Source organism: Brevundimonas phoenicis (assembly GCF_047237745.1).
Classification (GTDB): domain Bacteria; phylum Pseudomonadota; class Alphaproteobacteria; order Caulobacterales; family Caulobacteraceae; genus Brevundimonas.
Window position 1 is genome coordinate 2,079,045 of record NZ_JBDFLN010000001.1, and the last position, 56,583, is coordinate 2,135,627.

51 protein-coding genes (2 of these 51 running past the window's edge) are annotated in these 56,583 nt (G+C 65.2%); 21 read left to right on the forward strand and 30 right to left on the reverse strand.

Going from position 1 to position 56,583, the window contains the following annotated elements:
* From ABC419_RS10275 to ABC419_RS10285, 3 genes are all read right to left on the reverse strand, one after another.
* On the reverse strand, positions 1 to 516 hold the 5' portion of the coding sequence (locus ABC419_RS10275; protein WP_412877570.1) for a TIGR02587 family membrane protein. 297 nt of this gene lie to the left of the window's left edge; the window shows 516 of its 813 coding nt (coding positions 1-516); it begins with the start codon at positions 514 to 516; its stop codon lies off the left edge, out of view.
* Positions 517 to 575: 59 nt separating this feature from the next.
* Positions 576 to 1,313, reverse strand: coding sequence for a Crp/Fnr family transcriptional regulator (locus ABC419_RS10280; protein ID WP_412877569.1), 738 nt, complete (start codon positions 1,311 to 1,313; stop codon positions 576 to 578).
* A 150-nt stretch (positions 1,314 to 1,463) separates the two neighbouring features.
* Complete coding sequence (locus ABC419_RS10285) at positions 1,464 to 1,784, reverse strand: con-10 family general stress protein (RefSeq protein WP_412877568.1); 321 nt, start codon at positions 1,782 to 1,784, stop codon at positions 1,464 to 1,466.
* 183 nt (positions 1,785 to 1,967) lie between these two features.
* On the opposite strand from ABC419_RS10285, the gene ABC419_RS10290 reads away from it, so the two are divergent.
* Positions 1,968 to 2,186, forward strand: a complete 219-nt coding sequence (locus ABC419_RS10290; protein ID WP_412877567.1) for a hypothetical protein — start codon at positions 1,968 to 1,970, stop codon at positions 2,184 to 2,186.
* 5 nt (positions 2,187 to 2,191) lie between these two features.
* On the forward strand, positions 2,192 to 4,252 hold the full coding sequence (locus ABC419_RS10295) for a glycoside hydrolase family 65 protein (protein WP_412877566.1): 2,061 nt from the start codon (positions 2,192 to 2,194) through the stop codon (positions 4,250 to 4,252).
* On the opposite strand, the gene ABC419_RS10300 is transcribed toward ABC419_RS10295, so the two are convergent.
* From ABC419_RS10300 to ABC419_RS10320, 5 genes are all read right to left on the reverse strand, one after another.
* Positions 4,206 to 5,186, reverse strand: a complete 981-nt coding sequence (locus ABC419_RS10300) for a DMT family transporter (RefSeq protein ID WP_412877565.1) — start codon at positions 5,184 to 5,186, stop codon at positions 4,206 to 4,208. The two genes, ABC419_RS10295 and ABC419_RS10300, sit on opposite strands and share 47 nt — an antisense overlap.
* Entirely contained in the window at positions 5,183 to 6,061 is an 879-nt protein-coding gene (locus tag ABC419_RS10305; protein WP_412877564.1) for an SDR family oxidoreductase, read from the reverse strand. Before ABC419_RS10305 ends, ABC419_RS10300 begins: the two co-directional genes overlap by 4 nt.
* A gap of 89 nt (positions 6,062 to 6,150) precedes the next feature.
* Positions 6,151 to 7,419: an NAD(P)/FAD-dependent oxidoreductase gene (locus ABC419_RS10310; protein ID WP_412877563.1), complete on the reverse strand. Its 1,269-nt coding sequence runs from the start codon at positions 7,417 to 7,419 to the stop codon at positions 6,151 to 6,153.
* 156 nt (positions 7,420 to 7,575) lie between these two features.
* On the reverse strand, positions 7,576 to 8,487 hold the full coding sequence (locus ABC419_RS10315) for a manganese catalase family protein (protein ID WP_200165237.1): 912 nt from the start codon (positions 8,485 to 8,487) through the stop codon (positions 7,576 to 7,578).
* A 23-nt stretch (positions 8,488 to 8,510) separates the two neighbouring features.
* A complete protein-coding gene (locus tag ABC419_RS10320; protein WP_200165238.1) occupies positions 8,511 to 9,029 on the reverse strand; it encodes a ferritin-like domain-containing protein in 519 nt (172 codons plus the stop codon).
* Positions 9,030 to 9,169: 140 nt separating this feature from the next.
* Here ABC419_RS10320 and ABC419_RS10325 point away from each other — a divergent pair, with 140 nt between their 5' ends.
* From ABC419_RS10325 to ABC419_RS10350, 6 genes are all read left to right on the forward strand, one after another.
* Positions 9,170 to 9,739: an SRPBCC family protein gene (locus ABC419_RS10325; RefSeq protein WP_412877562.1), complete on the forward strand. Its 570-nt coding sequence runs from the start codon at positions 9,170 to 9,172 to the stop codon at positions 9,737 to 9,739.
* A 21-nt stretch (positions 9,740 to 9,760) separates the two neighbouring features.
* The gene (locus ABC419_RS10330) at positions 9,761 to 10,936 is read left to right on the forward strand and encodes a zinc-dependent alcohol dehydrogenase (RefSeq protein WP_200165240.1); all 1,176 of its coding nucleotides are present in this window, start codon (positions 9,761 to 9,763) and stop codon (positions 10,934 to 10,936) included.
* Positions 10,937 to 11,203: 267 nt separating this feature from the next.
* Entirely contained in the window at positions 11,204 to 14,584 is a 3,381-nt protein-coding gene (locus ABC419_RS10335) for a response regulator (protein ID WP_412877561.1), read from the forward strand.
* 7 nt (positions 14,585 to 14,591) lie between these two features.
* Positions 14,592 to 15,416, forward strand: coding sequence for a CheR family methyltransferase (locus ABC419_RS10340; protein ID WP_412877560.1), 825 nt, complete (start codon positions 14,592 to 14,594; stop codon positions 15,414 to 15,416).
* A complete protein-coding gene (locus ABC419_RS10345) occupies positions 15,413 to 15,988 on the forward strand; it encodes a chemotaxis protein CheB (protein ID WP_412877559.1) in 576 nt (191 codons plus the stop codon). Before ABC419_RS10340 ends, ABC419_RS10345 begins: the two co-directional genes overlap by 4 nt.
* A complete protein-coding gene (locus tag ABC419_RS10350) occupies positions 15,985 to 17,124 on the forward strand; it encodes a hybrid sensor histidine kinase/response regulator (protein WP_412877558.1) in 1,140 nt (379 codons plus the stop codon). Before ABC419_RS10345 ends, ABC419_RS10350 begins: the two co-directional genes overlap by 4 nt.
* 7 nt (positions 17,125 to 17,131) lie before the next feature.
* On the opposite strand, the gene ABC419_RS10355 is transcribed toward ABC419_RS10350, so the two are convergent.
* Both ABC419_RS10355 and ABC419_RS10360 read right to left on the reverse strand, forming a co-directional pair.
* Positions 17,132 to 17,419 (reverse strand): SWEET family sugar transporter, encoded by a 288-nt coding sequence (locus tag ABC419_RS10355; RefSeq protein ID WP_412877557.1) that lies wholly within the window; start codon positions 17,417 to 17,419, stop codon positions 17,132 to 17,134.
* A 234-nt stretch (positions 17,420 to 17,653) separates the two neighbouring features.
* Positions 17,654 to 18,439, reverse strand: coding sequence for a Crp/Fnr family transcriptional regulator (locus tag ABC419_RS10360; protein ID WP_412877556.1), 786 nt, complete (start codon positions 18,437 to 18,439; stop codon positions 17,654 to 17,656).
* 146 nt (positions 18,440 to 18,585) lie between these two features.
* Here ABC419_RS10360 and ABC419_RS10365 point away from each other — a divergent pair, with 146 nt between their 5' ends.
* The 6 genes from ABC419_RS10365 to ABC419_RS10390 all read left to right on the forward strand — a co-directional run bounded on the left by ABC419_RS10365 (position 18,586) and on the right by ABC419_RS10390 (position 24,398).
* Positions 18,586 to 18,804, forward strand: coding sequence for a hypothetical protein (locus tag ABC419_RS10365; protein WP_412877555.1), 219 nt, complete (start codon positions 18,586 to 18,588; stop codon positions 18,802 to 18,804).
* Positions 18,805 to 18,949: 145 nt separating this feature from the next.
* A complete protein-coding gene (locus tag ABC419_RS10370) occupies positions 18,950 to 19,603 on the forward strand; it encodes a class I SAM-dependent methyltransferase (protein ID WP_412877554.1) in 654 nt (217 codons plus the stop codon).
* Between the two features lie 183 nt (positions 19,604 to 19,786).
* Complete coding sequence (locus ABC419_RS10375) at positions 19,787 to 20,089, forward strand: hypothetical protein (RefSeq protein ID WP_253108001.1); 303 nt, start codon at positions 19,787 to 19,789, stop codon at positions 20,087 to 20,089.
* A 2,110-nt stretch (positions 20,090 to 22,199) separates the two neighbouring features.
* Complete coding sequence (locus ABC419_RS10380; RefSeq protein WP_412877553.1) at positions 22,200 to 22,457, forward strand: DUF6894 family protein; 258 nt, start codon at positions 22,200 to 22,202, stop codon at positions 22,455 to 22,457.
* Between the two features lie 149 nt (positions 22,458 to 22,606).
* Positions 22,607 to 23,728 carry a methyltransferase gene (locus tag ABC419_RS10385; protein WP_412877552.1) on the forward strand — a complete coding sequence of 374 codons (1,122 nt, stop codon included), beginning with the start codon at positions 22,607 to 22,609 and terminating at the stop codon, positions 23,726 to 23,728.
* Between the two features lie 346 nt (positions 23,729 to 24,074).
* Complete coding sequence (locus tag ABC419_RS10390; protein WP_200165252.1) at positions 24,075 to 24,398, forward strand: GrlR family regulatory protein; 324 nt, start codon at positions 24,075 to 24,077, stop codon at positions 24,396 to 24,398.
* 26 nt (positions 24,399 to 24,424) lie between these two features.
* Here the strand turns inward: ABC419_RS10390 and ABC419_RS10395 are convergent, their stop codons facing one another.
* From ABC419_RS10395 to ABC419_RS10410, 4 genes are all read right to left on the reverse strand, one after another.
* Complete coding sequence (locus ABC419_RS10395; protein WP_200165253.1) at positions 24,425 to 24,613, reverse strand: hypothetical protein; 189 nt, start codon at positions 24,611 to 24,613, stop codon at positions 24,425 to 24,427.
* A gap of 298 nt (positions 24,614 to 24,911) precedes the next feature.
* Complete coding sequence (locus ABC419_RS10400) at positions 24,912 to 25,547, reverse strand: general stress protein (protein WP_412877551.1); 636 nt, start codon at positions 25,545 to 25,547, stop codon at positions 24,912 to 24,914.
* Between the two features lie 17 nt (positions 25,548 to 25,564).
* Complete coding sequence (locus ABC419_RS10405; protein WP_253108006.1) at positions 25,565 to 25,915, reverse strand: hypothetical protein; 351 nt, start codon at positions 25,913 to 25,915, stop codon at positions 25,565 to 25,567.
* A gap of 94 nt (positions 25,916 to 26,009) precedes the next feature.
* Positions 26,010 to 26,252 carry a hypothetical protein gene (locus tag ABC419_RS10410; protein ID WP_412877550.1) on the reverse strand — a complete coding sequence of 81 codons (243 nt, stop codon included), beginning with the start codon at positions 26,250 to 26,252 and terminating at the stop codon, positions 26,010 to 26,012.
* Between the two features lie 367 nt (positions 26,253 to 26,619).
* Here ABC419_RS10410 and ABC419_RS10415 point away from each other — a divergent pair, with 367 nt between their 5' ends.
* Together ABC419_RS10415 and ABC419_RS10420 are read left to right on the forward strand one after the other, a co-directional pair.
* Positions 26,620 to 26,934 (forward strand): hypothetical protein, encoded by a 315-nt coding sequence (locus ABC419_RS10415; RefSeq protein WP_412877549.1) that lies wholly within the window; start codon positions 26,620 to 26,622, stop codon positions 26,932 to 26,934.
* Positions 26,934 to 27,392, forward strand: a complete 459-nt coding sequence (locus ABC419_RS10420; RefSeq protein WP_412877548.1) for a hypothetical protein — start codon at positions 26,934 to 26,936, stop codon at positions 27,390 to 27,392. The genes ABC419_RS10415 and ABC419_RS10420 overlap by 1 nt, the downstream gene beginning before the upstream one ends.
* Here the strand turns inward: ABC419_RS10420 and ABC419_RS10425 are convergent.
* Positions 27,389 to 27,640, reverse strand: a complete 252-nt coding sequence (locus tag ABC419_RS10425) for a hypothetical protein (RefSeq protein ID WP_412877547.1) — start codon at positions 27,638 to 27,640, stop codon at positions 27,389 to 27,391. The two genes, ABC419_RS10420 and ABC419_RS10425, sit on opposite strands and share 4 nt — an antisense overlap.
* A gap of 348 nt (positions 27,641 to 27,988) precedes the next feature.
* Between ABC419_RS10425 and ABC419_RS10430 the strand changes: the two genes are divergently transcribed.
* Positions 27,989 to 28,207: a hypothetical protein gene (locus ABC419_RS10430; protein WP_269298460.1), complete on the forward strand. Its 219-nt coding sequence runs from the start codon at positions 27,989 to 27,991 to the stop codon at positions 28,205 to 28,207.
* A 265-nt stretch (positions 28,208 to 28,472) separates the two neighbouring features.
* On the opposite strand, the gene ABC419_RS10435 is transcribed toward ABC419_RS10430, so the two are convergent.
* The 4 genes from ABC419_RS10435 to ABC419_RS10450 form a co-directional block, all read right to left on the reverse strand.
* On the reverse strand, positions 28,473 to 28,946 hold the full coding sequence (locus tag ABC419_RS10435; protein ID WP_269298458.1) for a hypothetical protein: 474 nt from the start codon (positions 28,944 to 28,946) through the stop codon (positions 28,473 to 28,475).
* Between the two features lie 438 nt (positions 28,947 to 29,384).
* Positions 29,385 to 31,538, reverse strand: a complete 2,154-nt coding sequence (locus ABC419_RS10440; RefSeq protein ID WP_412877546.1) for a prolyl oligopeptidase family serine peptidase — start codon at positions 31,536 to 31,538, stop codon at positions 29,385 to 29,387.
* Positions 31,539 to 31,551: 13 nt separating this feature from the next.
* Positions 31,552 to 33,351 carry a DUF885 domain-containing protein gene (locus ABC419_RS10445; RefSeq protein WP_412877545.1) on the reverse strand — a complete coding sequence of 600 codons (1,800 nt, stop codon included), beginning with the start codon at positions 33,349 to 33,351 and terminating at the stop codon, positions 31,552 to 31,554.
* Between the two features lie 111 nt (positions 33,352 to 33,462).
* The gene (locus tag ABC419_RS10450; RefSeq protein ID WP_412877544.1) at positions 33,463 to 36,354 is read right to left on the reverse strand and encodes a TonB-dependent receptor domain-containing protein; all 2,892 of its coding nucleotides are present in this window, start codon (positions 36,352 to 36,354) and stop codon (positions 33,463 to 33,465) included.
* Positions 36,355 to 36,438: 84 nt separating this feature from the next.
* Here ABC419_RS10450 and ABC419_RS10455 point away from each other — a divergent pair, with 84 nt between their 5' ends.
* Together ABC419_RS10455 and ABC419_RS10460 are read left to right on the forward strand one after the other, a co-directional pair.
* Positions 36,439 to 36,624 (forward strand): hypothetical protein, encoded by a 186-nt coding sequence (locus tag ABC419_RS10455; protein ID WP_412877543.1) that lies wholly within the window; start codon positions 36,439 to 36,441, stop codon positions 36,622 to 36,624.
* Between the two features lie 28 nt (positions 36,625 to 36,652).
* The gene (locus ABC419_RS10460; RefSeq protein WP_207896339.1) at positions 36,653 to 37,273 is read left to right on the forward strand and encodes a helix-turn-helix domain-containing protein; all 621 of its coding nucleotides are present in this window, start codon (positions 36,653 to 36,655) and stop codon (positions 37,271 to 37,273) included.
* A gap of 187 nt (positions 37,274 to 37,460) precedes the next feature.
* Here ABC419_RS10460 and exaC read toward each other — a convergent pair whose 3' ends face one another.
* The 6 genes from exaC to ABC419_RS10490 all read right to left on the reverse strand — a co-directional run bounded on the left by exaC (position 37,461) and on the right by ABC419_RS10490 (position 46,174).
* Positions 37,461 to 38,978: an acetaldehyde dehydrogenase ExaC gene (exaC, locus tag ABC419_RS10465; RefSeq protein WP_412877542.1), complete on the reverse strand. Its 1,518-nt coding sequence runs from the start codon at positions 38,976 to 38,978 to the stop codon at positions 37,461 to 37,463.
* 148 nt (positions 38,979 to 39,126) lie between these two features.
* Positions 39,127 to 40,098 (reverse strand): GAF domain-containing protein, encoded by a 972-nt coding sequence (locus tag ABC419_RS10470; protein WP_412877541.1) that lies wholly within the window; start codon positions 40,096 to 40,098, stop codon positions 39,127 to 39,129.
* 80 nt (positions 40,099 to 40,178) lie between these two features.
* Positions 40,179 to 42,260 carry a TonB-dependent receptor gene (locus tag ABC419_RS10475; protein ID WP_412877540.1) on the reverse strand — a complete coding sequence of 694 codons (2,082 nt, stop codon included), beginning with the start codon at positions 42,258 to 42,260 and terminating at the stop codon, positions 40,179 to 40,181.
* Positions 42,261 to 42,557: 297 nt separating this feature from the next.
* On the reverse strand, positions 42,558 to 43,034 hold the full coding sequence (locus tag ABC419_RS10480; protein ID WP_412877539.1) for a PraA/PraB family alkane oxidation protein activator: 477 nt from the start codon (positions 43,032 to 43,034) through the stop codon (positions 42,558 to 42,560).
* A 173-nt stretch (positions 43,035 to 43,207) separates the two neighbouring features.
* A complete protein-coding gene (locus ABC419_RS10485) occupies positions 43,208 to 43,813 on the reverse strand; it encodes a TonB-dependent receptor (protein ID WP_412878778.1) in 606 nt (201 codons plus the stop codon).
* 27 nt (positions 43,814 to 43,840) lie between these two features.
* Positions 43,841 to 46,174: a TonB-dependent receptor gene (locus tag ABC419_RS10490; protein WP_412878779.1), complete on the reverse strand. Its 2,334-nt coding sequence runs from the start codon at positions 46,172 to 46,174 to the stop codon at positions 43,841 to 43,843.
* Between the two features lie 310 nt (positions 46,175 to 46,484).
* On the opposite strand from ABC419_RS10490, the gene ABC419_RS10495 reads away from it, so the two are divergent.
* The gene (locus ABC419_RS10495; protein WP_412877537.1) at positions 46,485 to 48,161 is read left to right on the forward strand and encodes an FAD-binding dehydrogenase; all 1,677 of its coding nucleotides are present in this window, start codon (positions 46,485 to 46,487) and stop codon (positions 48,159 to 48,161) included.
* A 46-nt stretch (positions 48,162 to 48,207) separates the two neighbouring features.
* A complete protein-coding gene (locus ABC419_RS10500) occupies positions 48,208 to 49,071 on the forward strand; it encodes a bile acid:sodium symporter family protein (RefSeq protein ID WP_412877536.1) in 864 nt (287 codons plus the stop codon).
* On the opposite strand, the gene ABC419_RS10505 is transcribed toward ABC419_RS10500, so the two are convergent.
* The 5 genes in view from ABC419_RS10505 to ABC419_RS10525 are tightly spaced (at most 20 nt apart) and all read right to left on the reverse strand, a layout consistent with a single transcriptional unit that may run on beyond the window.
* Entirely contained in the window at positions 49,068 to 50,798 is a 1,731-nt protein-coding gene (locus ABC419_RS10505; RefSeq protein WP_412877535.1) for an AMP-binding protein, read from the reverse strand. The two genes, ABC419_RS10500 and ABC419_RS10505, sit on opposite strands and share 4 nt — an antisense overlap.
* The gene (locus ABC419_RS10510; protein WP_412877534.1) at positions 50,795 to 52,081 is read right to left on the reverse strand and encodes an acetyl-CoA C-acetyltransferase; all 1,287 of its coding nucleotides are present in this window, start codon (positions 52,079 to 52,081) and stop codon (positions 50,795 to 50,797) included. The genes ABC419_RS10505 and ABC419_RS10510 overlap by 4 nt, the downstream gene beginning before the upstream one ends.
* Positions 52,081 to 52,947, reverse strand: a complete 867-nt coding sequence (locus ABC419_RS10515) for a MaoC family dehydratase (protein WP_412877533.1) — start codon at positions 52,945 to 52,947, stop codon at positions 52,081 to 52,083. The genes ABC419_RS10510 and ABC419_RS10515 overlap by 1 nt, the downstream gene beginning before the upstream one ends.
* Before the next feature lie 20 nt (positions 52,948 to 52,967).
* On the reverse strand, positions 52,968 to 54,278 hold the full coding sequence (locus tag ABC419_RS10520; protein ID WP_412877532.1) for a 3-oxoacyl-ACP reductase: 1,311 nt from the start codon (positions 54,276 to 54,278) through the stop codon (positions 52,968 to 52,970).
* A protein-coding gene (locus ABC419_RS10525) for an acyl-CoA dehydrogenase (RefSeq protein WP_412877531.1) crosses the window boundary here: on the reverse strand, positions 54,278 to 56,583 show its 3' portion. It continues 49 nt past the right edge of the window; the window shows 2,306 of its 2,355 coding nt (coding positions 50-2,355); its start codon lies beyond the right edge, outside the window; the stop codon is at positions 54,278 to 54,280. Before ABC419_RS10525 ends, ABC419_RS10520 begins: the two co-directional genes overlap by 1 nt.

Genomic DNA, 56,583 nt, shown 5'->3' on the forward strand with positions numbered 1-56,583 from the left:
CAGCCGCATCTCCTCGGTCGGAGCCAGGTTCATGGCGAAGTAGAGGGCGCCGGCGAGCATCAGGAACAGCTCGCCCGGATAGGAGGCCTCATCCTCGTCGCCCTCGTCCGGATCGCCCGACAGCTGGCGCCGCGCCGCCAGGGCGCCCAGCGCGGCGGGCACCGCCTGCAGGGACATCTGTCCCACGGCGGACCCCGGCGAACTCAAATCCAGCACGTTGAAGACCAGCAGAAGCGCAGCGGCGGTGACGAAGCCCACGGCCAGGGCGACCAGCGTATCCAGCGCATTGTTGACCAGACCCCGGCGAGCCGAAAACCCGGCGTAATGCGCCAACCCGAACAGCACCGGCAGCGCCGCCAGCAGAAAGACGAGACGCCGCTCCGGTTCCGCAGCGAAGCCGAGCGCCCACATCTCCGTCGTCATCAGCAGGGGCAGGCTGAACAGCAGCGCGCCGCCGAAGGCTCGGCCCAGATCGCGGATGTAGGCGCTGTCGTCCGCCCGCGCGGCGTCCTGCATCGAAGTCATTCCCAAGCAACGCCGCCGTCCGGTTTCGGCTCCCGCAAGGGCTGTGCCCCTTAGTTCAACCGGTTGCGGAGGCGCCGTTCCGCAGGGCCGTCCGCCAAGCGGGCGTCGCAATCGCAGGCCGCTTCCGAAAGCGCGTCCTGATCGACGACAACCAGTCGCGCGCGACGAATCCGGACGGCGCCCCGGTCGTGCAGATGGCGGCACGCTGCGTTGACGCTGGTGCGCTGCAGGCCGAGCAGGCTCCCCAGTTCGCCCTGGGTGATTGAAATTCCCCTCTCCTCCCCGGCGGCGTTGTTGAGACGCGCGATCCATTTCGCCAGGCGCTGGAGGGCCGTATGCCGGGCGTTGCAGGCGGCCTCGACGCCGAGCGCGCGCGCGCGCGACGCGGCATAGGCGGCGAGAAACTGGTGAATCCAGGCGTCCCTCAACACGGCGTGGACTGGCTTCAACGGCGCGACATAGCCCTCGGTCGGCAGGACGGCTCGCGTCTCATGAGCCTGGAGGGTCGCGCCGATGGCGGCCTCCCAGCCCAGAACGCCGCCGGGAGGGATCACGCCCACGCAAATTCGCCGCCCGGACGGAAAGAAGCCCAGGGCGCCGTTCAGGACGAAATAGAGGGCGTCGCCTGGAGGAGACTCTCCCGCACCCAGCGGAAGGCGCCGCGCGGTTTCTGTCAGGACAGCCTGAACCTTCGGCGGCAGGACCACGTAGACGGGATGGTCCTCCAGCCTCGTCCTGCCGCGCGCGGACGAACGCCCGCCCCCGACATCGGCGTGAAATCCAGTCATGATTTGATCCAGAAGGCCCTTGGCTCTTGGTCCAAGCGGCGCCGAACGATTTCGTTCAATCAATGGTAAGCCCCTGCATCCGGGACGGTTCCTCCCGACGCGAAAAAGGAGGCCGCTGCCGCGGCCTCCTTTACACCCGGGCAAAAGGGATCAGCGTTCCCCGCCCTTTCGTCCGGCCTCCGCAGCGCGTTCGGGATCGTCGGCGAAATTGCCGCCGCGCCCCGAACCGTCGCTGTCATCGTCCCGACGCGAGGCGGAGGCTCCTCCCCCTCCATGCGAAGCCTGCCCGCCCTTCCGACCCGCTTCCGCCGCCAGTTCATGGTCCTTGGAGAAGCTGCGGTCTTCCGGATCGACGCTGGACCCGCCCTTGCTGGCGATCTCGCGCTGTTTGTCCTCGTCCATGGCGGCGAAGCCGCGATTGGACGACGACGAGCCTTGCTGTTGCTGACCCTGTTGCTGGTTCTCAGCCATTGTTCACTCCCTTGTTTTCACTGATCGCCCCGAGGGGCTCCCTTCCATCCCGCCCTCCTTCGCAGGGTTCACCCTTCGCCTGCCATTGACCGTCACCCGACAGAAGGCGCTCGCCCCGTCGCCGACGGGAACAATTTCAGGCCCCGTCCTCTCCTCAGTGCAAAGCCATGACGGGAGAGTCCGATGGGCCAACAGAAGCAGTCCGAGGGTCGAGAGCGAAACGCAGCCATCCCTGGCGGCAAGCCCGACGCCGACACGCCGGATGAGGTCGTGCGTCGGGTCGGACGCGAATCCCGCCGTCGCGCGGGTCCGGATGGCCCTGACGCGCGCGAGATCGGCGACACCTTCAAGAAGACGCCGACCGCACGCCCTTCCGACGCGAAGCCGCACGGCGGCGCCTGAGCGCCGTGCCTGACGTCGTCATCCCGCCCGTGGCCGGAGGTCCGCGCAACGGCGACCTCCCCGCCTATGTCAGCAACGGCCTGATCGGCCTTCGCGTGCGGGAGGTTCCCCTGATCGCCGGCATGGTGCTGGTCAGCGGCCTGGCGGGCGAACATCCGGAACGCCAGATCGAGGCCGCCGCCGCCGCGCCCTATCCCCTTGCGGGCGATCTGGCGTTGAACGGCGTCTGGATGAGCGACCAGCCCTGGGCGATCAGCGACCTGCGCCAGAGCTATGATTTCGCCTTCGGGGAGCTGTCCTCCCAGTTCCGCTTCACCGCCGCAGGACGGACGCTCTCGGTCGAAGTGCTGACCTTCGCCAGCCGGGCCGCGCCCGCCATCGTGGCCCAGAAAGTCCGGCTGACCGCCGACGCCGCCTGCGACCTGACCTTCCGCGCCCTGGTCGATATCGACGGGGTGCATGGGCGGATGCTTCGGCGCCGCACGGACACGCCCGGCGAGCCCGAGCCCGCGTGCGACGGCAGCCTGTTGTGGGAGACCGAAGGCGGCCTGGGTCGCTGCGGCGTCGCCCTGCTGACCGAAGGCCCGGACGGCGCCCGACGTCAGGTGATGGCGCATCCGCAAGGGCCGCTGTGCACCGAACATCAGTTGCGTCTGTCAGCGGGGCGTCCCGTACGTTTCCGTCAGCTCGCCGCCCTGATCCCGTCGGTCCAGCATGAACGGCCTGACGAGGAAGCCGTGCGGCGCGTTGCGCGGGCCGGGCGCACGGGCTTCGATGACCTGCGACGCTGCAATCGCGAGGCGTGGTCGGATCTGTGGCGCGGCCGCATCGTCGTGGACGGCGCCGCCCCGGACCATCAGGCGCTGATCGACGCCGCCTTCTACTATCTAAACGCCTCGGCGCACCCGGCCTCGCCGTCGTCGACCTCCATCTTCGGCCTCGCGACCTGGCACGACTATCACTACTACTACGGCCATGTGATGTGGGACGTGGACGCCTTCTGCCTGCCGCCTCTTCTGCTGATGCAGCCCGACGCGGCGCAGGCGCTGCTAGCCTTTCGCACACGCGGCCGGGCGACGGCGGGAACCAACGCCCGCCTGTCCAGCCGCCAGGGCCTGCAGTTCCCCTGGCAGGCCGCGCCGACGACCGGGCAGGAAGCCGCGCCGGGCGCCGGCGACGCGGCCCAGCATGAGGATCATGTCTCCCTTCACGTGGCGCGGGGCTTTTCGCTATACGCCGACGCGACGGGGGACGAGCGCTTCCTGAGAGAGGACGCCTGGCCGGTGTTGAGCGGGGTGGCCGACTGGTTCGTCAGCCGGGTTCAGCGGACGCCCCGCGGGTTTGAACTGCCGTGCGCCATGGGACCGGCAGAAGTGCCGCAACCGCCCGACAACGACGCCTTCACCCTGATGGCCGGGGCGGACATCCTTCGACGCGCGGGGCGCGCCGCCGAGCGCCTGGGCGAGCCGGCCCCGGCCGCATGGGCCGAGGTGGCGGCGAACCTCTATCTGCCCGTCCGATCGGACGGGGTGATCGCCGCGCACGACGGCTTCACCATTCGCGAACCCAAGGGGGCGACGCCTTCGCCGTTGGCGGGTCTGTTTCCCTATGACTATCCCGCCTCCGCCGCCCAGAGGCGAAGGACGCTGGATTTCTACCTGAAGCTCTGGCCCGATTATGTGGGCGCGCCCATGCTGCCGGCCCTCTACTGCGTCTGGGCGACGATGGCGGGCGACCGAAAGCTGGCGCTCAAGCTGTTCGAGGAAGGCTACGCCGCCTACGACCAGCCCCGTTTCCACCAATGTCTCGAGTACCGGTTGGATCAGGCCGAAGGCACGGCGGCCGGCCCTTTCTTCGCGAATCTGGGCGGACTGTTGATGGGCCTGACCTATGGCCTGACGGGCTTGCAGATCGACGACGGGCCGCCCGAAGCCTGGGCGCGGCGCCCTGTCGCTCTCCCGGAAGGCTGGAGGGAGATCAGGATCGAACGGCTGTGGGTCCGAGGGCGTCCCGCACGCCTTACTGCGCGGCACGGCGCCGAGCGCGCCGAACTGACATTCCTTTGAAGCGAAGCCGGGCCAGCACCCCTTCGCGATGCAGGATGTAGACCCCGCTCGACACCACAAACCCCATGCCCAGGGCCGCCGGTCCGTCCGGCATCCAGCCGAAGACGAGCGCGCCCAGCAAGGCGGCGAAGATCACCTGCGCATAGGAGAAGGGCGCCAGCAGGGACGCCTCGCCGCGCCCGTAGGCGGCGATCAACAGCAACTGGCCGACGGCGTAGCACAAGCCCATGGCGGCAGCCGCCGCCAGGGCGACCGGAGCCATCGGGGCAAACCACAGCGGCGCCGTCGCGCTGAGCAGGACAAAGCCGACAAGGGCGGAACAGAGCAGGGTCGCAGCCGGCGCGTCCTCGCCGCCGATGCGGCGCGTCAGGATGATGGCCGTCGCGCCGAAAAAGGCGGATCCGAGAGGGAAAAGCGCCGCCGTACTGAACAGCGCGCCGCCGGGTCGCAACAGAATTAGAATCCCGGCCAGACCGACCAGCAACGCCGTCCAGCGCCGCCTCGCCACGGCTTCGTGCAGAAAGAGAATGGCCATCAGCGTGGCGAAGGTCGGGGTCACGAAGGAGACCGCCGTCGCCTCCGGCAGCGGCAAATGGCCGAGCCCCAGGATGAACAGTCCGCCGGACGCCAGCACCGCCAGACCACGCAGTCCCTGCAAGAGCGGCCGCCGTATGCGCCACGCCGCCCGACCGCGATCTGCGGCGACGACCAGTCCCAGGGCCAGCATGGCGACATAGCGCACCCAGACGACCTGGGCCGGGGGCGTGTCGTGGGTCAGCAGCTTGGCGAAAACGTCCGCCAAGGCGCAAAGCCCGACGGCCCCGACCACCATCAGTATGGTCAGGCTCGACGCGGCGGCGGGCGTCACGCCGACGAGAACCGGCGGGGCCTCGCCGTCGGGTCCAGGCCAGGCGGCGACGGGACGGCCGCTCATGTCCAGTTGGCGCAGTCGGCGGCGTCGACGCTGATGGTTTCGCCGCTGACGAAACGCGCCTCATCACTGAGCAGGAACAGGACGACGGCGGCCACGTCCTCGGGCTTGATCCAGGCCAGGCCCATGGGGGTGGCGCCCTTGCGGGCCTCCAGATAGTCGTCGCGGGTCGGGTCGGGCTTGTCGGGAACCGCCTGGCGAAACCGCTGCGGGCTCGACATCATGGGGGTATCCGTCGGCCCCGGCAGGACCGCATTGACCGTCACGCCGTGTTCGGCGACCTCCAGCGCCGCCGTCTTGCACAGGCCGATCAGGCCGAATTTCGAGGCGACGTAGGCGCCTGCCTCCGCCTCAGCATGCTTGCCCGCGCCGCTGTCGATGGCGACGACGCGGCCGCGCCCGGCTTCCGTCATCAGGCGCAGGGCCGGCGCCATGACGTTGAAGACGCCGTGCAGATTGGTCCGCACCACGGCGTCGAACTGGTCGGGCGCCAGGTCCGTCAGCCGTCCTTCCAGGGTCACGGCCGCGTTCGCGATCAGGAAATCCAGCCGTCCGAAAGAGGCTCGCGCCGCTTCGATCAGAGCCTCGCCTTCGCTCGCCTCGCGTACATCCATGCGCAGGCCGATGCAGCGCACGCCGCTGGCGCCGGCCGCCGCGACCGTCTGGTCCAGGTCCGCCTGGGTCGCCTTGGGATAGGGAGTTCCGTCGGGCAGGCCTTCCAGAACATCGCCGATGACGAGATCGCAGCCCTCGCGCGCCAGAGCCAGGGCGATGGCGCGTCCTATGCCGCGCGCGCCGCCGGTGACCACTGCGACCCGGCCCTGGAATCGCGGGGGCGCGCCGGGAGGCGGGGCGGGCGTGGGATCGTGAGCATTCATGGAGACGGCCTCCCTTGCCGCCTCCCTGCAATCGCCGTCCCCGGACGCCGTTCCGGAGCGTCTGGATTCAGACTTTCATCCGGGCTCCCTCAGTGCAGCTTGAGCCGCCCGGACACGCGGCGCATCAGCAGGCGGGACAGGGCCAGAAGCGCTGTGCGCCGCAAGCCGATCACCGCGCGATAGTGGTCAAGGTGAAGGCTCATATAGGCCTGCCGCGCCAGCCAGCCCTCGATCAGGAAGTTCGGCCCGACCAGACCGCCCATCAGCGATCCCACGCCGCCTTCGCTGCCCAGGGACACCAGGGAGCCGCGGTCGCGATAGACATAGGGCCCCGGATCGCCCGCCTTGAGCAGGGCGCGAGCCAGATATCTGGCTTGCTGGGCCGCCGCCTGAGCGCGTGCCGGGACGAAGCCGGCGCCATGCGGAGTCTGGGCGCAGTCTCCCATGGCGTAGACGTCCGGGGCGGACGTCCTCAGACGATCGTCCGTCAAGAACTGATTGAGACGCCCGGTCTCAAGTCCGAAATCGCGATTGCGGGGCGACGCCAGAACGCCCGCCGCCCATACGGTCAGGTCCGATCGAATCCAGCCCCGGCTGGTCTGCAGTCCGTCCGCCGCAACCTGCTCAACCCTGGCGTCCACGGCGAGGGTCACGCCCCGGCGCTCCAGTTCCTGCGCCGCCTTGGCGGCCACGGTTTCGGGCAGACCGCCGAGGATGCGCGGCCCCGCCTCGACCACTGTCACCCCCAGATCGAACTTCTGATGGGCCCCCAGACCGGCCGAAAGGGCCCGGTGGCCTTCGATCAACTCGGTCGACAGCTCGACCCCCGTGGCGCCCGCTCCGACGATGGCGATGTCCAGCCTTTGGCCGGGCGCATAGGCCGAGGCCAGGAAGGCGCCGGTCAGGCGCCGGTTGAAGGCTTCGGCGTCCGCCACGTCCTCCAGCAGGTGGGCGTGCTCGGCGGCCCCCGGCGTATTGAACAGATTGGAGCCGCTGCCCATCGCCAGCACCAACCGGTCATAGGCCAGCGTTCGCGGCGGAATCAGAACCCGGCCGTCGTCGTCCCGCACTTCGGCCAGACTCAGCCTCTTTTCAGCGGCGTTCAGTCCCTCCAGGTCTCCGAAGGCGAAACTGAAGTGATTGCGCCGGGCCAGCAGCGGATACGCCAGGCCTTCCTGATGCGAATCAAGCGAGCCGGCGGCAACCTCGTGCAGGGAGGGCTTCCACAAGTGAAAGATGGTCCGGTCGATCAGCAGCACGCGTCGCGGACCTTCATTGCGGCCCAACGCGCGCCCCAGCCGGGCGGCGAGCTCCAGGCCGCCCGCGCCTCCGCCGACGATGATGATTTCGTGGCGCATGTTTTCTCCTCGCGTGGCAAAGGCCGAACCCGAGCCTCAATGCGGATATGGATACGGCCGACGCCTGACGCGCCGGCCGCTCCGCGAATGCGACGATGTTTCGCATCGTCCGTCCGCAACCCCCGCCTCCCCTTCTTGATGTGAAACGACCGCTCCCTAGCCCGGCGGAACGGATGGGACCGGCCGAGTTCGCCCCGCGCCTGGGCCGGCCCCGAGGTCCGCGCCGGTCAACGGATCGGATTCGGGATCGGAACGCGTGCGAGCGGCGAATGTCTCCACCGCCTTTTCTTCGTCGGCCGAAAGCGCCACCTCGGCGCGGCCGTCCCCGCCGTCGACAGCCATTTGAGCTTCGCGCTCGTCGACGGCGTCCCACTGCTCGCCCGTGTTCCACGGTCCGGATGCGTCGCCCTCGCCCTGGGACATGTTGTAGTATTTGTCCGCGAAGTCCGGATGGCCCGGCAGCTTGCCCGGCGGGAAGTTGGCGGGGATGGCGTAGAGGGCCTTCTCGAACGACTTCTGGTGGGCGACCTCACGCGTCATCAGAAAGGTCAGGGCGTCCTTGATTCCCGGGTCGTCGGTGACGTTGATCAGCCGCTCATAGACGATCTTGGCCCGCGACTCCGCCGCGATGTTGGAGCGTAGGTCGCAGGCCGGATCCCCGATCGAGTCCACATAGGCCGCCGTCCAGGGCACGCCCGCCGAATTGATCAGGGCCGCGCCGCCTCCATAGAGGATGGACGTGGTGTGGCTTTCGCCCCCCGACGTCATGCTGGCGTAGAGGTCGGCCTCCTCCTCCGCCGCCTCGGCCAGACGCCCCTTGGCGCCGCGGTTCAGCATGGCGACGATCGAACCGATGATCTCGAGGTGGCTGAGCTCCTCGGTCGCGATGTCCATCAGCATGTCGCGGCGGGCGACGTCCTCGTCCGCCAGACCCTGCGTAAAGTAGCGCATCGCCGCCGCCAATTCGCCCTGCGGCCCGCCGAACTGCTCCAGCATCAGGGTCGCCAGGGCCGGATTGGGTTCTGAAACCCGCACCGTGTACATCAGCTTCTTGTTGTGCATGAACATCTCGCGTCTCCTTGCGACAGCGATCAGCGGCTGGGGTTCTCGCCCGCGCGCTTCAGCATCAGGAATTTCTCGGTGAGGGCCGGCAGGCTCTGGTCCACCCAGGCCGCCATGCGCGCTTCTTCATCCAGCGAGGCGTTCAGCGGATCCAGGGCGACAGAGTAGCCGCCGTGCTCGGCCAGGACGATCAGTCCCTTGTAGGCCGCGACCTCATAGTTCTCGAAGGCGAAGTTGGCGAAGGCGTTCTTGAGAATTTCGTCCTCGGCGAAGGTGTGACCCAGGGCTGCCATGTTGCCGCTCATGGACATGGCGGCGTCCTTCAGACCTGACGGACTCTCGTCCAGGCCCGAGAGAATCTGCTCAAGCCGCGAAATCTGCTGCTCGGTTTCAAGCCGGTGCGCCTTCAGCTTCTCCGCCACCTCCATGAAATTTCTGGCGCGGTCGATCTGCCGATCCATCAAGGCCAGGGCCTGATGCTCCACGGCATGGGCGTTCTTCAGGCCAGTCACGAACACGTCGCGCCAGACGTCGTCGTTGTTGATCATGTCGATCTCCTTCGGTTTGCGGGTCTCTGGCAAACCGGCGGAGCGGATGAGGGGTCCGGCTGTCGGATACCCGTCACTTCATCGACCTCTGCAACGAACCCGCTGTCGGTCCATTGGCTCTTCACGCACCGGAGCCAGACATGACCGATCGTCCGATTTCGACTGACGCCGATGTGGATTCCTCGGCCTTCCGCGACAGCGACCTTCACGAAGGGCGCCACGCGGCCGACACCTTGCGCGCCATGCTGATCCGACGGCCCCGATCGGCCCTCTACAACTATTGGCGCGATCTTTTGAACCTGCCCGTCTTCTCGGAGACGGTGAAGTCTGTCGAAGTTCTGGACGCGACGCATTCCCGATGGGTCGTCGAAGGACCGGGCGGAAAGGACGTCGCGTTGACCTCCGTGATCACAGAGGACTTGGCGGACCGTCGCATCGCCTGGACCTCGACCGAAGGCTCCGACGTCGACCATGAGGGTTGGATCGAGTTCCGGGACCATCCTTTCGGGCGCGGCACGGAGGTGCGGCTCTTCATCAGCTACGATCCGCCCGGCGGGGCCGTGGGCAAGGCGATCGCCAAGGTCATGCAGCGCGAGCCGCGTCTGCAGGCGCGGCGCGAACTGCGGCGCTTCAAGCAGCTCATGGAGACGGGCGAGATTTCGACCTCAAGGGCGCCGGATGCAGCGCCGCGCGGCTCCCGCCGCCTCTGATCGCAGCAGAAAGGATCGCCCATGCGCGCCCTCACCTGGCACGGCAAGCATAACGTGCAGATGGACACTGTTCCCGACCCGGAGATCATCAACCCTCGCGACGCCATCATCAGGATCACGGCGACGGCCATCTGCGGCTCGGATCTACATCTGTACGACAGCTACATCCCCGGAATGTCGAACGGCGACATCCTCGGCCATGAATTCATGGGCGAGGTCGTGGACGTCGGGCGCGGAAACACCAGCCTGAAGAAGGGGGACCGGGTCGTGGTGCCCTTCGTCATCGCCTGCGGCCAATGTTTCTTCTGCCAGAAGTCCCTTCCCGCCGCCTGCGACAATTCCAATCCGGCGGATAAGGCCGACGCATCGGAGATCGCCTTCGGCCAGGTGATGACCGGCGCCTTCGGCTATTCGCACCTGACCGGCGGCTACGCCGGAGGACAGGCCGAGTATGCCCGCGTGCCCTATTCCGACTACGGGCCGATCAAGATCCCGGACGGCGTCGAGGACGAGAAGGTGCTCTTTCTGTCCGACATCTTCCCCACGGGCTGGATGGCCGCCGAGAACTGCCAGATCGAGCGCGGCGACACCGTCGCCGTCTGGGGCTGCGGGCCGGTGGGTCTGTTCGCGATCAAATGCGCCTTCCTTCAGGGCGCAGGCCGCGTCATCGCCATCGATCACCATCCCAACCGCCTGGCCCTGGCCAGGGCCAACGGCGCCGAGGTCCTCAACTACCACGAGGTCAAGGTGCGGGAGGCGCTCCAGGAAATGACGGCGGGCCTCGGGCCCGACAGCTGCATCGACGCCGTGGGCATGGAAAGCCACGGCTTCTCGCCCGACAACATCGTCGACGCCGTAAAGACCTCGACACGCATGGGGACAGACCGCGCCCACGTGTTGCGCGAAACCATCATGGCGGTGCGCAAGGGCGGCACGGTGTCTGTACCTGGCGTCTACGGCGGCTTCGCGGACAAGGTGCCGGTCGGCGCCTTCATGCAGAAAGGCCTGACCCTCAAAACCGGCCAGACACATGTCCAGCGCTATCTCCCCGCCCTGCTCGAGATGATCCTGGACGGCCGCATCGACACCACTGATCTGATCAGCCACCGCCTGCCGCTCGAGCAGGCCCCCAAGGCCTACCGCAACTTCAAAGAGAACCAGAACGAATGGACGAAGGTGGTGCTTCATCCGGGATGAAGCTGCAGCAGGCGCTGCGACGCCGGGCCTTTCCGCCGCTGCGTCAGATTCTGGAGCTCGCCGCACCTTTCTCCTGAGAGCCGCAGCTGGGCCACGGGGCGATGAGCCGCATCGTTCATCAGCAAGTCTGTGCGGCGAATCCAGCATAGGTTATTGCAAGGTCTGCACGCGTCCTTAGGCAGGGCGCTCTCGCTCCTCGCTCCTCGCTCCTCGCTCAGGGTTCACAACTTGATGAAATCGTCACGTCGTCCGTCTGCGGGCTCGAAGATGGAGGCTTGGGCCGTTCTGGGGCTGGCCCTGGTTCTTTCCTTCTTCCTCGCCACCGGGCTTATCGCCTGGAGGAATGTCGAAGTTCTTCGAGCCAACAACCAGCAGATCATTCACACGCACCAGGTGATCGTAGCGGTCGACGAACTGCTGGCCGCCGCCCAGGACGCCGAGACAGGCCAGCGCGGCTATCTGCTGACCGGCGACGTCTCCTATCTCCAGCCCTATGAGGCGGCGACCGGGAATCTGAGCCGACGGCTGAACGAAGTCGCCGACCTGACTCGCGACAACCCTGTCCAACAAGGTCACCTGAATCAGCTGCGCGCTCGCCTCGACGCCAAACTGGCCGAGCTGGACGCGGCCCTACAGGCGCGCCGCACCGAGGGCATGCAGGCCGCGCTGGCGCGGATGGCCACGGATCAGGGCAAGCAGGAGATGGACGCGATCCGGGCCCAGGTCGCCCTCATGCGTCAGGAAGAGCAGAGCGTGCGTCAGCAGCGACTGACGGAAATGAACGCCGCCTATCGCACGGCGCTGATCAGCGGCGTGCTTTCGGGCGTGCTCGGTGCTGTCCTGACGATCACGGTCTTCATGCTGGTCCGTCGCAGCGCCAGGGCGCGCGCGCGCCAGGAATGGCTGCATGAAGGCCAGGTGGGCCTCGGCGTCGCCATGATGGGGGATCAGTCGCTGGAACAGCTGGGAGACAGCATTCTCGCCTATCTGGGACGGTACGCCGGCGTCCAGGCGGCCGCCCTGTTCAAAGGCGAAGGCGGCCTTTATCGACGCATCGCCGCGGTCGGCGTCCCGTCGGACGCGCCCGTCGCTGAACGCTTCGGCCCGCGCGAGGGGCTGCTCGGGCAGGTGGCGGCGGACGGTCAGATTCTGACCCTGTCCGACGTGCCTGAGGGCTATCTGACGATCGGTTCGGCCCTCGGCCGCGACAAGCCGAGGCACCTGGTGATCGCCCCCGCCCGGGCGGACGGCGCGGTCAATGCGGTTCTGGAACTCGGCTTTCTGCACACGCCGGACGAACGGCTTATGGCCCTGCTTGAAGAAACCGGGCCCGCCATCGGCACAGCCTTGCGCTCGGCCCGCTACCGCGCCCAGCTGCAGAACATGCTGGAGGAAACCCAGCGCCAAGCCGAGGAGCTCCAGGTCCAGAGCGAGGAGTTGCGCGTCTCCAACGAAGAGTTGGAGGAACAGGGTCGGGCGCTGAAGGAATCCCAGACGCGACTGGAGCAGCAGCAGGCGGAGCTGGAGCAGACCAACAGCCAACTGGAGGAGCAGGCCCAGTTGCTGGAAACCCAGCGCGACGATCTGGAGCGCGGCGCCTCGGCGCTGACGCTGAAGGCGCGCGAACTCGAACAGGCCAGCCAGTATAAGTCCGACTTCCTGGCCAATATGTCCCATGAGCTGCGGACCCCGCTCAACTCCCTGCTGATCCTGTCCAAACTTCTGGCCGACAACCCAGAGGGAACGCTGTCGGAGGAACAGGTCAACTACGCCCGCACGATTCAGTCGTCCGGCAATGATCTCCTGGCCTTGATCAACGACATCCTCGACCTGTCCAAGATCGAGGCAGGCCACATTCAGGCGCGTCCCGAGGCGGTGTCGATGCAACGGTTGACGGAGGACGTCCGGCAACTCTTCCAGCCGGTGGCGGACGATCGCGGTCTGGCCTTCGAGATCGAACTGGACGCTGGAGCCGATCTGATGGAGACGGATCGCCAGCGGCTGGAGCAGATTCTCAAGAACCTGCTGTCGAACGCCTTCAAGTTTACGGAAATCGGGGGTGTGAAGCTGGGCATATCGGCCCAGCCCGGGGACAGGATCGCCTTCGCCGTGTCGGATACCGGCATCGGCATATCCCCCGAGCAGCAGACGGGGATTTTCGAGGCCTTCCAGCAGGCCGACGGAACCATCAGCCGCAGATACGGCGGCACGGGCCTGGGCCTGTCGATCTCGCGCGAACTGGCGCGCCTGCTCGGCGGACGGATCACCCTGGAAAGCCGAGTGGGCGAAGGGAGCGTCTTCACTCTGACCCTGCCACGCGCCTATGACGCTGCGCAGGTCGCTCCGCGCGAGACGCCTGCCCCTGCCCCGCATGTTTCCCCCCCGTCGAAACCGCCTCCCGAGCGGCGTCAATCAATGTCTGCGAGCGTCGAGGACGACCGCGATCATCTGGCCGGAACGCGCCGCCTGCTGCTGGTTGTCGAGGACGACGACCGCTTCGCCGCCATCGTCCGCGACCTGTCCCGCGAGCTGGGCTTCCAGTGCATCGTGGCGGGCACGGCCCAGGAGGCTCTCAAGCTGGCCAAGCGCCATCGTCCCAGCGCGGTCGTGCTGGACGTGGGCCTGCCCGATCAGTCAGGGCTGACCGTTCTCGACGTGCTGAAGCGCGACGATGACACCCGCCACATCCCCATCCACGTCGTCTCGGCCGAGGATCACAGCCAGACCGCCCTGTCGCTGGGCGCCATCGGCTATCTGGTCAAGCCGGTGAAGCGCGAGGATCTCGCCGAGGTTCTGCGCACTCTCGAGGACACGCTGACCCGCACCGTGCGTCGCGTGCTCATCGTGGAGGACGATCTGGTCCAGCGCGACGCGGTGAGCCGCCTGCTGGCCTCCGGCGACGTAGAAACCGTAGGCGTGGGCACGGCCGCCGAATGCCTGGAGCAACTCAGAACCCAGACCTTCGACTGCATGGTGCTGGATCTCACCCTGCCTGACGCGTCGGGCTTCTCCCTGCTGGAGACCCTCAGCCGCGAGGGCGGCCATGGCTTCCCGCCCGTGATCGTCTATACGGGGCGCGATCTGTCGCCCGATCACGAGCAGCAGCTGCGCCGCTATTCGAGCTCCATCATCATCAAGGGCGCCAAGTCGCCGGAGCGGCTGCTCGACGAGGTCTCCCTCTTCCTCCATCAGGTGGTGTCCGAGCTTCCGCCCGAGCAGCAGAAGATGATCCGCAAGGCGCGCAATCGCGACGCCGTGCTGGAAGGGCGCCGGATTCTGATCGTCGAGGACGACGTCCGCAACGTCTACTCCCTGACCAATGTCCTTGAACCGCGCGGCGCCCTGGTGGAGATCGCCCGCAACGGCAGGGAAGCGCTCGAGGCGCTGGAGCAGGCCTCGACCGATCCTTCGAAGGCTGTCGACCTTGTGCTGATGGACGTGATGATGCCGGTCATGGACGGCCTGACGGCGACGCGTGAAATGAGAAAGGATCCGCGCTGGAAGACGCTGCCGGTGCTGATGCTCACCGCCAAGGCCATGCCGGACGACCAGGAGCGCTGTATGGCGGCCGGGGCGAACGACTACATGGCCAAGCCGCTGGACGTGGACAAGCTGCTGTCCCTGGTCCGCGTCTGGATGCCCCGCTGAGCCCGCCATGACGAACGAGATCGAGGATATCGAGATCGGTCTGCTGCTGGAGGCGCTATACCAGCGCTACCATTACGACTTCCGCCAGTACGCACGGGCGTCGATCAAGCGCCGCCTGATTCAGGCGCGCAGCCATTTCGGCCTGCCGAGCCTGACGGCCCTGCAGGAACGGGTCCTGCACGATCCCGAAATGCTGCCTCGTCTGCTCGCCTTCCTGACAGTTCAGGTCAGCGAGATGTTCCGCGATCCCGGCTACTTTCGCGCCCTGCGTGAGCAGGTGCTGCCCCATCTGCGCACCTATCCCTCGCTCAAGGTGTGGATCGCGGGGTGCAGCGCCGGGGAGGAGCTGTATTCCATGGCCATCCTGTTCCGCGAGGAAGGCCTGTTCGATCGCACCCTCTTCTACGCCACCGACATCAATCCCGACGCCCTGCGCGCCGCGGAAGCGGGGATCTATCCCCTCGATCGAATCCGCAAATTCACCGAAAATCACCAGAAGTCCGGCGGCCGTTCGTCCCTGTCCGACTACTATAGGGCGGATTATGGCCGGGCGGTCTTCGACAAGTCTCTGCGCGCCAATGTCGTCTTCTCGGACCACAGCCTAGTCACGGACGCCGTCTTCGCCGAGATGCAGCTCATCTCCTGCCGCAACGTCATGATCTATTTCGACCGGGGCCTTCAGGATCGCGCCGTGGGCCTGTTCAAGGACTCCCTGGCGCGCAACGGCTTTCTGGGGATCGGGTCGAAGGAAAGCCTGCGCTTCTCGCGCCATGCGGCCGCCTTCTCCGAGTTCGTCCCGGCGGAGAAGATCTACAGGAAACGCGAACCATGAGTTCGTCGCCCGACCGGGCCGTGGTGATCGGCGCCTCCGCCGGTGGGGTGCAGGCCCTGCTCGCCCTCCTCCCGACGCTGTCGGCGGACTTCCCCTGGCCGATCTTCATCGTCCTGCACGTCCCGGCCGATCGCAGCAACGTCCTGGCCCCCCTGTTCGAGGCCAAATGCCGGGTCGAGGTCAAGGAGGCCGAGGACAAGGAGACCGCCCGTCCCGGCGTGGTCTATTTCGCCCCCTCGGACTACCACCTTCTGGTCGAGAGCAACGGCGATCTGGCCCTGTCCTCCGACGAAGCCGTCAACTATTCCCGTCCCTCCATCGACGTGCTGTTCGAAAGCGCGGCGGACGCCTACGGCGCCGGCCTGACCGGGGTGATCCTGACCGGCGCCAATGAGGACGGCGCGGCCGGGCTGAGCGCCGTCGCCGCCGCGGGCGGCGCCGCCCTGGTGGAGGAGCCGGCCGCCGCCTACGCCCAGGCCATGCCCCAGGCCGCCCGCAACGCCTGCGCGGCGGCCGTCGCCCTGCCCCTCGAAGGCATCGCCGAACATCTGAAAGGTCTCGAAACAGAATGAGCAGCCCGGAACAGCCGATTCACCTCCTGCTGGTCGACGACCTTGAAGAGAACCTGCTCGCGCTGGAGGCGCTGCTGAAGCGGGAGGACATCGTCTGCCTGAAGGCCCGCTCGGGCGACGAGGCGCTGGAGCTGCTGCTGGTCCACGATGTCGCCCTGGCCCTGGTGGACGTGCAGATGCCGGGCATGGACGGTTTCCAGCTGGCTGAGTTCATGCGCGGCAATGTGAACGCGCGTCACGTCCCCATCATCTTCGTCACGGCGGGAAGCGCCGACCTGCAGCGACGGTTCAGGGGCTATGAGGCCGGGGCGGTCGACTTCATCCAGAAACCGATCGAAACCGACATCCTGCGCAGCAAGGCGAACGTTTTCATCGACCTCTATCGTCAGCGCATGGAGATTCTCGCCCAGCGCGATGAACTGGAGGCCTACGCTAACGCCCTGCGCGCGGCCGACCGCCGCAAGAACGACTTCATCGCCATGCTGGGCCATGAGTTGCGCAACCCGATCATGGCGCTCCGCGCCGGTCTTCAGCTTCTGGAGCGCCAGTCGGACAAGAACCGCAAGGCCGACATCCAGGCGCGGATGGAGGTTCAGGCCCACCACCTCTCGCGGCTGATCGAGGACCTGCTCGACGTCGCCCGGATCGACCAGGGCAAGATTTCCCTTCAGCGCGAGCGTGTGAGTCTGCAGAGCGTCATCGAGTCCGCCGTGGACACCAGCCGCCCCAAGATCGAGGCGGGCGCGCATGACCTGACGGTCGTCCTGCCTTCCCAGCCCCTATGGCTGGAAGGCGATTTCACCCGCCTGTCGCAGGTGGTCAGCAATCTGCTGACCAACGCCGCCAAATACACGCCGTCCGAAGGACAAATCCGTGTTTCCGCGGATGTCGTCCAGGACGAGGTGCGGATCGACATCGCCGACAACGGCGTGGGCGTGCCGCATGACATGCAGGGCCGCATCTTCGATCTGTTCACTCAGTCGAAGGGGCCGGACGATCGCTCGCGCGAAGGTCTCGGCATCGGCCTGGCTCTCGTAAAGCAGTTGGTCGAGATGCATGACGGAGCCATAGAGCTGGCCAGCGACGGCCCCGGTCGAGGCAGTTGCTTCACACTGCGTTTTCCGGTCGTCGCCTGACCGGCGTTCACGCGTCCGATCCGCTCTTCCTCGCGTCGCGAAAGCGCCATTTCATAACCAGAACCGCCGACGCCATCACGAGGGCGCAAGCATTGGCGAAGGTCACAGGCCAGGCCGAGGTCATCACGCCGTAGATCGTCCACAGGATGAAGCAGCTGACGGTCAGGGAATAGGTTTTGAGGCTCACCGCCGAGGCGTCGCGCTCCTTCCAGATCTTGTACGCCTGCGGGGCAAAGCTCGTAATCGAGCAGATTGCTGCAGCCGAGCCGATAAGGGTTGCAACATCGCCAGCCATGACGGGCCAACGTCACGCTGGCCACGCTGTTCCCAAGGCGCATGTTCGCCGCTGAGGTCAATGCAGTGACGATCGCCTCAGCGTCGCCGACAACGATCCTAATGGATCGGTGCCTTTTCCGATTGCGCCGGGGTGGGCCGATGGGTCGATCAAAGCCATCTACGCTTGCGCCTGTAGCGGGAACAGGGACGGACGCGGCCGATCTCGCGCCGCCGTCCCACCGCGACCGCCCGCTTACTCTGGAGGCGACTCCAGGTAGGCCTTATCGAACTCGGCCAGGGCGGCCAGCGCGCCCCAATCCTTCAGATGGACAAGGGCCCCCTTCCACTCCACGAGACCTTCTCGTCGAAGCTCCGCCACGACGCGGTTCACATGGACGGTTGAAAGCCCAAGGATATCCGCTATCTCCGCCTGGGTCATAGGCAACTGGAAGCAGCAGTCTTCCGCGCGGCCCACCGGTTCCAGTCGGCAGTAGAGTTCACACAGGAACCAGGCCAGGCGCTCCTTTGCGCTCTGGGCGCCGAGCGCAAGAATCCACTCGCGGCTTACGGCGCCGTCGACCAGGGTGTCCAGCCACAGGCTTCTGACCAGGTCGCCGTCGGCGTCGATCAACCGATCAAGGCGAGCATGGGGAATGGAGGCCGCCCGACAGTCCGTCAGGGCGACGACGCCCTGCGGCTGGCGCTTCTTCAACAAAGAGCCGAGATTGACGAAATCGCCTGGGAGACAAATCTCGGTGAATTGGCGCCGCCCATTCCGCAACAAACGGTAGCGTGCCGCAAACCCGTTCAAAAGCAGGAGGCAGGACGAGGCTTTGACGCCCTGGACGATGAGGTCGTCGCTCGCAGGGATGAGGGCCAGAGGATTGAACGCTTCACTGAGCTTGCGGAGGGTTGCTGGAGACACGCTCCTGCGCCGCGTCAGCTTGATCGTGATCAGATCGTGGAGTTCGTCGCCGGACCACATCCCCTCTTCGCCTTCCCGCTCCACACTTCGCGCATTCCCATCGCCGCCGCTCATGCGACGCGGCGTCGATAACGTCCTCGACGCCCAGGCGTTGCTTTAACGGTTCCCCTTCGCATGGGTCGGATCGCCTGGCGCCAGGCCGAGAGACGCCGATCAGCAGAGTCATCCTAGGTTCAGGCTCGGGCGCATAGGTTTCTGTCATGGCGCTCTACGATTTCCTCGTTGCCGGTCTGGAGGCGGATCGGGTCCATGAAGCCGAGGCTTCGACGGACGCCGAGGCGCGTCGTCAAGGGTTTCGCTTCGCCGGCGATCTGATCAAAGAGCGCGAGATCCTGAGCCGGGAATCCGTCGCCTTCGAAGTGAGAGTGAAGACGAAGGACGGCCGCCAGATCTGCGCGGTCAATGTGAGGCTGGATTAGGATGCCCGAAAATGGGCCTCGAGCGATCGGCCGGCTGCTCTAACAGGACATGACGGTTGGGCATGGTCTCGGACGATGGTTATGTTACAGATTAACAATGCCTTCTTCCCGATCGACCGCCTCGCCGCCCTTCTTCAACCAGGAGATGGCCGACGCCTACGACCATCGGAATCGCGCGCTCGCTCCGATCTCCAATTGCCTCCACTTCCTGACAGGCCTGGTCCTGGCCGAATGTCCGAGCGAGGCGCGAGTGCTGTGCGTCGGCGTGGGAACGGGCGCTGAAATCCTCTCCTTGGCCCAAGTGCGTCCAGGATGGTTTTTCGTCGGGGTCGATCCTTCCGCCGAGATGCTGAATGTCGGCCGGGACCGGTTAAAGGAAGCGGGCGTTCTGGAGCGATGCGAGCTTATCCAGGGCTACGCCGAGGACGCGCCCGCCGGCCCATTCGACGCCGCGGTCAGTCTGTTGGTCGCCCATTTCATCAGACGGGAACAACGGCCGGCCTTTTACAGCGCCATTCATGATCGACTGAAGCGGGGCGGTCGCTTCGTCAGCGCCGAAATCAGCGCCGATCTCGAAGGTGCGGCGTTTCCAGACATGTTGAAAGACTGGAAGCAGGTCCAGACCCTGATGGGCGCGACCCCCGAATCGTCGGCCAGGCTGGAGAGCATGCTGCGCGACGCGCTGGGGGTTCTGCCGGCGGCAGAGACCGAGGCCCTTTGGCGGGCAGCAGGGTTTGCGACGCCCGTGTCCTTCTTCCAGGCCTTCATGATCCGAGGCTGGCACGCAATGAAGGCGTAGGCCGGACGCGATCCGGGCCGGGACGCTGGCCGGCCTTTGCTGACGCAGTCGCAACGGCCGGCCGTCGGTTGGAAGCCCCCAAACTTATGGAACAGCCTGCCGGGCTGGACTACAGCGCCCCTTGAACCGTCTCCGCGGCCATCCAAATAGCGACCGCCTTCACTCTTCACTGGAGATGCTTCGATGCGAACCGTCGTTGTAGAACCCTTTGGCGACGTCTGGGCCGTCCGCGTGGATGACGTCGAGCCTCAGCTGTTTGCGCGCGGGCGCGCCGCAGAAGACGTCGCCAAGACCGTGGCGGAGCGGCTGGCGGCCGCCGGCGACCACGTCGAGATCCATCTGTTCCTACGGAACGGCCAAAAGGCGGCGCGATTTGTTTGCCTACCTCCCCTTTCAGCCGAGGACTCTCCTCTGCTGATCGGAGGAAGCCTGCTGGCCCAGGCGGCGGCGAACGTCGACGATACCGACCAGCGCGTAAACGCCTGACGGCCAAGGCGGAGTGCAGCAGGGAGAAGGGGGCGCCAGAAGAGCGCTGCGGACTCGCCCTTCCCTATGCTGCCCAGGAGGGATTTATCCAGGTCGCCGAGCCGGTCCGTCGATGCGGCCGGTCGAGGGCTGGACAGCCATGCAAATTGTAAAATAGTAACATCGTTCACGACGGGAGGCGGAACGTGCCGGGGCGGCCCAAACGAACGGGACGGATGACAGAGGCGGTCCTGATCGCCCTGTGTCTTGCGATCTTCGGCATCCTTTACTGGATTGCGACCGGATAACGTGAAGCGGGCCGGCTTCGGCTGTCATTCCGCAGTGGGTCGAAGAGCCGCCCCCGTGGAACCCATCGCCCTCGGGACGGCTAAGGATTGTCTTCCGCGCGGAAGTCTGCGGCCCGGAGCGCCCCCCCCCTGAGCACCGCTCCGGGCCGCAACCCCTGACGAGAAAGGCGCGACCGAGAGGAACCAGGCCGGGCTTAAGCAGTTTGCCGGGCATCCCCTTCTTCCTGGTGCCGGGAGATCGTCTTTGCGCAAACAAAAATCTCCCATCCCCCGCTGGTGGCGTCTAGCCGGGTGGGAGGCGGCGCTGCTGCTCGGAACGCTTTCGTTCATAGGGATCGTCGGGTGCGCCTACATGGGCTGGATGGGCTGAGACGGAACCCCGGATGGTCCTCGAGCTTTAAGGAGGCGCATTCCGGCGCTGGCGTGCGATGCGGCCCGGCGCGCAGCCACGCACCCCCTGCGGCGCACCGGGCCGCAACCAATTCCGGCGCAGCTTGTTGGCTTGGCATGACTGGATTTGGCGGACACCTGCTCGCGGCGCTCGATCGCCTATTCAAACGCCTGACCGGGAACGAGCGCCTCCTCTAGGCGGCCTCCGTCCCTCGACTGAGGCGGCGTGGCAGGCTGAAATATCAAAAGCGCTGCCGTTAATCATCACAGGTTAAACGCGCAAAGCGCTTGGAGATCTAAGCTCCCCCAGTCGCTCGCCTCCTGAGCGGGCCTGGACCAGTCTCCCGCGCACCTCCTGAAAGAGCGGGGCTGTATCGACGGTAGAGGATCGCGGCTTGCCCAGACGTCCCCAATGGCGACCCAGCTTCGGCGAATGGTCGGTGGTGATTGCGATTTTGGCCCTACTCGCGATCGCCGCTTCCTCGGCCTTCGAGTAATCGGGCAGACATCATTGATGCTAGTCGTCGGCCGTGCGGCGAGGTTGCTTTCAGGGTGGCCATGACGACAAGGAGACCACCCCATGGCGGAACGTCGATTTTCGCAATGGCGCAACCTCGGCCTGACTGCCCCAGTGTTCTTTGCCGCTAGTCGAGTCCGGCGGCCTTCGCCTGTCCAGCTGGCATCCGAGTGTCGTCGGCGGGGCTTCGCCGTCGCGGGCGTCGCCACCGGCTCCCTGATAAGGTTTCTGGCCGTGCTGCCGGCCTTGCAACGCCTGTGTCCCGTCTCCTGCTAGATGGAGCCGGTCTTCCGTAGAGAGAAGCTTGGGAGGTCGTGGCGCCGACAGCGACGGCGACACCATCAATGTGATCGCTGGCCCGGCCGACGGATGTGGCTCCCGCCCATGCGAGCGTTTCTTCTGTAGGCAAATGGAGACCCCTCGACGGCGCCTGGGGCCTCCAACGAGGGGCTTCGCGGTTCAAAAGAGGGCAGTTCCAGGGGTTAGAGAGCTGCGATGGGCCATCTCACGGGAATGAGAACGGTTCCGAACGTCAAGGACATGCCCTCCGAAGCGAGAGCACGCTTGAGGCGCGTCTGCAGGAAACTTCAAGCGCCGAAGGCCGCTCTCCGCATACCCGCCAAACCGGAGGCCCTGCAATCCAGGCTCGCTCCCTTCTCGAAGCCGAGCTTTCAGGCTCGTTAGGCCCGCCTGAGTCCCAATGCGGCAGATCGGTTTTCTTATGCTCGCCTACCAAGTCCAGCATGCTGAGGCGCGCCTTCGCGTCCCGCCGGTCGTCGACGGAGCCGTCATATCGGGCCACCGCCGATGGCGACGTCCAAAGCGCGCGGCCCGCTGGAGAGCTGTCCTCCGGACAGTTCGCTCTTTCAGCCCGCCGACGCGTTCGTTCAAGTCGTGGATACCTCGGAGAGCGCCGATGACCTGCGGGACCGCCTACCACCCTCTCTATCGTTTCGCCCTGTTCGGGCACCACTCCGCCTTCTGCGCGGAGGTCGCGGCGGCCACGGACGACGACGCATACAGGGAAGCTCTGCGCTTCATGGGCGAGCTGTTGAAAGAGGGCGACACCGTGAGGGACGACGGCTTTTCGTATCGGGTCACGGTAACCGCGATCGACGGCCGCCGAATCTGCGACATCACGAACTGCGGCGCAAACCACGCGAGCCGAGATTGACCGCGTCGGACGCGTACGCCCGAGCGCCCGCTCGGATGCAACGCCGTAGGCGCGGGAGCCTTATCTAGAAGGCCTAGCGTCGGATCGACGACGGCCGGTTTCAAAGCTTGAGCGCCTCCTCGTTTGGTTAGGACCGTCAGGAAATCCGCATGTTCTTCCCCACCCGCCGGCCCAGGTCGTCCGCGCCGCCGCCCCTGGCCGGCCGTCGCAAGCCAAGCCCTCCGGCCGCCCGGCTCAAAGGCGACCTGATGGAAGGAGCCCATGATCACAGCGATCGCCGCGCTGGACCTAGCCCCGCCGACATGGGGATTGGGCAGCGGCGCGCGGCCTTGGTCGTCCTTCTCGACCTGCTGGCGGCCGCCGGGTACGATTTCGTGAGCCCGACCCCCGCTACCCACACACGGGTGGCGTCCCGGCGGGAGCGCGCCCGCGCCGCCAACCTGCGAGACATCTTCGGCTGGGGGCGCCCCTTCGAACCGAACGACCTCGACCCTACCCTCCTCGCCACGATGTCGAGCGGCGGGCTCCTCGTCGACGAGGGCGCGTCGCTTCGATCCGCTGTCAGGGTCAGTGCGCTTGACGGGCGCCTGCACCTGCACTCCGCCCGGAGCGACGCCCCCGACGCCGTCTTCCTTGGACCGGACAGCTACCGCTTCGTCCGCTTCCTGACCTCCGCGCTATGCGGTACGCAGCCGCGCTCGATCCTCGACGTCGGCGCCGGCGCCGGCGCCGGCGCGCTGGCGCTGGCCGCACGCTTGCCGCATTCCAGGGTCGTGGCCGGGGACGTGAACCCCTTCGCCCTTGCTCTCCTCGCCGCCAATGCCGCCCACGCCCGCCTGTCGATCGAACTTGTCGCGGGCTCTGGGCCCGAGGCCGCAGCCGGCGAGTTCGATCTCATCATCGCCAACCCGCCCTATCTGGCCGACGGCGAGCACCGGACCTATCGCGATGGAGGCGGCGCCTTGGGCATGGACCTCGCCTTGGCGTGGGTCTCTGTTGGACTGCATCGCCTGCGTCCGCGGGGGCGCTTCGTGCTCTACACGGGCAGCCCGATCATCGAAGGCCGAGATCTGCTGCGCATCGAGCTCGAGCGGCTCGCCGCCGAGGCAGGCGCGAGCATGACTTATGAGGAGATCGACCCGGATGTCTTCGGGGGGATGCTGGCGCACGAAGGCTATCGAGAGGTCGAAAGGATCGCGGCCATCGGCGCTGTCCTGTCTCGCCAGGCCGCGCCGCGAAGGTTATTCGCCACCCGGGGCCTTCGCCCTTAGACCGCTTGGGCTTCGGTGAAGGCGGCGTTCCTTATGCCAGCCTTCGGTCGCATCCGCGTGAGGAGGAACGGGATTCCGGAGCGCCGGTTAAACCTCTGAAGGCCTTAATAGAGGGCGTGGCTAAAGAGTATGCGCACAGGTCCATGACGCAGATCGACGTAAGTTCGCGAGAGCCCCAGCTCTGCCTCCGATGCGCGGGATCAGGCATCTTCGACACGGGCGTCTGCCAAATGTGCGACGGGTCCGGGAAGGCGCAGATCGACACCGACCTTTCAGCCGCCGCCGAGCAAGAGTCGAATCCCAGATCGCAGCCGAATTCTTCCGCTCGCCTCGCGGCCGAGCGCTGATGGACGACGGCCTTTACAAGATCGGCTTCAGGACACGGCTGGGATCGGGCTATGGGGTAGTCGTGCTCCAGGGCGGGCGCATCATCGGCGGCGACAGCAGCTCGTTCTATGTCGGCTCCTATGTCATTCACGGAGCGAGGTTCAAGGCCAGCCTGCAGCTCGATCGGCATACCATCATACCTGTCCTGCGATCCGTGTTCGGCGTCGAGCGTGCGCGTATCGAGCTGGAAGGCGATATCCTCGGCCAGGACGCGCTCATGTCGGGGTCTTCGCCCGATGCGCCCGAAGTGAGTTTCGAGGCCGTGATGAGCAGACTGGCCTAGACGGCGCGCCGTCGTTTACGGCCAGATCAACAACGACCGCCTCCGCCGATCGAGGCTGCGCCTTCGCAATCGCCTTCCATCACCAGGCGACCGACCACTTCTGCTCCGCCCTGCAGGGCCATGAGCTTGTCTTCAGCGTCCTCCCAGTCCTCCGCTTCCAACTGGAGAGAAAAGCAACGCTCGCCCTGCTGGTAGTCCACGAGAAACATCGGCATCGCCTATCCTACCACGAACCAGGCTGAGGGACGTCCTCGAGCCGCGAGACGGCGAGCGACGCTCCAGGCGAAGGCCCGTTTCGCCACGGCTTTATCATCATAGCGGCGCGGCTTGTCCGTCCCCTCTCCGGTCAGGCGATACCACGCCTCCTGTCGTCTTGAGCCGGGCTGGATGCGTTCAAGTCTGACGCCCGCGCGGGAGCGTAACAGGCGTTTTCTTTTCATTTCTCCGTCCTCCTGCTACCGCGCGAGGCGGGGAAGGCGGCGCAAAGCGCCCGCGCCGCCTCCCCTGCGCGCCTTATCGATACCGAGCGCGCTCCGCAGCGATCTCGTCGGTCGTATAGGGCGCCCCGGCGGGGTCAAAGCGCGTCCAGCCCGTCTGGCGATAGGCGGCCCCTCGAGCGGCGGCGTCCCAGCCGCGGCTCTCGTCTAGGATCGCCTGCGCCCGGGCCCGCTCCGTTTCATTGACGCGAACGCTGACCAGGGTTCCGCCCCGACGCACGCCTTCGGCGTAGACGTGGGCGTCATCGTCATCATGGCCCGCCTCTTTGAGCGCGCCGAGAATTCCGCCGACCGCCCCGCCCGCAGCGGCCCCCGCGGCCCCTGCAACCGCCGCCGACGCGAGCCAGCCTGCTGCCACCACGGGGCCCAGGCCCGGCACCGCCAGCATGCCCAGGCCCGCGAGAACGCCGGCGCCCACGCCGAGCGCGCCGCCGGTCGCCGCCCCCTTGCCCGCGCCTTCTGCGACGTCGTTCTCGCCGTCGCCGTTCATGTCACCGGGCGACCGCCCGTGATGCCGGTGGCTCTCGTGCCAGTTGTCGGCGTTATTGGAGATGACGCTGATGTCAGCCGCTCCAAAGCCGGCGGCTTCGAGGGCGGACACGGCCTCCATCGCTTCGGTGTGAGTATCGTAGAGTCGCGTGATAGTGGACATGGAAATCTCCTTCAGCATCAGGAAGCGGGCGACGCGCTGACGACGCCTTTGTAGTCTACGGAAACCCTCGACTCGACGCCGTCCTTGACGGCGGTCGCCGTCCAGACGCCGTCTTCGCCCTGGCTCAAACCGCCGACCTGGGCGTAGCCCTGTTTCTCAATGGCGCTTCTCGCCTGCCCCTCGGTAAAGGAATTTGCGCCCGGCGTGATCGTCCCCTCTGCAGCGTTCTCCGTCGTGTCGACGGCGGGGTTCCGAGGTGTCTCCGACGCGGACACCACAGGCCCTTCGACAGGGGATTGGGCGTCGCGGTTATCTCCGCACGCTCCAAGCAGAACGACGGCTCCGATCAGACCTATGGAAGCTCTCATGGGTTTCTCCTTTGATGAGGTGTTGAGGGAAGCCGCCCGGATTCAAAGCGTTCCGCCGCGTCGAAGACTTTCCCGCGGACCGTAAGGTTCCGGGTCATCCAGCCCGCTCCGAGGTCCGCGCTTCGCACGCCTCCACGGCTGAAACGCCATCTCGCCTCGACGCCAGTCGATACAAGGCATGCTCGTCGTCGAAGACTTCAGCGAAAGAAAAGGTCCGGCTGACGGCGAGCCGCCGCCGCGCCTCGGCCATGGCGGCCGCGACGTCCTCCACCGTGACGCATTCGACGCGCAGGACGCCCGTCCCCGATCCGCTGTAGCGAATGGTGAAGTGAGGCATGTCGCGGCTCCTCTGTGACGGTGAAGCAAGAGCCCGCCGCGCGACCTGTTCCTTGGGTCGCCTAGCGGACCCATGCGGAAGCAGGCTGGCGCTCGAGAGCCGAATCCTCTTTCGCGCTGGCATCCCCGTTTCGAGACACGGCCGGGACACGGCCTCAGCAAAGTCGATCGGAGCTGTCTCCCACGATCTCGAGTCCGAGCCCTGGAAGGCAGCATCACCTTTGCAACTCGGCGCGACACCTATCCCTGCCGTAATTCACGTTGGTAGGCATAGGCGAGGAGAACACTGGCGAGACAGTCATGACGCCAGGTTCTGGAACGCCTCCTCGCCCCCTCAACTTCTCTCCTGGGAATAAGAGGAGAGAGCCATGACCGAGACCCCACGTGATCCGCCTGAACATCTCAACAACGAGGACGGCGACCTGACGCCGGTCAAAGCCGACACAGTATCGAGGGGTGATCCAGCCGAACGGCTTCGCGGCGTCGGCCAGGAGAACATCTCCGCCCGTGCGGCCAAGCCGAAATCATCGGACCCGCCCCCTGCCCCGCCTGAGTTGGACGACGACGCCACACAGATGAAGAAGATCGAGGACGCCGCCGGTACGGAGCCTTCACCGCCTGGCGTCGCCGAGCCGGAGGGCGCACGCGAACTGCCCAGGCCCCCGCTTGCGGATCCGACCTGATGGCTCCGCGGCTTAAGCTGTTCGAATGGTCGGACGGCTTCCACACCTTCACCGTGGCGGCCAGCTCGCGACCGAAGGCGTTAGCCGCTTGGGGCAGCGGTCAGGATCTCTTCGCCACCGGCCTGGCCAAGGAAATCGACGACAGCCCCGACGCTGAGGCCGCCAAGGCTTCGCCCGGCACGGTGGTTGAGCGCAGGCTCGACGTGAAGCTGCCGGCGAGCGCTCCGAAGAAGGGCGCGGCGAAGAAGACGAAGCAGCCCAGCGCCGCCGATCGGAAACGGGTGGAGGAAGCCCAAATCGCCCTGGACGACCTCGACGCCATGCACGGTCAGGCCGCACGGCGGCTGGATGAAGAGCTGCAAGCCATTAGGGCGCGCAGGGAAGAGGAACGGACGGCCTATGAAGTGCAGCGCGAGAAACTACAGGCCCGCCTGGAGAGGGCGCGCGCTAAGCTCTAGCCCTTATCGTCATCGTCTTCGTCGTCCTCGGCCTCGAAATCCGCGAACACGAGCTGCATCTCAACCCTCACCTCGTCCATGGTCTGCTGGACCCAGGCGTGAAGGGCGCGGACGGTCTTCTCGGCTGATACGGCGTCCGGCGAGAACAGACGCTCCATGACGTCCGTCAGGGCCTGGTTTCTGCCCATGAGCACGCCAGCCCGATAGATCGGGTCGTCTGAAGGGTCGATGTCGTCGTCTTTGTCCATGTGCGACCTTCTGGCGCGCTAACACCCTTGTGAGTTGCGCACTCGCGTAACGGTTGTGACCCTCTCGCCCGGAGATAGTCTCCATCGGGAGAGTTATATGTCCATAAAACTTTAGGCGTCGCGATGGCTGCATTCACGATGAATGTTATGGCCGCGGGCGCGGCGCCCATGCCGCCTGACTGGTAGCCTTGCGCGGCGCTTCGCCGTCAACAAATCCCTTAAATGGGATCAGCGGCCCGGCTTGAGGACAGTCCCCCGGTTCTCGCTGGGCCGTTTCGATACGCGAAGTAGCTCGGAACCAGTGAACCTCCCACCGCTTGGTTTCAGGCAACCAACAGGGAGATGACCATGACCGACGTCCAACCGAACGATCCGAACCGCAATCCCAGGGAAGCGCCCGACCTGGACGGCGATGAAGTCGAAGCCGGCCGCCAGGCTCGCAAGAGCGGAGCCAATCAAGACCCTCTGGCGAACAACAATCCGGCCGACAGGAACCCATCGCCTTCGACCGGCGGCGACGGCGCCGCGGGCGCCGGCGGTCCGAAGGGCTTTGGCACGGGCGCCTGATCAGCAGGAATGGGTGGCTGGCCGAATCTCCGGAGCGGCGCCCATTCGACTGATTGATCGTCGGTGGCGGCGGCGCTCTTGCGCCGCCGCACAGCTTGAGCGCCGCCTTGTTCCGGCGACGCCCTATACACTTGGCGTCCGGGCGCACCGAGGCGCTCTGACCGCCTATCTCCCGATCGTCGCGGGTGCGATCTCGCAGTTCACCAGAGCGGCGCGCAACCATCGGGCTCACGCTGTGCAAATCTGACGCCTTCAGGCTGGTCGGCTAAGGCCGCCGCGCGCGTGTCGCACCAGCGACCGTCGCAACGCCAAGGCCTGCAACGACAAGGTCCTCGACGATCCCGCTGCGGGTCTGGCCAATGCGCCGCAGCGCGGCCTTTCGGCCGGCCAGCGTCAGATAGGCCAGCGGTATGGCGACGCCCACGGCCAAGGCGGCGCCGCGCCGCTCGCGTCCCCTCGGCGCCAGGGCGCCGCCGGCGATCCCGGCGCTCGCGATCCGGGCAAGCAGGCCGAGGAATACCGTACGATCCGGCGCGGACTTCATCTTGTCGCCCAGCAGTTCGCCAACGCCCATCGCCAGCGCACCGAACCTGAATAACGGACGGTCGAGCAGAACGAGTCTGCCCGGCGTGGCGCGGCGGCCCAGCCGCGCTGCGGCGATGACGGCCATGGGCGTCATCGAACGCGCGCTGGCGGCGGCGCCGATCAGGACCGAGGGAAGCAGGTCGAGGAAGCGCATGAAGGCTCAACCCTCTCCGACCGGGCGGGTTGCGTCGGCCGTCTCACGGAGCCTCCACCCATCCTCGCACATTTCCGGCGAGGACCGCCACGGCGCCGAAAAGCGCGATGAGCTATTCTGAGATCGCCACTGCGCCCGCGTTGAGCGTCAACACGGTCCCGCGTGAAGAGAACACGATTTAAGTTGGTGATAGATCAGGAGCCTCCCCTCGTTCCTTATAGAAGAATCGCACCATCTCAAACAAAGCTCCTACTTCTCGATTTGGCAGGAAGCAGATAGTTCGAAACGCCTCCGCGAATCGGAGCCACTCGGGGGTCTAAGCTTTGAAAGCGTCGAGTTTGGGCTCAGATCGCCCCGAACACTTCAGAGAATAAGCAATCATATTGCAGGTCGTACTTGGCTACGCCGACGACCATTCCTTGATTTACCTGAGCCTTTCTAAAGCCCCAGATGATGCGCTGCAAAGGCCAGGCGGTCGGCGGCGCTCTTGGCGGTTTTGGATCGGCTGTTGCCTGCGCCGTGGCCGGAATCCTTGTCCACCGTCAACAGAACGGGCCGCGAGGGATCGGCCAGCGCCTGCAGGCGGGCGGCGTATTTGAAGCTGTGCATCGGCGCGACGCGGTCGTCCGTGTCTCCCGTGCCGATCAGCAGGGCTGGGTAGCGCCTCCCCCGGACGGCGGCGTGGTAGGGCGAGTAGCCGTGCAGGACGGGGAACAGGGCGGCGTCCTGAGGATCGCCGTACTCGCGGATCCACAGCCGGCCGTTCGTGAACTGCGTGAAGCGCAGCATGTCCAGAACGCCCACGGTCGGCATGGCCGCCGCATAGAGGTCCGGACGGCGGGCGACGGCGCCCCCGACCAACAGACCGCCGTTGCTGTAGCCGAAGGCCGCGAGCCGTTCGGGCCGCGTATAGCCCGACGCGATCAGGTGAACCGCGCAGTCGTTGAAAGCGTCGAAGACCGCCGGCTTGTTCGCCAGCATTCCAGCCCTGTGAGAGGCCTCGCCATAGACGCCGTCGCCCGGCAGGGCGGCGATGGCGAACACTCCGCCCATGTCCATCCACGTCACCTGCTCCGGCCTGAAGTCGGGCGGATAGGAAGCGCCGAAGCCGCCGTAGCCGTAGAGGATGGTCGGAGCGTCGCCGCGCCGCGCCAGGCCTTTGCGAGACGCGATGAACAGGGGAACGCGTTTACCGTCGCGCGCCGTCACGACCACGCGCTCGACCTGATAGTGGGAAGGCTCGACCGGGCCTTGCGGCTTGTCGACGACCACGGAGCGCCGGCGCGCGACATCATACCGATAGGTCGTCAGCGGCTGACCGAAACCGGAATACTGATAGTAGATCTGGCCCGACTGGGCCGCGCGCGACAGCCCCTGCACCACGCCGAAGCCCGGCAGCGAAACGGCGCGCTCACGACCATTGCGCAACGAACGGCTGATCAGGGTGTCGCTGCCGTCGGTCAGATACTTGAGAATGAGGGCGTCGCCGGCCAGCAGCACGCCTCGCAGCGGGAAAGCGCGTTCCGGCACGACTTCCATGATTTCGCCGGGACGCTCGGCGTCCACGGAAACCAGGCGCCAGTTGGCGGCGCCCACGCTGGTCAGCACATAGAGCGTCGCGTCCCGCGAGCCGATGAAGTAGTTGCCCGCGAGCGGCTCGGCCGGGCCGAGGTCGATGGGCACGAAGTCCGCGCCGGGCCGGGTCAAATCCTTGTACAGAAGGGTGATCCCGCCGCCCGCGTAGCCGGTGTTGATGATCAGATAGCAGCCATCGGCGGACAGTTGGCCGATGAACATATAGTCCGGATTGGCCTTGTCTTCGTAGATCAGGACATCCGCGTCCTGAGGGTCGCCGAGGCGGTGGAAATAAAGCTGTTGCCCGCTGTTTCCAGACAGGAACAAGGCGTCGGGCTGAGGGAAGCGCGCGTAGTAGAAACCCGAACCGTCCGCGGCCCAGAAGGCGTTGGAGTATTTGTTCCAGTGAATGGCGTCGGCCAGGGTCTGACCGCTGCTGCGATCCAGCACGCGCCAGACGCGCCAGTCGGAACCGGCGTCCTGTCGGGCGTAGGCGACGTAGCGGCCGTCAGGCGACACCGCATAACCCGCCAGCGCCGCCGTACCGTCGGCGGACCATTGCGCGGGGTCCAGCAGCCTGCGCGCCTCGCCCGTCTCGCCCTGGCGCACCCATAGAGAGGATTGTTCCTCGCCTCCGGCGCGGCGCATGAAGAACTGAGCCTCTCCGGCCGTGGCGATCGGGCCGATGGTTTCAATGTCGAACAGGGCGTCCAGGCGGGCGCGGATTTCCTCGCGCCCGTCCAGGCCCTGCAGATAGGCGTCCGAGACGGTGTTCTGCGCCGTGGTCCAGGCCTGCACCCGCTCGGACGTGCGGATGTCCGCTTCCAGCCAGCGATAGGGATCCTCGACCGCGACCTCGCCGTAGAGGTCGATCACCGGCTCCACGGGCGTCGGCGGATAGGCGCCCCACGGCGGCTCAGACCGGGCCGTCGCAACGGCCGGACAGAGCAGACTCGCCCCCGTCGCGGCGCCCAAGAACAAGGCGCGGCGTCGGTTGAGCAGGCTGATGTCCGACATGGGGCTTCCGCTTCTAGGACTGTGACGGAGCGACGACGCCCTGAGCCGCGACAACAGGCTTGCCGCCGCGCGCGATGTAGGCCCGCATATGTTCTTCCAGCGTGGTCAGGGGCACGGCGCCCAGGGCCAGGATTTCATCGTGGAAGGGGCGCGGGTCGAAGTTCTCGCCCAGGGCGGCCTCGGCCTCGCCGCGCAGACGGCGGATGGTCAGCTCGCCCAGCTTGTAGGACAGGGCCTGGCCCGGCCAGCTGATGTAGCGATCGACCTCGGTCTCGACCTCGTGGCGCGACAGGGCCGTGTGGCCCGCCAGATAGTCGATGGCCTGTTCGCGCGACCAGCCCTTGAGGTGAACCCCCGTGTCGATCACCAGACGCGCGGCGCGCCACATCTCATAGCTGAGGCGACCGAAGTTCTCGTAGGGCGTGCGATAGATGCCCATCTCGACGCCCAGCCATTCCGTATAGAGCCCCCAGCCTTCGCCATAGCCCGAGAAATAGGTGTGACGACGGAAGGCCGGCCCGTCGGCCTGCTCCTCAGCCAGTGCCATCTGGAAGCTGTGGCCCGGCGCGCACTCGTGCAGGGTCAGGGCCGGGATGTTGTACAGCGGCCGACTGGGCAGGTCGTAGGTGTTCATCTGGCAGGATTCCAGCCCGCCACGTCCCGCCGTGTAGAAGGGCGCCAGCGCATCGGGCACCGGGATGATGGTGAAGCGGCGGCGCGGCAGGGCGCCGATCAGCTTGCCGATCTGGCCGTCGGCGCGCTTGGCCACCCAGGCCGAGACCATCATCAGTTCGTCCGGCGTCTTGGCGTAGAATTGCGGGTCGGTGCGCAGGAAGTGCAGGAACTCGTCGAATGACCCCTGGAAGCCCGCGTCCGCCATCGTCTGGCGCATCTCGGCCTGGATGCGGGCGACCTCGGACAGGCCGATCTGATGGATCTCTTCGCCGCTCAGCTCCAGCGTCGTGTATTTGCGCACCTGGGATTCATAGTAGGCGACGCCGTCGGGCATGTCGCGCGCCGCCAGAGCGGTGCGGGCGCGCGGCTGATACTCATTCAGATAGAAGGCCAACAGGGTCTTATAGGCCGGGATCACCGCCTCATTGATGACGGCGCTCGCCTCGGCGCGCAGGCGGGCCTGCTCTTCGGCCGGGATGGTCGTCGGCATCTGGCGGAAGGCCGCATAGAAGGCGTTGGCTTCGGCCGTATCGGTGATGAAGTTGGTGATGGAGGCTTCGCGCCCCTCCAGCGTCACGCGCGGCACGCTGAACCCGCGCGCCAGACCGTCGCGCATGTTGGCCAGGTGCTGGTCGAAGTAGCGCGGCGTGTCGCGCATCCGCGCGATATAGGCGCGATATTCCTCGGCCGTGCGCAGGGCGCCGGGCTGGTCCAGATAGGTCCAGAAGGAGCTGTCGCTGTTGAACGGCATCTCCCATTGACGGAACTGGCCGTCGATCAGGGCGTGCTCCAGATTGGTGCGGAAGACGGCGGCGTTGATGCGGTCCTCGGCGGACAAATCGTCCAGCGGAATGGCGTCCAGCTGGCGCAGCAGCCCCCGAACATAGGTCAGCCGCTCCTGTTGCGAGGCGGGATCGACGCTCTCGTGACGCACTGCCGGGCTGTACGCGCCATCCGCTCGCTTGACGATGCCGTAGCGAGCCATGCCGGCGTCGGTTTCCGCCTCATACAGGGCCTTCAGGCGGGCCCCGGCTTCCTGCATCCGGGCGGCAGGCGGCGAGACGTCGGCCGCAATGGCCGGAGCCGCCCCAGCCAGGATGGACGAGACGGCGCACGCCGTCAGGAGCAGAGTTCTCATCGCGGGTTCCCCATGCTTTCCCTGAAAGACATCAGGCGGCTCCGGTATGCCGACGCCGCCTGATTGAAGAGCAGTCGAAAAGGCGTCGCCTCTTCGTGGTTTGAGGTCGGCCTATCGGCGCAGCGTCACGCCGATATAGAAGGTGCGGCCGATCACGTCATAGGTGCCGGCCTGATAGCCGTATTCAAAGTTGGCGCCGCCGGCTTCCGCGCCCGGAATACGCGGCGGGGCCTCGTCGAAGGCGTTGCGCAGACCGCCATAGAGCGAGACGCGCTCGTTCACCTCATAGGAGGCCGACAGGTCGCTGTAGAAGACGTGGTCGGTTTCCGTCACGTCATACAGGTCGGGCGTGACATGGCTGCCGGGCCGCATCGGGCTGAAGTGGCGCAGGGTCCAGTTGGCCGTCCACGGTCCGGCGTTCCAGGTGGTGCGGACGGCGCCCTTCCATTCAGGCGCGCCGAACAGGCCCACCGTCTCGTCGATGGTCGAGGCGTCGCTGGCGTCCAGGATGAAGCTGCGCTCCAGCAGCTTGGTGTAGACGGCGTTGATCGAAATCGAACCGGCTTCCTCACCCATGCCGACCGAGCTCAGATCAAAGCGGTAGTTGGCCTCGAAATCGATTCCGCGGGTCTTGAACATCGACATGTTCAATTCCTGCACGTTCACGGCGACCAGGTTGTTGGTCGTCGGATCGCGCTCGACCAGGCCGCAGAACATGTTGTCCATGGACTGCAGGTCCACGCACTTGTTCAGGATGGCCTGGGCGCCGAACGAACCGATGGCGTCTTCCAGTTCGATGTCGAAATAGTCAACCGTCAGCGAGAAGTTCGGAATCCAGCGCGGCTGGATCACGACCCCGGCGGTGTAGGTCTGGGCCGTTTCCACGCCCAGGCCCTCATTGCCCGATTGAATCACATCCAGCCATTGCCAGTAGGTGTTCACGTTCTGCGGCTTGATCGCCGCGCAGTTGGCGGCCGTGAAATCGGTCCGGTCCACACGGTTGACGACGTCATGGTAGTTGCAGGGATCGGCCAGCCATGCGCCGCCCGTCTGTCCCGCCGTGAACAGCTCGCTGATGTTGGGCGCGCGCACCGATTGACCGTAGGTGCCGCGGAAACGGATGTCGCTGACCGGGGCCCAGTTCAGCGAGGCCTTGTAGGCCGTGGTTTCACCGGCGGTGCTGTAGTCCGACTGACGCACCGCGCCTTCGAACGACAGATCCTCGATGCCGGTGACGTTGCTGATCAAGGGCACGCGCACTTCGGCGAACACTTCGGCGACGTCATAGTCGCCCACCAGAGACGTGGCGGTCGTGCCGATGCTCGCATCGAATTTCGGGCTCAGCGGATCGTATTCCGGGGTCGCGCCGATGTCGTTGCTTTCGGTACGGTACTCAGCCCCGAACACCACCTGGACCGGACCAGCCGGCAGGTCGAAGGCGGACCCGGTGACATAGGCCGACACGACCTCCTGCTTCAGGGTCTGCACCGAAGGGCTGGTGTCGTACTGGATGAAGTCGATGACGTCCTGCGTCAGCGGCTTGAACGGGTTCAGCGGCACGCAGCCGTTGGACGGATCGGCGCAGACAACCGAGCCGTTGGGACCGGCGACCGCATTCAGCGCTTGGGTATAGCGGCCGTTGGCGGTGGCGTTCCGGGTGCGAACCTCCTGGCGCGTGCGGCCGTTCGAATAGTGCGCGACCCACTCCCAGTCATTGCGGCCCAGCAAGCTGAACCGGCCCTCGGCGCCGACGGTCAGCTGGTACATGTTGCGGTCGTATTCGGTTTCCTGGCGGCCCAGTTCCGAGAAGCGACGCGCAAAGCCGATGCCCGTCGCCACGCCGCCATTGGCCGCGATCATTTCCGAGGTGATGAACGGATTGCTGGCCGAGAGAATGTCCGTACCATAGGCCGAATAGGCGCGGAAAATACCCTTGGAGTCCGTCTGGGCGTAGGTCAGATCGCCGAACAGCTTGATGTTCTCGGTGATCTGATAGTTGCTCGAAACGGCGACCGAATATCGCTCGCTCGGCACCGCCAGCGCCCAATCGTCATAGCGCCCGCCGAACTCGCCCCCGTCAGTGCGGAAGCTGATCAGAGACGGGTTGCCCGTGGTGGCGCCCAGAAGGCCGCTGGGCCCGTACACAGGCCGACGCAGGGAGCCGTCCGGATTGAACGTATAGAGGTTGCCCGGCCCGCCCAGTTGCACGACGGCGCTGTCGAGATCGTACACTTGGCGGTTGCCGTCGGTCAGCGTGTACTTGCCGTCTTCGCCGCGAATGTAGAAGGGCGCGCCGCCCGACGTCCAAGGACGATCCTGGCCGAAGACAGCGTCGTTGTGCTGATTATAGCTGCCGAACAGGGTGACGTTGCCGCGGTTGTCGTGGAAATTCCGACCGAACAGAACGCTGGCGTCGTAGCCCTGCAGATCGCCGCGGGTCGAACCGGAGTAGGTTCCAGTGAACTCCATTCCCTCGTAATTCTGCTTCAGGATGAAGTTGGCCACGCCCGCCACGGCGTCGGCGCCGTACATCGCCGAGGCGCCGCCGGTGATCACGTCAACGCGCTCGACCAGGGCGGAGGGAATGGCGCTGATATCGACGGCCGACGAACCCGGCATGGCGGGCACGCGACGACGCCCGTTAACCAGCACCAGCGTACGCTCAGTGCCCAGACCGCGCAGATCCAGGGCGTTCAGGCCCGCATTGCCCTGCTGGTTCGAGGTCTGGTTGTTCTGCGAGACGAACAGGCTCGGAATCTCGTTCACGAGGTCGGCGATTTCGCTGACGCCCGAGCGGCGGATCGTTTCGGCGTTGATGATGGTGGTCGGGGTCGGCGTCTGGACGCCGCTGCGCCGAATACGGCTGCCGGTGACGACAATCTCTTCAACGGCCGTCGCCCCATTGTCGTCCTGCGGGGCCTCAATCTGAGCCGCCGCCGGGAAGGCCGCCATGCAGAGCGCCGTCGCCGCAGCGCCGACATACAGTTTTGATGCGAATTTCATTGGCGCCCACCCTCATAAAAGCATCACATTCTTGCCTCACATCCTTAAAGTCCGCAATAAATTTGGACCTTCAAAAATTTTGATATGTGCGCTGTTTTCATCATTTTCTTCGGCGCCAGCGAACAAGATCATGTCGAAGGTTTGTTTGGATTGCGGCGCGCCGTCGCCGCTGTCACTGTGGACGCACTGAATGAGCAGGAGCGATTGCGACATTGGTCACAGGCAGATGGCTTGCGGTCTTATTTGACCGAAAACATCTTTTCGATCTGACCCAAAGAGCGGACGCTGCAGAGAAGGCATGATGACGACGCATCGCAACAAGAGCAGCGCCTTTCTTAAGTTTGAGACGCGCTCAAAGGTGCAGCAGCTGCCGATCGGCGATCGCATCAAGGCGCGCCGCAAAGCTCTGGGATTGACGCTTCAGGAATTGGCGACGCGTAGCGGCCTGTCCGCACCGTTCATCTCACAGGCCGAGCGCAATCTCACCACGCCGTCTGTCTGGTCCCTGATGAGCCTGGCCAAGGGGCTGGAGGTGGAGGTGTCCCACTTCATGGAGTGGCCCCAGACCAACCAGATCGTGTTCCGCGCAGCGGAGCCCAAGACCGTCGATATCGATTCCGTCGTGGGATATGTCGATCTTTCATCCGAACTGCCGGACCGGAAGATGGATGCGGTTCTGGTTCGCATTCCGCCGGGGTTCGCCTTTCCGCCAGACTCCCACAACGGCGAGATTTTCCGATACGTCATCAAGGGAACGCTGACGGCTGTCGCCGGCGACGTGGAAGCCTTGCTCGGCCCTGGCGACGGGATGCACTTCGATGGCCGCGTGACCCATTTCGTACGCAACGATTCCGACGAAGAAGTCCTGCTGCTCTATGTCGGCACTCCGGCCTTCCTGCGGGAAGACTCCTCCGCCTAGCTCACCCGCTTGACCAGGCCCCTGCCCTCACGGCCGAGACGTGCCTTAGGCCGAGGTACGGGAACGTCAGTTCGGTCGCGAGCCGAGCTTGTGCACAACGCCGACCTTCGTGGCGGCGGCAGCTTTCTTTCCTGAATCGCCGTCGAAACAAAAAAGGCGCGGACCGAAGCCCGCGCCTTGATCGAGATCAGAAGAAGCCCAGCTTGTCGGGGCTGTAGCTGACCAGCAGGTTCTTCGTCTGCTGATAGTGGTCCAGCATCATGCGGTGGTTCTCACGCCCGATGCCCGACTTCTTATAGCCGCCGAAGGCCGCGTGGGCCGGATACTGGTGGTAGCAGTTGGTCCAGACCCGCCCCGCCTGAATGGCCCGGCCCGCGCGATAGGCGGTGTTCATGTCGCGCGACCACACCCCGGCGCCCAGGCCGTATTCGGTGTCGTTGGCGATAGCGATGGCTTCTTCAAGCGTCTTGAAGGTGGTCACGGCCAGAACCGGGCCGAAGATCTCCTCCTGAAAGATGCGCATGCCGTTCGTGCCCTTGAACACCGTCGGCTTGACGTAATAGCCGCCCGCCAGATCGTCCTTCAACACCGCCTGATCGCCGCCGGTCAGCACCTCGGCGCCCTCGTCCTTGCCGATCTTCAGATAGGACAGGATCTTCTTCAGCTGCTGGTCCGAGGCCTGGGCGCCGACCTGGGTGGTCGGGTCCAGCGGGTCGCCCTGCTTAATGGCCTCGACACGGGCGATCGCCTTCTCGATGAAGGCCTCATAGATGTCTTCGTGGATCAGGGCGCGGCTGGGGCAAGTGCAGACCTCGCCCTGGTTGAGCGCGAACATGGCGAAGCCTTCCAGCGCCTTGTCGAGGAAGGCGTCGTCAGCGTCCATCACGTCCTTGAAGAAGATGTTCGGCGACTTGCCGCCCAACTCCAGCGTCACGGGAATGATGTTCTGGGTGGCGTATTCCATGATCTTCTGGCCGACGGCGGTCGAGCCGGTGAAGGCGATCTTGGCGATGCGCGGATTGGTGGCCAGCGGCTCGCCGACCTCGATCCCCGTGCCCGAGACGATGTTGAGCACGCCCGGCGGCAGGATGTCCTGGATCAGTTCAGCCAGCAGCAGGATGGAGGCCGGGGTCTGCTCGGCCGGCTTCAGCACGATGCAGTTGCCCGCCGCCAGCGCCGGGGCGATCTTCCACGCCGCCATCAGGATGGGGAAGTTCCACGGGATGATCTGGCCGACCACGCCCAGCGGCTCGTGGAAGTGATAGGCGACCGTGTCGTTATCCAGTTCCGAGATGCCGCCTTCCTGCGCCCGGATGCAGCCGGCGAAATAGCGGAAGTGGTCGATGGCCAGCGGGATGTCGGCGGCCATGGTCTCGCGCACCGGCTTGCCGTTGTCCCAGGTCTCGGCCTCGGCGATGGCCTGCAGGTTCTGCTCCATGCGGTCGGCGACGCGGTTCAGGATCAGCGCGCGCTGGGCGACGCTGGTCTTGCCCCAGCCGTCCCTGGCCGCGTGGGCGGCGTCCAGCGCCAGCTCGACGTCGGCCGCGTCCGAACGAGCGATCTCGCACAGGACGCGGCCGTTCACCGGGGAGGTGTTCTCGAAATAGCGGCCGTTGACCGGGGCGACCCACCGGCCGCCGATGAAGTTGTCGTAGCGCGCCTTGTATTTCGGCGTCACGGCGCGGACGAATTCGGGTTTGGTCATGGGAACGGCCTCCTTGCGGTTTCCTTGGGCGCCGATTGTCGGCGTCGTTTGAAGCAAGGTCGGTCGGCCCGGCGGCCTGTTCCAGACGCCGCCCGGATGGTGCGGCGCACACCTGTCGCAGACTTGCGACAGTTTCCGTCGAGATCGGTCAGTTCAGGTCGATCAGGCCCAGACGGTGCAGCTTGCGGTGCAGGGTGGCCCGGCTAACGCCCAGGGCCCGCGCCGCCGCCGAGACATTGCCCCCGGTCCGGGCCAGGGCGCGGCGCACCGCCCCTCGCTCAGCCTCCAGCAAGTCGATCTCCGCCCCGCCCGGCGTCAACAGGTCGGAGGCGGGCAACTGGGCCGCGATCCGCTCGTCGGTGATCGACAGGGACAACCGCGCCGCCCGCGTGGCGCCGATCACCAGATCGTCCCGATCCACCGCCAGCAGGGCCGCCGCATTGCGCTCGCTGGCCCCGCCCGCCAGCACGATGCGCGCATCGGCGAAGGCCTGGCGGAAGGTCTGAGCCTCGATCGCCCGCGCCGCATCGGCCACGGCCGCTGAGATCAAACCCAGGATCGCCTCGGTCGCATCGGCGCGGCACGACGAGACGTCCAGCGCCCCGGCCAGCCGACCCATATGGTCATGGATGGGGTGGGTGATGCAGCTCAGCCCCGTATTGCGGGCGTGGAAATGCTGTTCGCGATGGATGGTCACGGCGCGATGCTCGGCCAGGGCCGTGCCGATGCCGTTGGTGCCCTCGACCGCCTCGGACCAGACGGCGCCGGGCCACAGGCCCCAGCGGTGGAAGGTGTCGTCGTCGGCCACAGCCCCGCGTCGCTCGACCGGTACGCCCTCGGCATTGGTCAGCAGAACGCAGCACCCCACCCCGCCGACGGCCAGAAACAGCCGGTCCAGCACGCCTTCGGCCGCGCGCGTCATCGGCTCCATCGCCTGCCGCGCCTCGCGCAGCTGCTGTTCGGTGATGGTCTCGACCTCGCCATGTTCGCTGGGGTCCAGGCCGTACAGGGTCACGGACCGACGCCACGACGCCGCCAGGGCCGAGCGCGCCCCGGCCCCCTCGTCATCCAGCGCCTGACGGATCAGGCTGGCGTGTTCATGTCGCACTCTATCGCCCATGGCCGCAGCCTCCCAGGGTCAGGGACAGCCGATCAAACGCCCGCGACCTCAGAACGTCAATGCGACCTATGTTCAACGGCTCAGAAGCGCCGCTGCAGGCTCAGACGAACCGTGCGACCGATCGGATCCTGAAAGTCGCGACCGTAACCGGGCGCCGGTCCGCCGTCGCCCAGCCGCGCCTTCGGCCTTTCATCGAACAGGTTCGCGACCTCCAGGTTCACCTGCAGACCGCCGCTCCGACGGCGCGGCCCATCGCCTTGGCCGCCCGCTGCCGGACGAGCGGACGTCATCTCGAAGTTGAGCTTCAGGTCCACGGCCGTGAACGGCTCCAACAGCAAGTCCTCAGGTCCATCCGTCCCGCTCAACCGTCGCGTGCGATAGCCGTCCTGCCAGCGGGCCGAGGCGTTCATCCCCCAGCGCCCTTTCCGCGCATCGATCATCAAGCGCGCGTCCTGCCTGGACACGCCCCCTCCGTCCCCCCGCAACCGGTCCAGTTCAGGCAGCCCGGCGGCCAGCGACAGCGTACTGCGCAAACGATAGCTGTAGTTCAGCGTCACCCTAAGCACAGCCGCTTCGCCCGCAGCGGGCCTGGAAGGACGCGGAAGGTTGAAATTCAGACTGCTGGTCAAGCCTTCCGTCAAGCTGGAACCCAGGTTCAGGGGGCGATAGTCAACGCTGACCAATCGTCCTTCGCTATCGCGGCGGAACCGCTCGGGAAAGGCGGCTTCGACATCCTCCGTCAGGTCCGGCAGGGAGCCAACCCCGTTCATAGTCTTGTCGCGCTGATAGCCCAGATTGGCGGACAGGCTCCACCGCGTGAACGGCCCCAGTGCCGCCGTCAGCGAAAGGCGCTCCGCGCGCGGTTGCTGCAGATCAGGATTGCCGCCCATGATCGGCACGACCTCCACCGCCTGACCGGTGCGGAAATCGAACACCACGCGGGGCGTGTCGTGATACAGAGGTTCGGACCTCAGATTGTCAGAAATACTGTCGTTGGCTGAGGACCATAGACCGTTCAGGCGCACCTTCTGTCGCGGTATCCAGGTCAGGGCCGCGTTTATCTCGTCGCCAGATCCCGCGCCTGTATCCCGAACGCCGCCGCCGACCGTCGCAAGCAGATCGCCTACGCCACGCAACACGCCGCCTTGGATCCCGGTTTTCGCCAGAGGAAACGCTAGGGATCCCCTGGCCTCTCGCGTCTCAAAGCGACTTGTCGTTCGCCCCTGGTCTCGTTCGACAGTCGATTGGTTGGCGAGGAGATTGCCGCTAAGATTTGCAACCAACGCCCCGGTCGGCAGCTCAATCAGCGCGCGGCCGGCTGATCCGCTAACCCCTGCCATGCGATTTTCGCTTCGCATATCGCCGAATCCGCTCTCGCGAGCGCGCGACGCCTGGCCGGTTATGTTCATCTGAATCTGCCATCCCAGCGCCTTTCCGCTTAGCCCGACGGCCGCGCCCATGCTTTCATTGCGACGCATGCTGTCAACGACCTCATCGCCGAAACGTATGCGCGACGGGCTTTCCCGGGCCTGACCGTTCAGGCTGAAAACGGTCGACCAATCGCCGAACGGACGCGTCGCGCTGAGATTCAAGGCAGCCATGTCCACGCGAGGGCGCAACGTTATCGCGCCGTCCATCAAGTCCTCGCCCCCCTCCCGGTCACGTTCGTCGGCGCGCAAGGCGGTGTCGCGAGAAACGCGAGCGCCGAACTGAAGGGTCCGCTCGCCCTCAATCGCAGAGCGACGCAGATCGGCGGATAATGACGACATCCCGCCCTGTGTCGGACGCCCGCCCGTCGCCCGGCCGTCATGGCTCTGGAACTGTCGTTGCAGGACCAGATTCACTACCCTCTGCCCCGGCGCGCCGCCATAGAGAGCAGCCGCCTCCGCGGGCAGCACCTCTGCCCGCAACAGCGCGTCCGGCGGAAAGCCCGTGAAGGCGCCGGAATTGGCCACGCGCTTGCCGTTGATGATCACCAGAGGCGCTTCACCGACGCCATGCGTCTCGCCCAGGCGCTGCAAAACCTCGCTGATGTCCCAGGCGCCCAGGGCGTCGATCTCGGCGCCGCCCAACTCGACCTCAGGCGGAACCAGGGCTGCGCCGCGACGGCCGCGAACCTCCACGTCATCGACCCTGACTGGCTCTTCCAGGTTCTGGCGCATGGCCTGATCGGCTGCGGCGCTCGCCATAGGAGTGCGGGCCTTCGTCGCCTGCGCGACATCCGCCTGCCCCATAGCGGCCAGACTGACCAAGGGCAGCCACAACAGCATGCGATACTCCGTCGTACGCGACGTCTCGCCTGACAGCTAAGTCAAATTAAATCCCGGGCCTAGCCCTTACAGACGACGCCGCCTGCTGAACTGTCAGTGTGCACATCAAAGAAACGCCGAGAGCTCTTGCGAACTCCCGGCGTCGGAAACGATGCAGTCATGAAAAGACGACCGCACCATCAGGCATGATCAGGAAATGGTCAGGCCCGGCGTGCTCGTCAGCGTGCCCGTGATTTTGCACGGGTTCGGCGAACCAGGAATAGTGGAAGTAGGGAAATACACGCTACTGGTTCCATTGTTCCAGTTCGTCGTGATGACGCCATTGCAGCTGCCCAGGATCGAGCTGGCGCCGATGTTGGTGATGGTGATCGAACCACCTCCGTTGGGGGTGATCGTCCAGGGGAAGCCCGACGGCGAGACCAGCAGGCCGCACTGCCAGTCGCCTGGGCTGAAGCTGCCGCCGGTGATAGTGGCCGAACTACCGTCAGCAGCCACAGTCCCGTTCAGCGACACGTTACAGTTGATGGTCGTCGACTGCTCAAGGGTCAAGGCGCCCGACAAGACAAAAGACGTACCGGCTGGACTGATCGATTGCGCCATGGCCGGAGCGGCGAAGCCCGCGATGGCCAGAACGGCGGCCGAAGCAATAGAAGCAGCTTTAAACATGTCATCTCCTCCCAAATATTTCACCAGTTAATGGTGACAAAGACACAAGACAATTGAAACAAATGTAAGTCAAATCATAAATATGATTAATTTTATATTCTTCACTTTAAATTCTATAAATCATAGCAACAAGCGCCGCCACCTTATTACAGATGGCAGCGCAGGATTTAAACTTAGAACCTCTTACTTACGCTTACAGCTATCAATCTAGGATCAAGTGTAAAAACATTTGTCGTCAAACCAGTATCATCACTGTTCGTGAATGCATCGGTGATCGGCGCATCATCAAACAGATTCTTGACGTATGCTTGGAAAACCAATCCACTCGACATGTTTTCGAGCGTAACGTTGATATTCACATTATCCCATGCCTTTAGACGATCATATTCCGTATTATAGACGCGAGCATAACTGCTTCCCTGATAATAGTAATCGCCGCGCAGCGTCAGATCCCAATCACCAAGGAAGAAGGTGTACTGGGCGCCGATGTTGGCGGTGATGTTCGGCGCATTGGGCAGCTCATTGCCGCTGATATCCGCCTCAAAACCACGCCCCCCGTTCGGCGCATCCTTGAATGGATCGTAGGTGATGCCGAACAGACGCCAGAAGGGGACGCTGGAGGTGTAGTTGGGATCAAACGTCCCCGTGCGAAGCGAACCGCCGCACAGCGCCTGAAGCGCGAGCGTCTTCGTAATCTCCGGAAACGCCGTACCTAAGATTTTTTCGACATGCTTGGTCGGCGCGATGCAGTTCGACGGCACCTGCAGCCAGGGCCGCAACACCATCCAGTCGGGATTGCCCTGGGTTCAATTCATGACGTCGATGGAGCCTTCGCCATCGCCGATCTTGGTGTCCAGATAGCCGATGTTCGCATCCAAGCGCAGGTTAGGCGTCGGCTGGAACACCGTTTCCAGCTCCAACCCCATCATGCGCGCATCGAAGTTCTCGTTCAGCGAGATACGATCGACGATCTGCGACACCTGATAGTCGGTGTAGTCGTAATAGAAGGCGGTCAGATTCAACCGCACCTTTCCATCATGGAAGGAGTTCTTCGTTCCGATCTCAAAAGCGTTGACATATTCCGGCTCAAACAACTCGGCCAGCGGCTGATACTGGATGACCGACGGATTAATGTCGACGCGAGGCGGGTTGGCGCCGCCGCCCTTATAACCCCGAGCGTAGGAGGCGTAGATCAGGGTGTCGTCCGTAAAGGGCGTCACCGGCTTCCAGTCCAGCACCAGTCGCCCGGTCAGGGCGCCCCACTGCTGCTTGACGTCCGGCAGCGCCGGATAGCCGCGACTGACATAACCGCCCGACGACGGTCCCGGATTGCCGCGATCCGCACCCAGAAGGAGCTGGCTCGGATAGGGCGTGCTGATCTTGCGATCATCGGTGTAACGCAACCCCGCCGTCAGCCGCAGGTCAGACGTCAGATCCCAATACCCCTCGCCGAAGACCGCCCAGGAACGTGTATGAACAACATTCTTGCTACGGAAGTAGTTGTGCCCGTCGCCGGCCAACTGACTGATAGGCGTCGGATCAACATAGACACATTCTTTTGGAGTTTGAGGCGTGCAAGGCTGCGTAACACGTCCCTGATTTACAGGAGCACCTACAACATTATTGTAATAATATTCAGCTAAGAAAGTAAAAACGTTGTTAAAAACGTAGTAATCATCATTGGATTTAAAATCCAAATAGTTAGCACCAATATTAAAATTAAACTTTCCATCAAGATTTGATTGAAGTCTTAGATCTTGAGCCCATTGACGATTTTCAGAATTGCTCAAGTCTGCAGAAATCATCCTATTGGATGTTCCTAGTTGCGGATCTGTATAGTAACCGCCAGGTAAAGGAGAATTAACTATAGGCTGCCCATTAACATCAAAAAGATTGTCAGTGCTGTTGAATATAGGATTTGAAACAAATCTATTATAATCTTGAGTTGAATAGTAACTATCCTCCGAGTAAGAGGTTTGAGATATCAGCTTCAGTTTGTCACTTACATCATATTCTATATTAAATTGCGAAACATCGTTCTCGACCCGAAAGATTGGATCATAACTGGTCGCTACTTCTCGCAAGTTCCGTGACTGGGTCAAACCTGCATAAGGGTCCGTTCCAAGCGGCACGCCCACCACCAGCCTTCTCGAAGCATCATAGCCAAATGACGTGGCGGCGAGAAAAATATGGGCGAACGCGCCGCCGTTCGGCGCGCCATAGGCCGCATCATCATAGAGCGAGCCCGGCAGACATCCCTGGCTCAGACGGTTTCGGATCAGGTCGGAAGTAATATTGACCGCACCCACGCGCGTCGGCCCCGGATCCCGCGTACACAACTGCTTGCCCGTGCGGGAACGCTGATCGTCTTCCTCGAAATGCTCCCAGATAAAGCTGGTGCGGAAGCGGTCCGTCGGTTCCCACAGGGCCGAAAAGCGCGTCGACCACATGTCGCGGTCGTTCACCTGGGTGTCGTTGAAGCTGTTGTAGTCGAACCCGTCGCGCTTGGTCGCCGACCCGGCCAGACGAACGGCGAAGGTGTCGGTGATCGGCACATTGACCATGGCCGACATGCGCCGGGTGTCATAGTTGCCCGCCTCACCCTTGACGAAACCCTCGAAGTCAAAGCCCGGCAGGTTTGGGATCATGTTGACCACGCCGCCGGTGGCGTTGCGGCCATACAACGTGCCCTGCGGCCCGCGCAGCACCTCGACGCGGTTCACGTCCAGATACTCCTGCTCGAACAGGCGGTTGCGGATCAGGGGCGTGTTGTTGAAGCTGACCGCCACGGCCGGGTCGCTACTGGCCGAAATCGCCTTAGTCCCGACCCCGCGGATCGAGAAGTTGTACATGGAGAAGTTGGCCTTGGAGAAACTGACGTTCGGGATCGCCCGCATCAATTCCGACCCGCCCTCGATCTTCATGGCGTCAAGGTTTTCCGCCGACAGCGCCGTCACGGCGATCGGCACGTCCTGAATCGATTGCTCGCGCTTCTGGGCTGTAACGATGATATCGCCCACCGTAGTCGCCTCTTGAGACGGCGCGGCGTCCTGAGCCAATGCAGGCCCCGCAGCGACGACAAGAGTGAAAACGGACGCGGTGACAGCCAGACGCGCGCGATTACAGGCCGCTAAAGCCATGAAACGTACCTCCCCAGACATCGGACGCCCTTCCCCAGACGCACCGACATGTTTCCCCCGCCCTGTGATGTATCATCCTGAGACTGGGCGGAACGTCACAGGATTGAAGCCCAACGATCCATCTATTCACCGCCCTGTCAATACACTACTTACACCAATGTGCGATGACGTAGGGTAAGTTTTCGCACTCGCGAAACTTGTATTTCGCGCTGCAATGCGCACTCAGGGCCCGCATTCTCTACGCCAATTCCATTGTACTTACATTATTGTTAGTTTATGAGATGCACTTTGACTATTCTTGGGTGAACCAATGGATGCAGACGTCATCGTCGTAGGCGGCGGCTTGGCGGGTCTGGTTGCGGCCCATGAACTGACTCGAACGGGACGCAGGGTCGCTCTGGTCGATCAGGAGAACGCGGCGAACCTAGGCGGTCAGGCTTTCTGGTCTTTCGGCGGACTGTTTCTGGTCAATTCGCCGGAACAGCGCCGGTTGGGCGTGCGCGACTGCCTGGATCTGGCCTGGCGCGACTGGCGAGGCAGTGCCGGATGGGATCGCCTGGACGGCCCTCAGGCTGAGGATGAATGGGCTATGCGCTGGGGCCGTGCCTATGTGGAGTTCGCAGCAGGCGAAAAGCGCGACTGGCTGAGGCGGCACGATATCAAACTGACACCCATGGTTGGTTGGGCCGAGCGCGGCGCAGGCAAGGCGTTCGGCCACGGCAATTCCGTCCCGCGCTTCCATGTCGCCTGGGGCACGGGAACCGGCGTATCCGAACCCTTCGCTCTTCGGGCAAAAGAAGCGGCCAAGGCGGGTCGTCTGACCTTCCACCATCGTCATCGCGTCGACCAGTTGCGAGTCGAAAGCGGTCGCGTGACTGGCGTATCCGGCGCGATTCTAGCGACCGACGATTCGCCGCGTGGGGCGCCGTCCAGCCGCCATGTCGTTGGAGACTTCACCCTGAAGGCCGACGCCGTGATTCTGGCAACCGGAGGCATCGGCGGCAATCATGAGATGGTGCGACGCCATTGGCCTGAGCGCCTAGGCGCGCCGCCAGATCACATGATCACCGGCGTACCCGACTATGTGGACGGGCGCATGCTGGACATCGCCGGCGCAGCCGGCGCCCGGCTCGTGAACCGGGATCGTATGTGGCACTACGTTGAAGGCGTACGGAACTGGGCGCCGATCTGGCCCGACCATGCGATCCGCATCCTGCCGGGACCATCACCGTTGTGGTTCGACGCCCTGGGGCGGCGCCTGCCCTTCCCCGCCCTGCCTGGCTACGACACCATGGCCACGCTGAAGTATCTGCGCACCACGCCCGATCTGATCCAGCACGACCACTCCTGGTTCATCGTCACCGAATCCATGCTGGCCAAGGAATTCGCCCTGTCCGGCTCGGAGCAGAACCAGGACATCACCAACCGTAATCTTCTGGGCGTGCTGCGTTCGCGTCTCGGCAAGGGCGCGCCGCGAGAGGTCGCCGCTTTCCGCGACAAGGGCGCCGATTTCGTGGTCGCCGACGACCTGGAGACCCTGGTCGGCCGAATGAACGGTCTGACAGAGCAGCCGCTGCTGGACCCGGCCCTGATCCGCGCCCAGATCGAGGACCGCGACGCCCAGATGGCCAATCCCTACGCCAAGGATGCGCAAGTTCAGGGCATTCACAACAGCCGGCGCTATCGCGGCGACCGCTGGGCGCGCACCTCGACGCCGCACAGGGTGCTGGACCCGACGGCCGGGCCGCTGATCGGGGTCAAGCTGCACATCCTGACACGAAAGTCGCTGGGCGGGTTGCAGACCGATCTATCCAGCCGCGTGCTGACGCCAGATGGAACGCCGCTGGAAGGACTCTACGCCGCAGGTGAAGCTGCGGGCTTCGGCGGCGGCGGATTACATGGTTACAATGCGCTGGAGGGCACCTTCCTGGGCGGATGTATTTTCTCGGGACGGGCGGCGGGGCGCGCATTGGCGGGCGCTGATTAAGAGGGACAACCGCGCCAATACCGGGCGCTGGGGGGAGGATCGACGCATGGATTCCGCACTGGCCACCATCGGCCTGCCCGTGGCGCTGGGCATCATCATGTTCGGCCTGGGATTAGGGCTGACGCCCGCAGACTTCGCCCGCGTGGCCAAACGGCCCAGGGCGGCGGGCGTGGCGCTGGCCTGTCAGTTGCTGTTGCTGCCGGCCCTCTGTTTCGGCCTAGTTCTGCTGTTCCGTCTGCCGCCCGTGCTGGCGGTCGGCATGATGCTGCTGGCGGCCTCACCGGGCGGGACGACGGCCAATCTCTACAGCCACCTGTTCCGCGGCGACGTGGCCCTGAACATCAGCCTGACGGCGATCAACTCGGTCATCGCAGTCGTCACCCTGCCCGTCGTGGTCAATCTGGCGATCGCCTACTTCCAGCCCGGCGACCTGCACGTCGGCCTGCAGTTCAAGAAAACGGTCGAGGTCTTCATGATCGTTCTGGCGCCGGTCGCGCTGGGGATGCTGGTGCGCGGATGGCGCCCGGCATTCGCCGCCCTAATGGACAAGCCTGTTCGTCTGGCCTCCATCCTGATCCTGGTGCTGGTCATCCTCGGCGCGGCGGCGTCCAGCTTCGAGGTGCTGATGAGCCAGATCGGCAATCTGGCCGGCGTCACCGTGGCCTTCTGCCTGTTGAGTCTGGCCGTCGGATACGGCGTACCGCGCCTGCTGAAGATCGAGCGCCCGCAGGCCGTCGCCAGCGCATTCGAGGTCGGGCTGCACAACGCCACCCTGGCCATCGTCATTGCCCAATCCGTGCTGAACAGCCCCGAGATGACCCTGCCCGGCGCCGTCTACGGCGTGCTGATGTTCCCGCTGGCGGCGGCCTTCGGCTTCCTGATCACACGCGGGAAGACCGAAGCCGCCTAATCCCGCAGTTCACGGCGCAGCACCTTGCCGACATTGGTCTTGGGCAGGGGCTGGTCGCGGAAGACGATGATGCGGGGCGTCTTATAGGCGGTCAACCGCTCGCGGCAGTGGGCGATGATCATCGCCTCTGTCAGTTCGGGCGAGCGCGGCACGATGATCACCTTGATCCGCTCGCCTTGAATCGGGTCGGGCACGCCCACGGCCGCCACCTCGTCCACCAGAGGGTGAGCCGCCACCACGTCCTCGATTTCATTTGGATAGACGTTGAAGCCGGACACCAGGATCATGTCCTTGATACGGTCGACCAGCCGCACCCGGCCGTCCGCCTGCATCACCCCGACATCGCCTGTCGCCAGCCAGCCTTCGGGCGACAGAACCTTGGCCGTCTCCTCTGGCCGGTTCCAGTAGCCGCGCATGACCTGGGGGCCGCGCACGCACAGCTCGCCCGGCTCGTCGATCCCGCACCAGCTTCCGTCGTCCCGCCGCATCCGCACCTCGGTCGAAGGCACAGGCAGGCCGACCGTGCCGTCGAAGCCCATCGTCTCGGGCCGCTCGATATCCACATAGCCGATGCAGACCACCGGCGAGGTTTCGGTCAGGCCGTAACCTTCAATCAGCGGGGCCCCGGTCACGGACTGCCAGGCCTCGGCGACCGACGCCTGGGTCGCCATGCCCCCGGCCACGGTCAGGCGCAGATCGGAGAAATCGCGATCGCGGAAGGCGTCATTCTTCAGCAGGCCGGCGAACAGGGTGTTCAGGCCGGTGAAGGCCGCGAACCGCTCTTTTCTCAGCACCCATTCCACCCGCTTCGCGTCGCGCGGATTGGCGATCAGGATGTTGCGCCCGCCCACGCCCACGAACATCAGCAGGTTCGCCGTCAGGGAGAAGATATGATAGAGTGGCAGCATGGTGACGTTGCCGACCACCTGATCCTGCGGGATCTGGGCCATGATCCAGGCGCGCCCCTGCAGGACATTGGCGATGATGTTCCGATGGGTCAGCATGGCGCCCTTGGCCACCCCGGACGTGCCCCCTGTATATTGCAGGAAGGCGAGGTCTTCTGCCTTCGTCTCGACCGTTTTCAGCGTCAGGCGCCGCGCCCGACGCATCACGGCGGGCCAGCGTTCCGCCTGAGGAATCCGCCACTTGGGCACCAGCTTTTCGACATGGCGCAACAGGGCGGTGATCGCCGCCCCCTTCACCCGCCCCATCATGTCGCCCATGGCCGTGACGATGACATGGCGGACGTCTGTCCCCTCCAGCGCCTGTTCCAGAGTGGCGGCGAACATTTCCATCGCGACGATGGCGACCGCGCCGCTGTCCTTGAGCTGATGCCGCAGCTCACGCGGGGTGTAGAGCGGGTTGACATTGACCACCACCGCCCCGGCGAACAGCACGCCGAACAGCGCCACCGGATACTGCAGGCAATTCGGCATCATCAGCGCCACCCGGTCGCCCGGCTGCACGCCCTTGGCCTGCAACTCGGCCGCAAATGCTCGCGCTTCCGACAGCGTCCGGCCATAGGTCACACCCGAACCCATGCTGACGAAGCCGACGCGGTCCGCATACTTGTGGGCGTCCGCCGCAAACAGGTCGGCGACCGAAGCCCATTGCACCAATTCGTCGTCGATCGTCGCCGGCACGTCGGGACGATAGGCGCGTGTCCAGAAGCGCTCCGCCCACAGGTGATCGGCCTCGGTCTTCGTCACATCCAGCGTCGCGCTCATTTCTCGATCACGTCGACGACGCCCTGCCCCCCGGCGGCGCAGATGGAGATCAGGCCGCGCCCCTTGCCTGCCCGGTTCAGCATATGCGCCAGATTGCCCAGGATGCGTCCGCCCGTCGCCGCGAACGGATGCCCGGCCGCCAGAGACGAGCCGTGGACATTCAGTCGCTCTAGGTCGATGGCGCCAGGCGCCCGATCCAGTCCCAGCCGGGCGCGCGCATAGTCGTCGCTTTCCCAGGCCTTCAGCGTGCACAGCACCTGGGCGGCGAAGGCCTCATGGATCTCGTAGAAGTCGAAGTCCTGCAGCGTCAGTCCCAGCTTGGCCAGCATCCGCGGCACGGCGTAGGCGGGCGCCATCAGCAGGCCTTCCTCACCGCTGACGAAGTCCACGGCCGCCGTCTCGCCCGCCCTTATCCAGGCCAGGATCGGCAGTCCCCGCGCCTTCGCCCATTCCTCGCTGGCCAACAGTACCGTCGATGCGCCATCCGTCAGCGGGGTGGAGTTGGCCGCCGTCAGCGTGCCGTTCTCGCGATCGAAGACCGGCCTCATCGCCGCGACCTTGGCCGGATCGATATCGGGCCGCAGATTGTTGTCGCGCGTCAACCCGTTGAAGGGGGTGATCATCTCGTCGAACAGCCCCGCCTCATAGGCCGCCGCCATATTGCGATGGCTGCGGATCGCCAGAGCGTCCTGCGCTTCACGCGGGATGGCCCAGTGTTTGGCCATCAGCTCGCAATGCTCGCCCATAGACAAACCCGTGCGCGGCTCGGCGTTGCGCGGCGGTTCGGGCCGAAAGGGCGCGGTCAAGCCTGCGCGCGACAAGGCCTTCAACCGCCCCAACGCGGTCTTCTCGCGATTGGCGGCCAGCAACGCCTGCCGAAAGCCTTCATTCAGAGCGATGGGCGCATCCGATGTCGTGTCCACTCCGCCCGCGATCCCGACCTCGATCTGGCCCAAGGCGATCTTGTTGGCGACCAGTATGGCGGCTTCCAGACCTGTGCCGCAGGCTTGCTGGACGTCATAGGCGGGCGTGTCGTGACCCAAGGTCGTACCCAGCACGCTTTCACGCGTCAGCGCGATATCACGCGAGAGCTTCAGCACCGCGCCCGCCGCCACCTCGCCCAGCCGCAGCCCATGCAGATCAAAGCGATCGACTAGCCCCTGCAACGCCGCCGTCAGCATGTCCTGGTTCGACGCCTCAGCGTAAGCCGTGTTCGATCGGGCGAAGGGAATGCGATTGGCGCCGACGATGGCGACACGGCGCGGCGCAGACAGGGTCAGCATCAGACGGTAATCTCCGATGACGCGAGAACGTTCAGCCGCCCTCGCAGATGAACGCGCTCGCCTGTCGGATCACGCACCTCGAAATCGCGGCGATCAGGCGTAACAAAAAACGCCGCCTCGCCAGGAAGCAGCAAGGGCGAGCGGAAAGAAACTTCGATCTCCACCGCATCAAGGCCCCTCGGGGGGGTCAAGACGGCCAGCGCCCGCGCCTTGGTCCACATGCCGTGAGCGATGGCGCGCGGAAAGCCGAACAGCCGCGCGCCCAGCGCCGAGGTGTGGATGGGGTTGGCGTCGCCCGATACACCGGCGTAGCGGCGTCCTAGATCAGCTGGGACTCGCCAGGCCTGGTCGCGCGCCATCTCAGACGCCGCTCGCATCGCCGGGGCCGCCAAGCCTCGTCCCTGGCCGCCGCGTTTCAGATAAACGCTCTGACCCTCCCACACGACCACGCCATCTCGATGCGCGGCGGTCAGGATGCTGAACGCTTGGCCCCGTTCGTGCGTCATCAAGCAACCAAAGCTTGTATTGAGGCTTAAGGTTTCGCCTGGCGTCAGACGCGCGCGCTGGCGGATACGATTATGCAGATGCACCAGGCCCGCCAGCGGGAACGGGAAATCCGGCCGCATCATCAAGCGCAAATGCATTGGAAAGGCCAGGATATGCGGCCAGGTCAACGGCACGCCTTGCCCTTCCTGGAAGCCGCACAACCGACCGTAGTCGGCGATCGCATCGGCATCCAGCCGTATGTCGTTCGCCCTCAGCCAAGCCCCCGGCAAGTCACGCGTCTTCGTTTCGCCACGCAGCAGCCCGCGCGCCGCTCCGCCCGCCATCTGCAGTATGGTGATCGGCGACGCCGCTCCCCTCATCTTTCCATCCGCCGCATTCGTCAGGCCCCCAGCAAGCTCTGACCGCAGACACGAACCACGGCCCCATTCACCCCGCCGTTGTCCGGTTCAGCCAGCCACAGTGCAGTCTCAGCCACGTCGACCGGCTGGCCGCCCTGTCCCAGGCTATTCATTCGCCGTCCCGCCTCGCGAATGGCGAAGGGGATGGCGGCCGTCATGCGGGTCTCGATGAAACCCGGCGCGACGGCGTTGATGGTGATCCCGGCGCCCGCCTCGACCGCCAGACGCCGCACCGCGCCGATCCAGCCCGCCTTAGACAAGGCGTAGTTGGCCTGGCCCTTGTTCCCCGCAATACCGCTGAGCGAGGACACCGCCACGATCCGCCCGTTTGGCCGGACCAGCCCAGCCCCCAGCAACGCCCGCGTCAAAGCCAGGGGCGCGCCAAGATTGACCGCCATGACGCCGTCCCACTCGGCCTCGGACATCCGCGCCAGGGTGCGGTCGCGCGTGATTCCGGCGTTGTGGATCACGGCGTCGTATCCGCCCGCGGTCCGCGCGGAATGGATCAATCGCTCCACCGCATCGACCGCAGTGATGTCGAGGCTCAGCGCCTCAGCGCCGATCTGGGCGACCAGCGCACGTAGGTCGGTCTCTGCTTCCGGCGCATCGAGCGCCGTCACGGCATAGCCTTCGGTCGTAAACAGCCGCACCATGGCCTCGCCGATCCCACGTGACGCGCCGGTGATCAGAACGCGTCTTCGCTCGGCGAACATCTGGACAGGGGCCGCCGCCCCGATCGTCACCACCTGTCCAGAGACATAGGCCGAACGCGGCGACAGGAAGAAGCCCAGGCTGGACGACGCCGCCTCTTCCGCACCCGGCGCGATCCGCAGCAACTGCGCGGTCCCGCCATCACGCGCTTCCTTGGCCAACGATCGGACGAAGCCTTCCAGCCCGCGTTGCACAGCCTCGCCTTCGGCATCGACCATGCTTTCAGGGGGGCGGCCGATCACCACCATGCGTCCGCAAGGCCCAAGTCGGCGCACCGTTTCCTGGAAAAAACGATAGAGATCCGCCGCGCCTGCCATATCAGCGACGTCTGAGGCGTCGAAGATCAGTCCGCCGTAGCGCTCATCTTCTCTAGCTGCCGCGTGAAGTTCGACGCCCCACCGCTCGGCCAGTCGGTGCGATAGCGACGACAGACGCATGCTCCCGCCCAGCAGCAACGGCCCCACGGGTGTGGCGCCGCCCTCTACTCGACGACGAAGCGGCAAAGGACGCGGCAGGCCCAGCGCTCCCGTCAGCCATCCGCCTATCCCGCTGTTGGCGAAGTCCAGGTAGCGGTCCGACATCAGGCGGCCTTGCGTCCCTTGCCAGCCAAGGCCGCCTCGCGCCGCGCCAAACCTTCAGCCAGGCCGAAGTCCTGTGGGAAATCATCGACCTGGATCGCCCGGATCGCGACCTCGGCGTAGCGCGCGATCAGAGCCTTTTCCTCGGCGTCGATCAGGCCTTGCGCCTCGGCCTCGATCGCCCAGGCGTCCAGTTGGGTCAAATCCTGCGGCGCACGCGACAAGCGCCCTCCCTTGATCGCCGGTTTCAGCCGCGCCTCCACAGCCTCCACTTGCGGGTACAGATCGAAGGCGACCAGAACGGCGGCGATGGGATCGACCTCCAGACTGGCTCTCCACGATCCGGCCACCAGACGATCCCTCGCGGGGCCGGGGCGCTGTATCAATCCCGCAACCTCGGCCGCACAGGCGTCGCCGGGCGTCGGCGCCTTCAGACCGAACGGCGTCCCCGTCAATTTCAGAAACAGGGCCGCGCCTCGGCTCGGGTGATTGGTCAGCAGTTCCCGCCAAGCGGTCGCCGCACGATTCAGCGCATCCTGTGCCGCCCAATGCACAAAGGGCAGATCTTCCGCCGGACGCCCTTCGTCCTCAAACCGCTTCAACGTGGACGACAGGATGAAGAGCTGGGATAGGATATCGCCCAGCCGTCCGGTCAGCGCGCCCTTGCGCTTCAGCGCGCCACCGACCGTAGCCATCGAGATATCCGACGCCAGCGCCAGCAGAGTCGAAAGCCGCACTGCCTGCTTATAGTAGCGCCTAAGCTCCGGCGCTGCGTCGCCCGGCGCCGAGATCAGCGCTCCGCCCGTGAGGCTGAACCCGACCGCGCGCGCCATAGTGCCAAGTACAAAGCCCACGTAACCGAAGAGGTTTCGGTCGAAGGCCTTCAGATCCTGCGCCTCGGCTGTCCGCATCAACGGCAGGACGTAAGGATGACAGCGAATCGCGCCCTGGCCGTAGATGATCAGGGTGCGAGTCATGATATTCGCGCCCTCGACCGTAATAGCGACCGGAATCTGCTGATAAGCGCGAGCCAGGAAGTTGCTCGGCCCCATGCAGACGCCCTTGCCGCCGATCACGTCCATACCGTCATTGACGATGATCCGGGCGCGTTCAGTCACGTGGTATTTGGCGATGGCCGAGACGACCGAGGGCTTCTCGCCCTGGTCCAGCGCAGTCGCGGCCAGCCGCCGCACGGCATCCGTAGCGTAGAGGTGTCCAGCCATCCGGGCTAGGGCCTCCTGCACGCCCTCGAAGGCGCCGATCGGCTGGTTGAACTGGCGTCGGATGGCGACATAGGCGCCGACCATGCCGACGGCCAGCTTGGACATTCCTACGTTCGAGGACGGTAGGGAGATGGCGCGGCCCGCCGCTAGACACTCCATCAGCATCCGCCAGCCGTTGCCGACCTGTTTGCGCCCGCCGATGACCATCTCCATCGGCACGAAGACGTCGTCACCCTCGATCGGCCCATTCTGGAAGACGGCGTTCAACGGCCAGTGACGACGCCCGATCCGCACACCCGGATGCTCGCGCGGGATCAGGACACAGGTAATCCCCGGCTCCTCGCCTTCGCCCGGCAGCCCGTCCGGATCGACCGCGCGGAAGGCTAGACCGATCACCGTCGCGATGGGGGCCAGGGTGATGTAACGTTTTCGCCAGGTGATGCGGAAACCCAGGGTCTCGCGTCCCTCCCACATAGCCTTGCAGACCACGCCCGTGTCCGTGATCGACGCGGCGTCGGAGCCTGCAAACGGGTTGGTCAGGGCGAAGCACGGAATCTCGTCACCGCGCGCCAGGCGCGGCAGATAATAACTCTTCTGTTCTTCCGTGCCGTAGTGGAGCAGCAGTTCAGCCGGCCCCAGGGAGTTGGGCACCATCACGGACACCGCCGCCGCCGAGCAACGCGTCGATAGCTTCTGGATCACCTGGCTGTGCGCATAGGCCGAGAAGCCCAGACCGCCGTAAGCCTTGGGAATGATCATGCCCAGGAAGCCCTTCTCCCGTGCATAGGTCCAGGCGTCGGGCGGCAAATCCTGCCACACCGACGTACTGTCCCAATCGCTGGACAGTTCGCACAGTCTTTCGGTCTCGACGTCGAGGAAAGCCTGCTCGTCGTCAGTCAGTCGCGGCGCAGGCGTCGCCAGCAGCCGCTTCCAATCCGGCCGGCCGGAGAACAACTCCGCGTCCCACCAGACGTTGCCGGACTCGATCGCCGCCTGCTCGGTCGCGCTCATGCGCGGCATGATGCGACGAAAGGCCCCCATCGCCGGGCGCGACAACAGGCTTCTGCGTACAGGCGCGAAGACCA

Coding starts and splice junctions, on each gene's coding strand:
- ABC419_RS10280 (WP_412877569.1), bottom strand. CDS start 1,313: ATGACTGGATTTCACGCCGATGTCGGGGGCGGGCGTTCGTCCGCGCGC.
- ABC419_RS10285 (WP_412877568.1), bottom strand. CDS start 1,784: ATGGCTGAGAACCAGCAACAGGGTCAGCAACAGCAAGGCTCGTCGTCG.
- ABC419_RS10290 (WP_412877567.1), top strand. CDS start 1,968: ATGGGCCAACAGAAGCAGTCCGAGGGTCGAGAGCGAAACGCAGCCATC.
- ABC419_RS10300 (WP_412877565.1), bottom strand. CDS start 5,186: ATGAGCGGCCGTCCCGTCGCCGCCTGGCCTGGACCCGACGGCGAGGCC.
- ABC419_RS10305 (WP_412877564.1), bottom strand. CDS start 6,061: ATGAATGCTCACGATCCCACGCCCGCCCCGCCTCCCGGCGCGCCCCCG.
- ABC419_RS10310 (WP_412877563.1), bottom strand. CDS start 7,419: ATGCGCCACGAAATCATCATCGTCGGCGGAGGCGCGGGCGGCCTGGAG.
- ABC419_RS10315 (WP_200165237.1), bottom strand. CDS start 8,487: ATGTTCATGCACAACAAGAAGCTGATGTACACGGTGCGGGTTTCAGAA.
- ABC419_RS10320 (WP_200165238.1), bottom strand. CDS start 9,029: ATGATCAACAACGACGACGTCTGGCGCGACGTGTTCGTGACTGGCCTG.
- ABC419_RS10325 (WP_412877562.1), top strand. CDS start 9,170: ATGACCGATCGTCCGATTTCGACTGACGCCGATGTGGATTCCTCGGCC.
- ABC419_RS10330 (WP_200165240.1), top strand. CDS start 9,761: ATGCGCGCCCTCACCTGGCACGGCAAGCATAACGTGCAGATGGACACT.
- ABC419_RS10335 (WP_412877561.1), top strand. CDS start 11,204: ATGGAGGCTTGGGCCGTTCTGGGGCTGGCCCTGGTTCTTTCCTTCTTC.
- ABC419_RS10340 (WP_412877560.1), top strand. CDS start 14,592: ATGACGAACGAGATCGAGGATATCGAGATCGGTCTGCTGCTGGAGGCG.
- ABC419_RS10345 (WP_412877559.1), top strand. CDS start 15,413: ATGAGTTCGTCGCCCGACCGGGCCGTGGTGATCGGCGCCTCCGCCGGT.
- ABC419_RS10350 (WP_412877558.1), top strand. CDS start 15,985: ATGAGCAGCCCGGAACAGCCGATTCACCTCCTGCTGGTCGACGACCTT.
- ABC419_RS10355 (WP_412877557.1), bottom strand. CDS start 17,419: ATGGCTGGCGATGTTGCAACCCTTATCGGCTCGGCTGCAGCAATCTGC.
- ABC419_RS10360 (WP_412877556.1), bottom strand. CDS start 18,439: ATGAGCGGCGGCGATGGGAATGCGCGAAGTGTGGAGCGGGAAGGCGAA.
- ABC419_RS10365 (WP_412877555.1), top strand. CDS start 18,586: ATGGCGCTCTACGATTTCCTCGTTGCCGGTCTGGAGGCGGATCGGGTC.
- ABC419_RS10370 (WP_412877554.1), top strand. CDS start 18,950: ATGGCCGACGCCTACGACCATCGGAATCGCGCGCTCGCTCCGATCTCC.
- ABC419_RS10375 (WP_253108001.1), top strand. CDS start 19,787: ATGCGAACCGTCGTTGTAGAACCCTTTGGCGACGTCTGGGCCGTCCGC.
- ABC419_RS10380 (WP_412877553.1), top strand. CDS start 22,200: ATGACCTGCGGGACCGCCTACCACCCTCTCTATCGTTTCGCCCTGTTC.
- ABC419_RS10385 (WP_412877552.1), top strand. CDS start 22,607: ATGTTCTTCCCCACCCGCCGGCCCAGGTCGTCCGCGCCGCCGCCCCTG.
- ABC419_RS10390 (WP_200165252.1), top strand. CDS start 24,075: ATGGACGACGGCCTTTACAAGATCGGCTTCAGGACACGGCTGGGATCG.
- ABC419_RS10395 (WP_200165253.1), bottom strand. CDS start 24,613: ATGCCGATGTTTCTCGTGGACTACCAGCAGGGCGAGCGTTGCTTTTCT.
- ABC419_RS10400 (WP_412877551.1), bottom strand. CDS start 25,547: ATGTCCACTATCACGCGACTCTACGATACTCACACCGAAGCGATGGAG.
- ABC419_RS10405 (WP_253108006.1), bottom strand. CDS start 25,915: ATGAGAGCTTCCATAGGTCTGATCGGAGCCGTCGTTCTGCTTGGAGCG.
- ABC419_RS10410 (WP_412877550.1), bottom strand. CDS start 26,252: ATGCCTCACTTCACCATTCGCTACAGCGGATCGGGGACGGGCGTCCTG.
- ABC419_RS10415 (WP_412877549.1), top strand. CDS start 26,620: ATGACCGAGACCCCACGTGATCCGCCTGAACATCTCAACAACGAGGAC.
- ABC419_RS10420 (WP_412877548.1), top strand. CDS start 26,934: ATGGCTCCGCGGCTTAAGCTGTTCGAATGGTCGGACGGCTTCCACACC.
- ABC419_RS10425 (WP_412877547.1), bottom strand. CDS start 27,640: ATGGACAAAGACGACGACATCGACCCTTCAGACGACCCGATCTATCGG.
- ABC419_RS10430 (WP_269298460.1), top strand. CDS start 27,989: ATGACCGACGTCCAACCGAACGATCCGAACCGCAATCCCAGGGAAGCG.
- ABC419_RS10435 (WP_269298458.1), bottom strand. CDS start 28,946: ATGCGCTTCCTCGACCTGCTTCCCTCGGTCCTGATCGGCGCCGCCGCC.
- ABC419_RS10440 (WP_412877546.1), bottom strand. CDS start 31,538: ATGTCGGACATCAGCCTGCTCAACCGACGCCGCGCCTTGTTCTTGGGC.
- ABC419_RS10445 (WP_412877545.1), bottom strand. CDS start 33,351: ATGAGAACTCTGCTCCTGACGGCGTGCGCCGTCTCGTCCATCCTGGCT.
- ABC419_RS10450 (WP_412877544.1), bottom strand. CDS start 36,354: ATGAAATTCGCATCAAAACTGTATGTCGGCGCTGCGGCGACGGCGCTC.
- ABC419_RS10455 (WP_412877543.1), top strand. CDS start 36,439: ATGTGCGCTGTTTTCATCATTTTCTTCGGCGCCAGCGAACAAGATCAT.
- ABC419_RS10460 (WP_207896339.1), top strand. CDS start 36,653: ATGATGACGACGCATCGCAACAAGAGCAGCGCCTTTCTTAAGTTTGAG.
- exaC (WP_412877542.1), bottom strand. CDS start 38,978: ATGACCAAACCCGAATTCGTCCGCGCCGTGACGCCGAAATACAAGGCG.
- ABC419_RS10470 (WP_412877541.1), bottom strand. CDS start 40,098: ATGGGCGATAGAGTGCGACATGAACACGCCAGCCTGATCCGTCAGGCG.
- ABC419_RS10475 (WP_412877540.1), bottom strand. CDS start 42,260: ATGCGCCAGAACCTGGAAGAGCCAGTCAGGGTCGATGACGTGGAGGTT.
- ABC419_RS10480 (WP_412877539.1), bottom strand. CDS start 43,034: ATGTTTAAAGCTGCTTCTATTGCTTCGGCCGCCGTTCTGGCCATCGCG.
- ABC419_RS10490 (WP_412878779.1), bottom strand. CDS start 46,174: ATGGCTTTAGCGGCCTGTAATCGCGCGCGTCTGGCTGTCACCGCGTCC.
- ABC419_RS10495 (WP_412877537.1), top strand. CDS start 46,485: ATGGATGCAGACGTCATCGTCGTAGGCGGCGGCTTGGCGGGTCTGGTT.
- ABC419_RS10500 (WP_412877536.1), top strand. CDS start 48,208: ATGGATTCCGCACTGGCCACCATCGGCCTGCCCGTGGCGCTGGGCATC.
- ABC419_RS10505 (WP_412877535.1), bottom strand. CDS start 50,798: ATGAGCGCGACGCTGGATGTGACGAAGACCGAGGCCGATCACCTGTGG.
- ABC419_RS10510 (WP_412877534.1), bottom strand. CDS start 52,081: ATGCTGACCCTGTCTGCGCCGCGCCGTGTCGCCATCGTCGGCGCCAAT.
- ABC419_RS10515 (WP_412877533.1), bottom strand. CDS start 52,947: ATGAGGGGAGCGGCGTCGCCGATCACCATACTGCAGATGGCGGGCGGA.
- ABC419_RS10520 (WP_412877532.1), bottom strand. CDS start 54,278: ATGTCGGACCGCTACCTGGACTTCGCCAACAGCGGGATAGGCGGATGG.